Below are 57,671 nucleotides of genomic sequence, written 5' to 3' on the forward strand. Positions count from 1 at the left end.
GGGCTAACTGGCAAAGTCTAAGCACTTTTTATGAGTTTCCAGGGTGCATCAGAAAAATAATATACACCACCAATATTATTGAGAACATCAATAGGATCATAAGAAAGTACACAAAGACAAAATGCAGCCTGCCCAACGATCAGGCAGTAGAAAAGGTAGTGTACCTGGCACTGATGCAAATAGCCAAAAAATGGAGCCAGCCCCAGGATGACTGGGCCACCATGCTGGTAAACTTTATTGATATATTCGGTCAGGAAAGATGTGATGTTGAAGTATAAACCCTTTGCACAGTTATCTAAACTGGATAGAAAACCAGCTTACACAGATAAGTTAACACTCTCCTTCATAGCTATTAGCATCCCGGCTTTCAATTGCCTGTAGTACGCTTATTTGCCGCCTTTGTACCGCCCCTTTAAAGGGGCGGCTCAAAGGCGGTTCAAAGGCGGCTCATACACGGCTCAAAGGCGGCACATATTAGCAGGTAGTCAGAATTTGGAGCGATTTGTCCCTGCCTTTGGTTAATAGGGTTATTAAGATCCAATTTATTTAACCAACAAGCATAGGGAAGATTTAATTAATTAAAGTCTAAATGCAAGAAAGAATGGTTACATCCCAAAATATATGATGCAATACTGGCTACCAGAGATATATCGATCTGAGGATACATCAAAACAATTATCCCCAAGTCATTGAGGAAAGCTTCGTCATGACCGGGGGATAAGATCTTTTAAATAAGAAAAATGTATTGTAATGAAGTAAAAATGGCTGAAGAAAAAACTTTTCAACAGACAGGATTTGTACTTCCAGACTCCCGATTACAGACTCCTGACTCCGACTTAATCTCGAAACTCAATAAGCCCTTGCAAACAGTACCCGCTCCTTTGAAGGTTTGCCTGTAAGAATACACTTCCCATCTTCCTGTGGATTATTCAAAGGAATGCACCGGATGGTGGCCTTTGTCTTTTCCTTGATGGCATCTTCAGTTTCGGCAGTGCCATCCCAATGAGCGGATACAAAACCACCTTTTTCATCCAATACTTTTTCAAATTCCTCCCAGCTATCCACCTTCGTTATATGTTCTTCCCTGTAAGCGGCTGCTTTATTGTACATGCTTTGTTGTATATCGACAAGCAACTTTTCAATATGCTCCACAACTCCATCCAGTGATATGGATTCTTTTGCTTTCGTATCTCTCCTGGCCACTTCCACCAGGTTATTGGCCAGGTCGCGGGCACCCAGCGCCAAACGAACCGGAACACCTTTCAGCTCATGCTCGGCAAACTTCCATCCGGGACGTGCATTGTCATTATCATCATATTTCACCCTGATGCCCAGCGCCTTCAACTCTTTCATGATTTCAGCTGCCTTAGCACCTATCTGTGCTTTTTGCTCATCACCTTTGTAAATAGGTACTATGACAACCTGCAGTGGTGCGATCTTAGGAGGCAGCACCAGCCCATCATCATCACTGTGCGCCATTACAAGGGCACCGATCAAACGGGTGCTGACACCCCAACTGGTAGCCCAGACATATTCCAACTGGTTTTCCTTACTCAGGAATTTTACGTCGAATGCTTTGGCGAAGTTTTGCCCCAGGAAGTGAGAGGTGCCTGCCTGCAGTGCCTTACCATCCTGCATGAGCGCTTCGATGCAATAAGTATCCACCGCACCGGCAAAACGTTCGCTTTCCGTCTTAACGCCGCGGATCACTGGCAGGGCCATAAATTCTTCGGCGAAGGTGGCATATACTTCCAGCATCTGCCTGGTTTCTGCAACCGCTTCTTCGGGCGTAGCATGGGCAGTATGCCCTTCCTGCCAGAGAAATTCTGCAGTACGCAGGAATAGCCTTGTACGCATTTCCCAGCGCACCACATTAGCCCACTGGTTGACCAGTATAGGCAGATCGCGGTATGATTGTATCCAGTCTTTGTAAGTATTCCAGATAATGGTCTCACTGGTGGGACGAACGATCAGTTCTTCTTCCAGTTTGGCATCAGGGTCTACTACAATGCCACCACCATTAGGATCATTCATCAAACGGTAGTGAGTCACCACAGCACATTCCTTGGCAAATCCTTCTACATGGGCAGCTTCCTTGCTCAGGAAGCTTTTAGGTATGAAAAGGGGGAAATAGGCATTGACATGTCCTGTATCCTTAAACATTTTATCCAGTGCATCCCTCATGTTTTCCCATAGGGCAAAGCCATAAGGCTTGATCACCATGCAGCCCCTTACAGCAGAATAGTCTGCCAGGCTTCCTTTTATTACGAGGTCATTATACCATTGCGAGTAATCCTGTTCCCTTGAAGTGATCTCTTTGCTCATACTTTTGTTTATAATTTATCTCTCTTTTCTATCTTGTTTATTCTGTAACACTGATGGTAAGCTGGAAAACATTTCAGAACTTTGAAGCGGAAATAACAGACCAGAAAAATCAGTAATACAATTATCTTTTAATTAACAGCAAATTGTAGAAATTTACTGTGAGATGGCAAAAGTAATATTAACCTCTAAATCATCTGCCATGAAATCATATATACCTTTTCTTTCCCTTGTTTTTGTTTTCGCCAGTTGCACTTCAGCATACAAGACAGGACAAACCCCGGATGATGTTTATTTTTCTCCTGCTCGCCAGCAAGATGAATATGTACGCGTTGAAAAGCAGGATGACCGCCAGTATCGCACTGAAGATGACTACCGTGACGACCGTTACCTGCGCATGAAAGTTCGTGACCGCAGATGGTCTACACTGGATGATAATTATTACTATGGTTATTATCCTTCCAATCCTTATTTGTATTACAATTCCTGGAATACTGTCGGTTACTGGAATGTATTGTATAATCCATACAGTAATTGCAATACAGTGGTCATGTATAATCCAAAAGCCCCTGTTTACAACAAACCCAGAACCTTCAACCTGCACGTTTTTGATAATACGGTGCTTCCGAATAATCCAAAAGGATTCTCTTCCAGTGTTCCCCGTACTTATTCTGCACCTGCCAGCAACAATAATAACTACAGAAACAGCGGATCGAATGCCGGAAATTTTCTTAGGGAAGTATTCAGCAACTCGGGTAGCAGCTCAGGTAATTCAAAAAGCTCCAGTGCACCTTCATCCAGCAACTCCTCTTCATCGGGCAGTTCCTCTTCTGGCAGCAGTAGGGGTAATGCTACGAGGGGAAGAAATTAAAATGAATTCCACGAACTTTTCGTGAAGGTACCCTACGTGGTGGCCTGGTTATAATCCTTTGTCCTGGCAGGAACCAACACAATTAAACGCTTTGTTATGAAGAAAACATTACTCCTTATATCTGCTTGTATTGCCTGCGCAAGTGTTATGGCACAGGAACCCGCAGACGCACTTCGCTTTTCCTGGTATACACCCGGTGGAAGTGCCCGTACACAGGCCGTTGGTGGCGCCATGGGATCACTGGGAGGGGATATCACAGCTAATTATGTAAATCCTGCCGGACTGGCTTTTTTTAAGACAGGAGATTTTATTTTTACTCCCATTTATCAATCAGGGAAAACAAAGGGTACTTACCTGGGCACTACGGACCAGGATAAAACCCAAAGGTTTTCTTTAGGAACCACGGGATTTGTAATGGGTAGCGGTGACGGAAGGGGTAATGTTAGGAATACTTCCTTTAGCATAGCCTTTAACCATACAGCTGATTTTAATAGTGATATATTATACAAGGGGAAAAATACCCAGAGTTCCTTTGCTCAAAAATTTGCCGAAGAATTAAACAACAGCGGCATTAAAGATTCAAGGGCAGAAACTGAATTTCCTTTGGGTGCCAGCCTTGCCTACAATACCTATTGGGTGGATGCAGTGAAGAACAGTGCAGGCCAGATAGATCGTTTTGAAACCAGCGCCCCTGTTGCCACGGGACTATTGCAGCAACAAACCATTAAGAACCGGGGAGGCATCTATGAATTCGCTTTTGGAATGGCAGTCAACCTTAAGGACAAGATCATGATCGGCGGAAGCATTGGCGTACCTATTTTGAATTACAAGAAAGAATCTGAGTTTGTGGAAGCAGATGCAACGACCAATCCCAATAACCATTTTGATTATGGCATTTTCACTGACAAGCTACATACATCAGGGGTAGGTGTTAATCTTAAAGCAGGTGTAATATACAAACCTGCAGAGGCCTGGAGATTAGGACTTGCTGTTCATACCCCAACCTTTTATTCCCTGACAGACAATTACGAAGCCTCAGTGGTTGTGAATGATGATGTGCCGGCAGACAGTGCCTGGAAGGATAATTCGAAAAGCTATATGAATGACCAGCCTTCAGAATTCAAATACCTGTTGGTTACACCCTACCGTGTCATTGGTAGTGTATCGTATGTGATCCGGGAGATACAGGATGTAACGAAGCAAAGAGGTTTTATTACCGCCGATGTGGAATATGTGAATTATAAAGCCTCTAACTTTCAACCGGACGCTGATAATAACAGTGATGAAAGCACAAAGAATTACCTGAAGTCATTAAATACAGCTATTGACAAGGCCTATAAGGGTGCCTTTAATTTCAGGCTGGGTGGAGAATTAAAATTCACTACCATCATGGCCAGGCTGGGAGCATCTTATTATAGTAATCCCTACAAGGACATCAAAGGAGAGAAAGGAAGCAAGATGAACCTAAGTGGTGGCCTTGGCTACCGCAATAAAGGATTTTTTATTGACCTTACTTATATCTATGCTATAAACAAGGATGTGAACTATGCCTACAGGCTGGAAAGCGCTCCTTATTATGCAGCCAATTTAAAGAATACTGCCAACAATATAGTTGGCACGGTAGGTTTCAAATTTTAAAAATCATAGGCCAGTTTTAATTCCCAATATCCCGAAAACGGTAAGGTTTTTTCTAAAGGGAAATACAGGCTGGCAACAGGTATAAGCTCAAAATGGTGAGCTGTAAGATCTGAATAGATATTCAACTCCATATTAGTCAGTACAAACGGGCTGCCTCCCTGAGAAGTTGTGAGCGTACCTGAAGAACCACCACCCGTTTGGCGTCTTGCACGGCCATTACTCTTTATATAGTTTCCATAATTTTTATTATGGGTGATGTATTTAGAAGAAGTTAGAAAAGAATAGAAATCATTGGATGATCCATTTACCAGCAGGGAAGGATCTATTTCAATAGACGAAAACAAATGTGTGCCATTATGGGTAAAGCTATGGCTGACACCTGCAGCAGCGTTAAGACCTGCCTGTTGCTGGCCGGATTTATCCTTACCAAAACCAAGGTCCATGCTTAATAAAGGTGCGAGCCATGGTTTTTTAAAGCTTATAAATCCATAGAGTTCATTATTTAATGGCGTATAAGGGATCGCAGCATTGCCGGAAAAGAAAAAATGGGTATAGGACAGGTCAAGGTTAATAGTTTCTTTTTCATATTGCTCGTATCCTGTTGTAACAGTTTGCATGTAAATCCCCGGCTTTCTGCCACTGGTGATAAAATAGGGAGCATACTTCAATCCAAACCCTTTATAATAATAATGCAGGAATGGAGCTATCGCAAGGGAATTGCTGTAAACTGTATCGGTTCCATTGACAGACAGGTAAGGCGTTGTATTCCATTGGATGCCGGCCTGCATTTTGCTGGCAGATGTTGAATCCTGTGCAAAGCAGCCCAGTGTAAAGAAGTAAAGACAAGCAGTGAGGATTAGTTGTTTCATAGAATAAAAAGATAAAGAAACTGCATTGACTTGAAACTTACAACGGTTCTTTACATAATTTTATTTATTATGAATAGGCAGGAATAGAAATGATAATAAATTTTCCGTGTATTTATCCTCATGGTTTAAGATCTAAAGAAGTGTCAGGAAATGAGTAAGAAAACCTTTTATGCTTTTGGTATCTCTTTTATACTACTGATAGTGGTGATCGTTCTGAACCGCATGAGTTTTGATAATATGAAGGAATATAACAATGCGGTCAATCATACACGGAATGTGATAACCTTATTTGAAAGGCTTTCAAACCATTTTAAAAGCGCAGAGATCTACTCCCCCACTTATGACTCTATTCCTGAGAATAATTTTTATAAGCTATATAAAAATGAAGGCTTGCAGATCAACGGTGAGTTGTCACAATTAAAAAACCTGGTTAAGGATAACAAGGAGCAAACCAGGTTGGTAGATTCCTTATCCACTATGATAAGCGGGCAGATATACACCTTATTGCAGAAGAACATAGCGGAGATCATTCAATCAGGGGAAGCCTGGCGCCTGAATTATTTATTTGCCATTCACGAGATCATTAACAGGGGTATAGCCCATGAGAATGATTTGCTGACAATGAGGAATGCAAAATTGAAGGATTCGATGCGGGCAAATAATATAGTTAGTGTTGTCTTTGCCCTGCTGGCTGTTACCATTATCATATCTACATTTATTTCTACATTATTTCTTTCTCAGAAAAGATTATGGCTGGAAGGCTTCCTGGAATCTGTGCTGAATACCTCTCAAAATGGCATAGTGAATTATAAAGCTGTAAGAAGAGAAGGTGTGATCAGTGATTTCAAACTGGCATTTGCCAATAAGGCAATTGAAACACTGATAGGTATTAATGCCAATAAGGTGATGGGAAACAATATTAAAGCATTGCGTACCTCGGTGAAAGATATAGACCTATTTGAAAAATACGTGGACGTGGTGGAATCAGGACAATCTTCGGTATTTGAAGCCTATTTTGAAGATGGCAACACGCAACGATGGTTCCTGGTATCTCTGGTAAAAATGGGTGATGGCCTGACTGCGTCTTTCCAGGATATCTCACAGCTCAAAAAATACGAAGAGGAACTAAAAGACAACATTACCCAACTGGAGCGCTCGAACAAAGAACTGGAACAATATGCTTATGTTGCCAGTCATGACCTACAGGAGCCCTTGCGCAAGATCAGGGCCTTTGGCAGTTACCTTCAGGAAACCCAATCTGAAAACCTTGATACAAAAGGCAAGGTACAACTGGACAAGATCATGCGGTCTGCCGAGCGTATGTCTGTTTTGATCAGGGATATCCTGAGTTTTTCAAGTATGCGCAAAGATGACCTGTATGAAGAAACAGACCTGAATAAGATACTCGATGGTGTGCGATCTGATTTTGACCTGACCATCAGCCAGACAGGAGGAAGCATTGAATCAGATACACTTCCCGTAATTGAAGCCATTCCCCTCCAGATGACACAATTGTTTTACAACCTTGTCAACAATTCTTTCAAGTTTGCCCGGGATGGGATTTCACCTCATATAATGATCACTTGCAAAGAACTTGATGAAATAAAAAAAAGAGAATATTCCCTGCCATCTGAAACTACGTATTACGAGATAAAATTCCGGGATAATGGTATTGGTTTTAGCCCGGAATATTCTGAACAGATATTTGGGTTATTTAAAAGGCTGAATGACCGGCAGGCTTACCCCGGATCAGGCATTGGACTGGCACTTTGTAAGAAAGTAATAGAGAATCATAATGGATTGATCTTTGCCGAAGCTGCAGAAAATAATGGAGCCTGTTTCTTTATTATCGTTCCGCAAAACCAAAGGACACACACGGGCGAAGACACTGAAAGTCAGTTAAGCTACCAGGAACCTTCCATTTCTTCCAGGTAGGCCATCACATTTTCAGCATTGGGCAAACACCAATGAAAGTCATTATCTTTTTTGAACCAGGTAAGTTGTCGCTTGGCATATTGCCTGGTGGATATCTTTATCCTTTCTATAGCGCCGGGCAAAGAAATTTCACCATTAAAATGATCAAAAAGTTCCCTGTATCCAACTGTTTGAAGCGCATTGAGCTGCTGCCAGGGAATAAGCAACCGCACTTCTTCCAGTAAGCCATGTTGCATCATAGCATCCACCCTGGTATTAATATTGTGATGCAGGTCAGCCCTGGGTAATTGCAGGCCGATCTTAATGGCTTCGAAGTTGCGGGGAGTTTGTTCACCTTTACGAAAATCCATGAGTGACCTGCCCGTTGCCTTCCATACCTCCAGTGCACGCAATAAGCGGTGGGGGTTTTGTATCTCACCCTTTTCGTAGAAAGCAGAATCCAATAACCTAACCTGTTCCTGCAACCACACTAGGCCATTTTGATTGTATTCATGAATTAATTCCCTATGAAGGATATCCGGTACTTCAGGTATCTCATCCATTCCTTCCAGCAAAGCCTTCATATAGAGCCCTGTGCCACCCACTACCACTGCAACATCATGATCACGGTAAATATCCTCAAGGGCGGTAAGCGCATATTGCTCAAAAGTTACAGCGTTTACTTTTTCATGAATGGAGTGGGATGCGATGAAGTGGTGCTTTACTGCCAAAAGTTCCTCTTCTGTAGGACGGGCCACACCAATATTCAATTCACGGTAGCACTGGCGGCTGTCAGCCGAAATGATCTCTGTTTGCAAATGGCGCGCGACTGCTATGGCAACGGCAGTCTTACCTACAGCTGTCGGACCTGCAATAACAATGAGCTTTTTCTTCTTTGTTGCCATGGTCTATAAAAGAATAACCCTGCCACTGACAGAGTTATTATGAATTGTATATCTTTTTTTGCGTGCTTTAAAATTCATCGCCTGTATCTGTGCCTGTATCTTCTGCGCCTGCTTCCTGGTCATCAGTGCCCTCCTCTCCTTCTTCGCCGAATCCTTCTGCACCCTGGGTCAGGTCATACTTTTCTTCCACATCAGCAAAGCGTTCGCCCAAAAGACTTTTAGTTCCATATTGGCTAGGTGCAATACCTTCTTTGCGCACCATGGCAGGATACGTAAGCTTTGGGTTCTCTTCCTTTGATACATTGATCAATTCAATGAGGAAGGTCCATCCTTTGGTAAAATCATAAGTATAGATAAACCGCTGGTTGGTATCCTTTATTTCCGAACCAATGGTAGTCTCTTTCATTAATAAAGGAGTAGCCCTGTATTGCTTATCATAAGGTTCCAGGGTGATCTCCCTGCCCCGCTGCCACTGATCATTGCTGCGGTAGAAAGTTGCCTGGTGTTTGGAATCGAATTCAAAAGCTTTTAGAATAGATTCGTGCAGGTTTAAAAAACTCTGTTTATGCCTGATAGCAATATCCCGGTATACGCTGTCGTCTTCTTCAAAATATACTCTGAATTTCAGTATAGCCATAGTGTGTTTTCACATTCAATAAACCCCAAATATAGCCAAAACAGCTTATTTAACCGGAACTAAACCACACTCAGCGCCCTTCTGCAACATGAATTGGTAAGCCTTTTCGTATTCATTGGGAATTTCGCCGTCCAGTATAGCATCTTTGATGGCATCCTTAATGATACCCACGGGTTTTGAAGGGGAAATTCCGAATGTTTCCATGATGATCTCACCGGTTATGGGTGGTTGCCAGTTGCGTATATGATCTTTTTCTTCCACCTCTTTACAACGCTTGCGCACCATTTCAAAATTCTCAATGAATCTTTTCACTTTGAACTTATTCTTGGAAGTGATGTCACTGTTACAGAGGATCATCAGGTCTTCTATTTCTTCACCTGCGTCGAAGAGCAAGCGGCGAACAGCTGAATCAGTAATGTTTTCCTTTGTCAGAGAGATAGGGCGCAGATGAAGCTCCACCAGCTTTTTGACATATTTCATGGGCTCTCCCAGGGGGAGCTTCAGTTTATTAAATATCTTAGGCACCATTCTGCCACCCACTACCTCATGACCGTGGAATGTCCATCCAAAACCATCTTCAAATCGCTTGGTGGCAGGCTTGGCGATATCATGCAGGATAGCAGCCCAACGCAACCAGAGGTTGTCAGATTTCTCAGCCACATTATCCAGCACCTGTAGTGTATGGTAAAAATTATCCTTATGGCCCTTACCTTCAATAAATTCAGCTCCAGCCAATTCCACCATTTGCGGAAAAATGATTGACAGGAGACCGCTATCCATCAATAATTTAAATCCTATGGAAGGCTTTGGCGTCATGATGATCTTATTCAGTTCATCTGTGATCCTTTCCTGCGAAACAATGCTGATACGATCCGCATTTTTCTTAATGGCATGGAATGTTTCGGGGTATATGCGAAAATGCAGTTGGGTAGCAAAGCGGATGGCCCGCATCATTCGCAATGGGTCATCACTAAATGTTTGGGAAGGATCCAGGGGGGTACGTATGAGCCCTTGTTTCATATCTTCCAACCCATGAAATGGATCGATCAATGTACCAAAATTGTCCTGGTTCAGGCTTATGGCTAAAGCATTGATAGTAAAATCTCTTCGGTTCTGGTCCTCTTCCAGGGTGCCTGCTTCCACATCTGGCTTACGTGAATGGGAACGGTAACTCTCCCGCCGTGCACCAACAAACTCCAGGTCAAATCCATCTGGCATTTTGAATTGGGCGGTTCCAAAATTTTTGAAGTAGGAAACTTTTGGATGCGGTTTAAAAAGGGAGGCCGCTTCCCTGGCCAGTTCCAACCCATCACCGGCGCAGACGAAATCTGCATCCTTGGTTGGGCGGTCAAGGATCTTGTCTCTTACAAAACCACCAATCAAATAACAGGGATAGTTCAGGGTAGCTGCTGCCTGGGCCACTTTTTTTAATATCTCCAGTTCTTTATCACTGCATTGAATATCCATCGACGCAAAGATATTGTAATGGGTAATTTGTGGAACAATAGACCAGATGCAAGGTTGGAAATTGAAAGTTGACAAGTTGAAAGTTTGATAAGAAATATTGATCGTTTAGTATATAAAACTATTTAATAAACCAGGTGCTAATTACTACCCTCAATATCACAGATCCAAATCTTATTTTTCCCTCATTCCCGTATCACATTAAATTCCCCATTTCCCATCCATTTGATAATGCGGGAAGGTTGGGTAGGTTTGATATCCTTCTGCCTCCAATCAACAATATAATCAACTGCATTTTTTATATCAATTGATATGTCGTCAAAGGTTTTTGGAGAATTCTGACCGCTTATATTGGCAGATGTGGAAACAACGGGATGGCGTAAACGCTTTATTAAATGCCTGCAAAATTCATCCCTTACAAGTCTTATAGCTATAGATCCATCTTCTGCCACCAGGTTATCCGGCAGGCCTATGGCATGATCAAAAATGATGGTCGTTGGCCTGGTCTGTTGTTCAATGAATTCAAATACCTGTGGATCCGGTGCAGCCACGTGCTGCATTATTTCCCTTTCATCTGCAACCAGTATGATCATACTTTTGGAATCATCCCGCTTTTTTATATTATAGATCCTTTTTACTGCTTCTGAATTTGTGGCATCACAGCCCAATCCCCAGATCGTATCTGTTGGATAAAGGATCACACCACCTTCTTTCATTATGCGAAGGCTTTCCTCGATATCTTTTTCAAATGCATTAGCCATTACATTAATTTTTTATACACCTGCATCAATTCATCGGTGCATTTTTCCAGTGTAAATTTTTCTGCCTGGCGGTGGCCAAGGATGATCATTTCCCTACTCAAATCTTCATTATCCTGGATGCGTTTCATGGCACCAGCAATGGATTCGGGGCTGGAAGGATCAACATACAAGGCTGCTTCGCCCCCTGTTTCAGGAAGGCAGGAAACCGAAGAGGTGATCACGGGAACTCCTGACCACATGGCTTCCAATACCGGTATGCCAAAACCTTCAAAACAGGAAGGATAGACCAGGGCTGTTGACAACTGGTAAATAGTAGCCAGTTCTCTGGTGTCTTTACCTATAGGCTGTGTTTCTGAAAGAAAAATAACCTGAGGTGACAATCCTTTTTCCCTGATATATTCTTTTACTTTTTGCTTATAAGCACCTCCATCTCCTATTACTACCAATGGCAGACAACTATTTCCATTGATGTACAATGCCTGGCAAATGCCCAACAAATTTTTTCGTTCAATAATGGAACCCACATACAGGAAAAACTGCTGCGGCAGGTTATACCGCTTCCTGGTACGTTGTTTATCTGATTCGGCGATGACCTCGGCAAAAACAGGATCGCAACTTTGGTAACATACATCAATCTTGTCCGCGCTTATGCCATACCAGTCCATGATATCATTTTTGGTCTGTTGACTGATGGCAATAATGTGGTTGGCATTGCGGCAGGCATATTGAAACTTATGCCTGTATATCTGCACATTGATCTTTCCAAATTGTTCCGGGTATCTTTCAAAGATCAGGTCATGAATGGTGACGACAGAGGGTATGTTGGTATTTTGAATACCATGTGGTATCTCGTGGCTTAGGCCATGGTATAATTGAATGCCTAATTGCCTGAGATCTTTCTTTATCCAATAGCTGCGCCAGGCAGAAGAAAAGGTTTTATTGATAAATCCTGCAGGCAATACTTCATGAACCTGGGGGAATACAGGTTTGGAAAATTTGCGTGAAGGTTTAGGATTGAACAGGTAATACTCATGTTCAGGATACCAGGTTGCCAGTCCCCTGATGAGGGTACGGCTATAATTTCCCAGCCCTGTGGTATTGTGGAAAGCTCTCTTTCCGTCAAAGCCAATTTTCATTCCTGTTTATTAGAAGGTTGTAATGTGCAATTACTCCAGTTCAGTTAAGTTTGCAAAAAAATTTCGATGAAGTTAAGAGAGTCTATTGAACAAGCATGGCAAAAGCGTGAAATGCTGACTTACCAGGCCATACAGGATGACATCAGGGCGGTGATAGAAGAAGTGGACAAAGGAAGGTTACGCGTGGCGGAACCCACTGAAAATGGCTGGAAGGTGAATGAATGGGTGAAGCAGGCCATCCTCTTATATTTTGGCATCCAGCCTATGCAGACCTGGAGTATGGAGCCATTTGAATTTTATGATAAGATGCTGCTGAAAAAGAATTACAAGGACCTGGGCGTAAGGGCTGTACCCCATGCCGTGGCCCGTTATGGAGCCTATGTAGCCAGGAACGTGGTGTTGATGCCTTCCTATGTAAATATTGGTGCTTATGTGGATGAAGGAACAATGGTAGATACATGGGCTACCGTAGGCAGCTGTGCACAAATAGGTAAAGGTGTGCACCTGAGTGGTGGCGTAGGTATTGGTGGTGTGCTGGAGCCTTTACAGGCTTCTCCTGTTATTATTGAAGATGGCTGTTTCATTGGCAGCAGGTGTATTGTTGTGGAAGGTGTACGTGTGGAAAAGGAAGCCGTGTTGGGGGCCAATGTAGTATTGACTCAATCTACAAAGATCATTGATGTGAGCGGAAGTGAACCTGTGGAAACAAAGGGTGTGGTCCCCGCACGCAGCGTGGTGATACCAGGCAGTTATAATAAAAAATTCCCCGCTGGAGAATACAATGTGAGTTGTGCGCTGATCATTGGCAAAAGAAAAGAAAGCACTGATCTGAAAACAAGCTTAAACGATGCGTTAAGAGATTTTAATGTAGCTGTTTAATGATAAGCCCCGCATCAGCGGGGTTTTTTGTATATGGATAAAAATGAAAATCTGCCCGCAGGATTTATAGGAGTATTGGTAGCCTTCTTTGGAGCAGTACTTTTTTCAACCAAAGCCATCATAGTTAAGCTGGCATTTGCAGATGTAAAAGTGGATGCATTGACATTGCTTACACTACGCATGGTATTTTCCCTGCCTTTTTACCTTTTAGCTGCCATCCTTATTACAAAAAACCCTGAAAACGTTCAATTGTCCCGAAAAGAATGGATGTATACAATAGGCCTGGGTTTATTTGGTTATTACCTGAGCAGCCTTTTTGATTTTATAGGACTGCAGTATATATCAGCGGGATTGGAGAGACTGATATTATTTCTGTATCCTTCCTTTGCTGTGCTGATCAACGCTTTTGTTTTCAAGGAACCGATCAGGCGTAATGAAGGCGTCGCACTTTTACTGACCTATATGGGCATTGGAATAGCCTATTATGGGGAACTCCATGTTGACACCTCCAATCCTCATTTCTTCCTGGGAACGATATTGGTTTTTCTATGTTCCATTACCTATTCAATTTATATAGCGGGTAGTGGTAAAATGATCCCAAGGGTCGGGGCCAATAAATTTACATCCTATGCCCTTTTGGCTTCAACGGCTGGTGTGTTTGTTCATTACCTGGTAAGGGGGCAATACGATGTGTTTCAATCTGGCATGGGGCTATGGTGGTATGGGATCGTGCTGGCGCTGGTAATAGGTACCTTGCTGGTATTGACAGGTGTCTTATTATTGGTTGTAAAAACGAAAAAAGTGGAGGTTGTTTGATGTTGGATTAGTGAGGAAAGCTATATTTGCACTCCCCCGCCCGGGTGGCGAAATTGGTAGACGCACCGTCTTCAGGTGGCGGCGCCGCGAGGTGTGCTGGTTCGAATCCAGTCCCGGGCACAAGGCCTTCTCTGCGAAAGCAGAGGGGCTTTTTTGTTTGGGAGTGGAGAAAGCATGCATAGACAATACATAGTTTAATACAATTTACTGCATGCTTTCAAACCACGGACAAACAGAAAAGCCCAGCGACACGGAGTGGAGCGAAGGCCTTGGGTAAGACCACATATTCATAGATCATGTAATAATCCATTCCTATCAGAAAATGTTTTATTGGGGTAGTCTAACTTGCCTGCAGGCAGAAACAAATAAAAAGCCCTGCGGCCGACGAAGGAGGCCGGGGTCTTTGGGTAAGACCAGATATTCCTGGATCATGAAATAATCCAGTCTCAAGTAAAAAGCCTGGTCTTATACGTCAACTTACAATACCTGTTTTTTTAACTACATTTAAAAATGGGCATTCCAGGAAGACGCAAATTATTTGCAGCCATTCTTTTCTTTTGTTCACAATTTGCCTTCTCTCAAAGCAAATACCTGGATTCTTTACACCAATTATTACAAGGCCAAAAAGAGGATTCCAATAAAATAAACCTTCTAACAGCGATTGGCACCACTAATCTTTATAATAATCCTGAGACAGCACTAGCTTACGCTCATAAAGCACTAATCCTTTCAACCAAACTTCAATATCTACCCGGATTAATGAACTCGGGATTTATTTTAAGCTCTTCCTATACAACTTTAGGTAATTACCCATTAGCCATTGACTATGGCTATAAAACACTCACACTTGCTAAAAAAAGCAGACAACCGCTCCAGATCATTTGGGCTAATGCACAATTGGCCCAATGTTATTTTTACCTGGGTGACTATAAAACCAGCCTGCAATTCGACAGAAATATTTTAGCAGTAGTTCAGAAATATTTCCCCGATAGTGCCGCTTTTGTGTATAGCGACCTTTCAAAAATATTTGAAAGAACCGGTCACCCTGATTCCGCCCTGATCTATGCCAATAAATGCTATGACCAAATAAAAAAATGGCAGTATCAAAATTGGTATACTGTCATTTACCCTGTTTTAGGAAATGCATATGCCTCAGTCAAAAAGTATGATTCAGCATTATACTATCTCAGAATGGGAATTCCTATCTGCACAATAAAAGAAAACACTACCGACCTTATTGACATTTACAATAGCATTGCCAATATTTATTATATTCTACACAACAATGATTCCGTTATTCATTATGCTAAAAATATAGTAGCGCTGAAAACCACTTTCTCCTATCCTAATGGGCTATTAAGAGCTGCGGAACAATTGACTGAAATATATGGTAGTTTAAATGAGCCTGATAGTACGCTGAAATATCTGAGAATAGCTTCGGGCATAAAAGATAGTTTATTTAACAGGGATAAGACCATTGCTATTCAGAATATAGCTTATAAAGAACAGGAAAAACAAAAAGCGATAGAAGATGCGCAATTAAGATTAAAGAATCAGTTTACCTTGTATTTTGTAATAGCCCTCTGTGCTATTGTGTTGATTACAGGATATGTTTTATTTAGATTAAGAAGGTCAAAACAACTTCAAAACATGCGAAACAGTATCGCAAATGATCTTCATGACGATATAGGATCAACCTTAAGCAGCATCAGTATTTTGAATGAACTTGCCAAGTCAAAGGCCCCCGGGGCAATCCCTCTATTAAATTCTATCGGGGAAAGTACTGTAACCATCCAGGAAAATATGAATGATATAGTGTGGGCTGTAAATCCTGGGAATGACGCTTTCGCCAATGTTCTGCAGCGCATGAATCAATTTGCATTTGAAATATTAGATGCCAGGAATGTTGAAACGATTATTCAGAATGATGATGCAGTTAAAAATATAAGGCTTACTATGGTTCAGCGAAAGAATTTATATCTTTTTTTTAAAGAAGTCATCAATAATATTGCAAAACACGCAAATGCTAAAAAGGTTATGATTCAAATTCATAAAAAGCACAACTTTCTTGAAATGATAATAGAAGATGATGGAAAGGGCTTTAACACCATAGAAGTTTTTCATAGCAATGGCATGAATACACTAAAAAAACGGGCGATAGAATTAAATGCTGTTTATACCCTTTCTTCCAAAATTAATAGTGGCACCCAGGTGAAACTATCATTCAAAATCACCTGAACAGATGAACTTTTAGTAACTTAAAAATGCTATTACTTTACAGTTGCCATGGAATTGAAGGTTGCCATATTTGAAGACAACAATGTACTCCGTCACAGTCTCCAGCAGTTGATCAATGATACAGCAGGAATGATTTGTACAGGAGCATTTGCTGATGCCAACAGGCTGATTGGAAATATGCAACTGTCTAATCCTGATGTTGTACTGATGGATATCAATATGCCTGGTGTTTCGGGTATAGAAGCCGCTCAATTAGTAAAAAAGCATTTACCGCATGTCCGGATTTTAATGCAAACAGTTTTTGAAGAAAGTGACAAAATATTTGCTGCTATATGTGCAGGGGCTTCAGGTTATATTCTTAAAAAAACAAGTCCTCAAAAAATTATTGAAGCTATAACAGAGATACATGCAGGAGGTTTTCCTATGACACCTTCTATTGCCGGAAAGGTCTTAGACTTACTCAGGTTGCAAAATAAAGAAACAAAAAGCGAGTTTATTCAGTTGTCTGAGCGAGAGAAAGAAATTTTAGGTTTGCTGGTTAAAGGAAAATCTTATAAAGCCATAGCATCGATGTGTTTTATTTCAATAGATACTGTCAGTACACACATAAAGCATATATACGAAAAACTACATGTACATTCAAAAAGTGAAGCAGTGGTAAAAGCAATCAACCATAAATTGATTTAGTGTATCAGGTACCACAGCTCCTTGCCTTTCTAACCGGTATTTCAACTTCAAACTTCTTCTTTATAAATCACCTGTTTAGGTGATTGCCAGGGCTTGGGGGTACTGCTACCTTTAAGTAATAAACTAATCATTGCTTTATCGGTGGATTTATGAGTGAAAATATAACCAAGGTGCCTGCACCCTCTTTTATAAAACATTTAACCAGCAATAAACAGACAACCAAAACCTCAGGAAGGAAATATTATTTCTTTGCCGTGATGGCAATAATTTTCCCTGTGATTGCTTTTTTGGGCTTTGTGCCAAGTTATATGGCGATGAATGCTGGACAATTCAAAATTCACTGGCTCGCACATGTTCACGGAGCATTAATGTTAGCTTGGTTGGTAGTGTACTTATTACAGGCTATTCTCGCCGTAAGAGGTAATTTTATATACCATAAGAAATTGGGCCTCTATTCGGTTGCGCTTGGCATTTTAATTTGGATTTCTATGGGGGTAGTATCCGCACGGGCTTTAATTGGTAATCCCACTCCTATAGACAGTTTTCTATTCGATATTTTACTGGTCCAGTTATACATTATGCAAGTGTTTGCGATCTTTTTTACCTGGGGCTTACTGGCAAGGAAAAATGCGGAAGCACACAAAAGACTTATTTTTTTAGCCACACTAGTGTTAATACAAGCAGCTATTGACCGGATTCCATTTTTGCAATCTGCATTCATGCAGTATGCTGCCCTGGACTTACTCTTGCTACCATTATTTATTTATGACTGGATTACATTAAAGCATATTCATAAAATTACCTGGATTGGACTATTGGTATATATCGCTGCGCAGGCGATTGTTATTAATAGTTTTGGTTCGCCATCCTGGCATCAGTTCTGGTTCCATTTCATAAACAGATTCAAACAAGGATAAGAACTGTTTCTTCTGCCGGCAACTTTTTGTTACTGAAACCAATATATCTCTACACTATAAAATACCTTCATCTTCTTATCAATATAACATTGATACTTAAGTGAATTGTGGCAGGGTTTACTGTACAGCTATCATTCCAGAATATAGAATTCTAATGATTTTAATCATTGTATGGAGTTTTAAATTGGAATACCTTACGGGTAGCTAACCGAAATATTTTTATATGTCACTGTATAAAAATTTCATACTCCTGCTGGTATCAGTCCTTACAATCAATACTACTTATTCCCAGCAGCGCAAATTCCCTACTCCTGCTTATGCTGACACTATAACTAACCCTTTGAAAGGAGATGTTTCCTCTATCCCGGAAGGTAAAAAGATATATACCAGGTTTTGCGTAACCTGCCATGGCAATAAAGGCAAAGGTGATGGTATTGCTGCACCCGGTCTTGCCAAACCACCAGCCGATCATACATCCGACTTCGTTCAAAAACAAAAAGATGGTGCACTGTTCTGGATCATTACAGCAGGCAACAGGCCAATGCCCACTTATAAAACAACATTAACGACAGCCCAGCGGTGGCAGGTAGTCAATTACATACGCACATTAGCCAAAGAAAAAAAGAGTTAGCCATGAAAAAGCTATACCTGTCTTTCCTGTGTTTGTTAATCATTCAATTATTACAGGCACAAATTGCAACCGAAAATAACGAGCAGGTTGCCCCTCCTTCCAGTTCAGGCCAAAATAACTTCGCTGTTTTTGGGAATGCAGAAATGACCTATTCCTCCAATAAAAACAACAAGCAGTTTGGTGACCTGAATTTCAAGCCCATCTTTCTCTGGAAAATATCGGAAAATCTTTTTGTGGAAGCGGAACCTGAGTTTGAAACCGGAGGAGGCGAACTTGATATAGGTCTTGAATACGCCAATATGTGCTATTTCGTAAACCCGTACCTTACCCTCCATGCAGGGAGGTTTCTACCTAAGTTTGGAGCCTACCGGGGACGCATGGGCGAAGGCTTTATCAACCGTTTCCCCACCGACCCGGTTGGTTTTGGTGATGGCGGCATTGGTGCCATGAATGAAGTGGGTGTTGGCGCATTAGGTGGATTTGGTGTTGGCGGTTCCAAAATCAGTTATGACCTCTATATTTCAAATGGCCCTATCCTTTTGACTGATCCGGAAAATGCGGGACAGTTTGATTATGAAGGTTACATTGGCAATAACAACGGTAAAGCCATTGGGGGCAGGCTGGCAATTCTTCCACTTTCCAATTCAAGCCTGGAGCTGGGTTTTTCATTCCAGCATAAGAATAAAACAGGAGATATAGGTTGTCCTTTTGAGAAAGTCAGCCTGGATATGCAGGCTGTAGACCTGAATTATTATTCGCATCTTACGCCACTACAAAGCGACTTGAGACTGATTGGAGAATGGAAGCACCAGAAGACTGGCCAGGTAAGCTATTATAAGGCTGACAGCAGTCTTTATAGCTTTTCCAATTCGCCTTCAGCTTTCTATGCCACAGCTACGCTGCGTCCATCGCATGTACACAATACTTTCATTCACAACCTGGAGCTGGCAGCCAGGTACTCTGAATTTAAACGACCCGTTGATGCTCCATGGGGCGGTAGCGATACACACCAATTTGCTGTTTCTCTGGATTACTGGTTGCACTGGAACAGTTTGTTGAAACTTACCTACCAGACTGAGAAAGACGAACCTAACCTGTTTATAGCACAAGTTGTTTTTGGATTTTAAAAACCAATGCAATGAAAAAGTATATACTACTCTCAATAACTATAATGCTAGTATTGGTCACTGCCCTGTCTTCATTGTATAGTTGCGCAGTTTCCCAACAGGTAACTGATAAAACAGGCACTCAATTATGGGGTGAGAATTGTGGTCGTTGTCACAATGCACCCGGCCCGGGTGAATTCAGTGCAGTCAACTGGGATATTGTTGGCAAGCATATGAAAGTAAGGGCCAACGTTACTGACGCCGAAGAAAAGAAAATAATTGAATACCTGAAATCAACGGGTAATTAATATCAGTGATCAATGTGGTGATTTCGATTGATAAATCATTACAATCAAATGCATTTAATATATAAGCTTACTATTTGATCTTAGATGCTCCCGGTGGTTTTTATTTTACACATCCTACAGGAAGTTAACAGGGGTCATTTATTGGTCTTATATTTATTATGATGAAACTTTTAATGCTTGCTTTAGCTGGAATCATTATTTGCATCAGTGCCCCCAGTTTCGCTCAAAAAACCATCCGTTTACAATCACCAGACGCCAGTATAGAATATATATTTCAAATAAAAGATCATCAACCAGTATATAGTGTGGTCTATAAAGGAAAGAATCTTATAAAAAATTCAGCATTAGGTTGGTCATTCCTGGAAAAAGGAAGTTTTCAAAATAACCTGAAAATTCTTCCCGTTAGTTTTAGTGAGGCAACAGAAAAATATGAACTCCCATTGGGCAAATCAAGCCTGGTCAACACACATTATAAGCAGGTGATCATTCCACTGGAAGAAAGGAAGGCAGGAATAAAATTAAACTTAATAGCCAGGGCCTTTAATGATGGTCTTGCATTTCGGTATGAAGTACCAGAACAAAAAAACTGGAAAACCTTTTCATTGACAGATGAGCATACCGAATTCAAACTGGAAGGAGATCCGAAAGTAAGGGCTTTGTTCCTGCCGGGTTACACTACCTCTCATGAAGGTGAATACAGCTACCTGCCGTGGAGTAAAGTAAAGGAAGACACCTTAATGGATATGCCAGCCTTATTTGAATTTCCGTCCAATACCTATATGGCCATTACGGAAGCTGCCTTGCTCGATTTTGCGGGCATGTACCTGTGCAAGCAAAACGGCATCCTTAGAGGCAGACTTTCTCCCTTACCCGGACAGCAGGATATTAAAGTAAAAGCCAGGCTACCACATCAAAGCCCCTGGCGGGTATTAATGATCAGTGATAGGATCAGTGCACTTATCGAGTCAAATATATTAACCAGCCTGAGTCCTCCCTGCAAAATAAAGGATGTCTCATGGATCAGGCCAGGCAAAACAACATTTCCCTGGTGGAACGGCAGCATAATCCCGGATACTACGTTTGCGCCAGGCAATAATTTTGAAAATAACCAGTACTATATAGATTTCTGCGCCCGCATGGACTGGAATATCATACAGTAGTGGAAAGTTGTGGTCATGAATGGTACACCAATGACGGGGAAGGTTACCAGGCCGGAGCACATGCAGATGTTACAAAACCAGTAAGTGGAATTGACATGAAACAGATCTGCGATTATGCAAAAAGCAAAGGTGTAGGTGTCAGGGTTTGGGTACATTGGAAAGCCTTATATCCGCAACTCGATACTGCCTTTGCGGTTTTTGAAAAATGGGGCTTATCTGGGATGATGGTTGATTTCATGGACAGGGACGATCAGGAGATGGTGAACATACAGGAAGAAATACTACAAAAAGCGGCCGCCCACAAACTTCATATTCAATACCACGGAGCCTATAAACCTACCGGCCTTTCACGTACTTACCCAAACGAGATTACCCGGGAAGGCACATTGAATTATGAAGTGAATAAATGGGAAAAGCGCATCACTCCGGATCATGATCTGAATATTATTTTTACCCGCATGCTTGCCGGCCCTACTGACTATCACCTGGGAGGGTTCAGGGCAGTTCCTGATTCACTCTTTAAGGTTCAATACACCAGGCCTTTACAGCTAGGCACACGATGTCATATGCTGGCTATGTATGTTGTTTTGGAAAATTACCTCGGCATGGTATGCGATTACCCGGCCGCCTATGAAGGGCAACCCGGATTTGAATTTCTGAAAATAGTACCCACGGTATGGGATGAAACAAAAGTACTGGACGCTAAGGTGGGTGAATATATTGTCATTGCAAGGAGGAAAGGAAACGACTGGTATGTAGGTGCCATCACGGGGCATGAAGGCCGGATTATACAGTTCGATTGTAGTTTTTTGGAAAATGGAAACTGGGAAACCACTACCTTTTCAGACACTGAGGATGCCGGCGTTCATCCCAACAGGGTTGATAAACAAATAAAAATGATTTCATCCAATGCTCACATTGAATTAAAACTGGCAGCCGGTGGCGGGGCTGTCATGCACATTGCAAAGAAATAAATTATTCAACAACATTATATTAATATGGAGAATGTACCTGGTCAAAAAATATTAACCATAGATATTGGAGGCTCACATGTAAAAGCTGTGATACTAAATGCTCAGGGTGCACTTATTAGTGACTATAAAAGAGTGCCTACTCCTGTTCCTGCAACCCCCGAAGCAATACTCACGGCAATTAAAGGAATGGTTACTGAATTTATTTTTGATAAAGTTTCTGTAGGCTTTCCCGGTTATGTGAAAAATGGAATTGTGGAGACCGCTCCTAATTTAGGAACTGAATCATGGAGCCATTATAATCTTGCCCAGGCCCTTTCTGAAAGCTTACAAAAACCAGTAAAGGTGGTGAATGATGCCGACCTGCAGGGTCTGGGTCTTGCCAAAGGGAAAGGCCTGGAATTAGTTATCACCCTGGGTACTGGATTTGGAACTGCAATGATCAATGATGGAGTATTGCTTCCACATTTAGAAATGGCTCATCACCCGGTTACCAAAAACCAAACCTATGACGAATACATTGGACAAAAGGCACTGGATAAAATAGGAAAGAAACGCTGGAACAAAAGAATGAAAAATGTGATTGGCATATTGATCACTGTCTTCCACTATGATTTTTTATCCATAAGCGGGGGTAATGCAGACAAGTTAACATTCAAACTGGATTCAAACATTAGTATAGATTCAAACAGGGATGGTATAAAAGGTGGTGCCAAACTTTGGTCAATGTAAACAGGCTCAACACCTATATCTGATTTCTTTCCTGTATTAGGCATGTGATCAAAGCCGTCCAACCGGTTTGATGGCTGGCGCCTAATCCTCTTGAATTGTCGCCATGAAAATATTCATGGAATAATACAAGATCTTTATTTTCTGCTTTTTTATAGAAATCGTTATAGGGTCCATATAAAGGCCTGTTACCTTTATCATTTCGAAGGAAAATGCCTATCAGTTTATCGGTGAGAAAGTCGGCCACCTGTTTTAGATTCATTTGGGTGCCTGAGCCAGTTGGACAATTAACAAGCAAGGTATCACCATAAAAAGCATAATATTTATGAATGGCTTTAATAATTAAATAATTGACAGGCATCCATACAGGGCCACGCCAATTGGAATTGCCTCCAAAAAGACCTGAAGTAGCATCCCCGGGATCGTATTGTACATGGAATTGATTGCCTTCTATATTGGCTTCATAAGGATGCATTTCATGATATTTTGAGAGGGCTCTTATACCTCCGGGTGATAGAAATTCTGATTCATCCAGTAAGCGTTCCATCAATTTTACCAGTTTGTCCCTGTGAACAAGTGATAAAAGAGTCAGCTGCTGGTGGTCATTCTCTTCGTTTGGTAAATACTTATTATTATGCATCCTGTATTCCTTCAACCAACCCATTCTTTTTTTCAGGTCACTCAATTTCTGCAGCTTTTCTTTACTGATAACGGAAACAGCCAATAGGGGCGTGATACCTACAATGGACCGCACTTTTAATGGCATTGTCGTTGACCCATTGACCAGAAGCATATCATAAAAGAACTGGTCTTCCTGGTTCCAGAGACCTAATTCATTTAAAGCTTCCGCGATCAATACGAAATGTTCATAAAATTTGGTGCAGCTATCTTCAAAAGATGGGTCGTGAACAGCAATTTCAAGAGCCATATCCATCATGTTCAATGCATACATTCCCATCCAGCTGGTGCCATCCGCCTGTTCCAAAAGCACACCACCAGGCGTGCTGCTCCTGTTAAAGACCCCTATATTATCAAGTCCTAAAAAGCCTCCTTCAAAAACATTATTACCATTGATATCTTCCCTGTTGGTCCACCAGGTAAAATTCAGCATGAGCTTCTGGAATATTTTCTTCAGAAAGGAAACATCGCCGCTTCCATTTTTTTCCTTTTCAATCCGGTATATCTCTATGGCACAAAAAGCATGTACCGGGGGATTGACGTCACTAAAATTCCATTCATAGGCAGGTAATTGTCCCTGTGGATTCATGTACCATTCCCGCATGATGAGGATCATTTGATTCTTGGCAAAAACGGGGTCTATCACAGCGAAGGATATACATTGAAAAGCAGTGTCCCATGCCGCATACCATGGGTATTCCCATTTATCCGGCATGACGATAACATCCTGGTTTTTTAAATATTTCCAGGTATGGTTTCGCCCGTTTAACCTTTCAACAGTTTTGGGACTGATACCATCAGATGCACTGATCCAACGCTCCAGGTCATAATGATAATATTGTTTGTTCCACAGTAATCCGGCGTAAGCCAGCCGCTGTATATTTTTCAATTCCTGTGGCAGGTTTTCGGCCATTACAGAGGCATAGAATTCATCTGCTTCCTTTTTTCGCAGTTGAAACAGTTCCTCGAAATCATCTTCAAAAGGCACTGGTTCCAACTGGTCGGACATGCGCAGGTATATGTCTTTTGAATTTCCTGGGTCAATAGTCAATTGGTACAGCGGAGAAAATTTTGTTCCTTCCTTTTGAGATGTAACTAAGGCAAGATCCTTCTTAATGACTGCTTCATGAAAGGCATCTTTTAAACGGCTATATGCATTTGGCTTCCCAAACAATTTTTCATTGTTGGTTTCATTCTCTGTAAACAAAAGTGCTGAAGCTTCTTTAAAATACAAATAATACGATCCCAGGCGCTCATGATCTGCTCTTACTGACTGCTGATCTATTAAACTAATTACAGGTCTTTTTTGTAGTCCTCCATATTGCCAACGATTATAAAACCATAAAGTAGGTAACACAGAAATGAAAGCAGCATCTGTCGCCTTGTTACTGATCCGGATCTTTATAAAAATATCATTATCGCTTTTTTTAGCGTATTCAACATCCACATCAAAATACTTATTATCATCAAATATGCCAGTATCCAGTAATTCGTATTCAGGATCCTGCCTTGTCCTTTTCTTATTTTCTTCATTTAATTCAGCATAGGGGAAGGCGGCTTGAGGATATTTGTAGAGATACCGCATATAATAGTGAGAGGGAACATTGTCAAGGTAATAATACAATTCCTTTACATCTTCTCCATGGTTGCCTTCAGGATTGGTCAAACCAAACAACCGTTCTTTTAAAATGGGATCCTTACCATTCCAAAGGGAAATGGCAAAACAAAGGTTTTGGAAATAATCGCTTATACCGGCCAGGCCATCCTCTCCCCATAAATAAGCACGGCTGCGGGCATGGTCATGGGGAAAGTAATTCCATGCATCTCCGTTCTGACTATAATCCTCTCTTATTGTTCCCCATTGTCGTTCGCTTACATAAGGGCCCCATTTAGCAAGAGGGACATCTTTACCGGCACTTTGCTGTAAGCGCCTGGATTCTGCATTCGGGTTTTCATCCGTTTTCATGTACTATAAAAATACTTATAACGAATGGGCTTAGTAATAAATATACAGGATGAATTGAATCAAACTTTCCAATATAAGAGAGCAGATTACCTGCTTACTTATATTGCTTTAGCAATGCCCTGGCTTTTTTCCCGGACTCCTTTATCTCCTTATCGGTCCAATTACCAAAGGAAGAAGCACGGGGATAGAGAACGGAGCAGGTTTCGTCTTTATCAGACACCGACCAGGTGATCCAGCTGATCTTATTTTCTTCGGCCCACACGATCCATTTCTGCCACTCCGCATCATTCAATGCACCATCACCAGTTGCTTCCATTCCTGCAGATTCTGATATAAATATGGGTATTCCTTTATTGAGGGCATAGTTACAACGATCCCTGAGCTCCTGTTTGTGGGTGGCAGCATAAAAATGAACCGTGTACATAATATTCTCAAAGCCAGCCAATGGAGCATCAGCCACAAGGTGAATATCCTGGTCCCAATGAGGATTGCCAATTAAAATAATATTATCAGGATCATGTTTCCTGATCACCTGGATCACTTCAGCTGCATAGTTCTTTACATCTTGCCAGCTTTCCTGGTCAGGTTCATTGAATAGTTCATAGATAACATTGGGGTATTTCCCATATTCACTGGCCATTTCAGCAAAAAAGGTTTTTGCCTCCGCCAGGTTGATATTATGACTATGCCAATCGATGATCACATAGATACCCGATTTGATGGCTCCATCTATCACCGCCTTGATCTTTTTTACAGAACCCTCAGGGTCTTCTTTATACCCTCCTTTTGGTTCCACGCCCATGGCTGCCCGGACAACGGAGCAATTCCAATCGCTGGCAAGCCAGGCAACTGCAGCTGGATTGTAAAAACGTGGCCAGAAGTTATGCCAGCCAAAACTCATCCCCCGCAAGACAATGGGTATGCCCTTGTCATCGCATAATTGGGAGCCTTTAACCTGCAGTTGTCCATGAACTTTTGCGGGTTGGGCATACACAAACCGCAATATGAAAAAGGAGAAGATTAACATGAACAGGTATTTACATTTCATGGTTCTTTATTTTACAACAACAGGAATATAAATGTGAATTCCCAATGAATCATGGAGAGTTAAAATAATTGAAATCACAGTTGAAATAGTACCGGAAAATAACAATAAAAAGTCTGATAGTATTTTGTTTTGATTTTTAATATTATTGCAGTCAATCAACCATACCCAACATGAATAATTTATTTTCCTTTTTTCAATACTGTTTTTTAAAGGAAGGCAAGATAAAACGTTATACATAGCAAATCCTTAAAGCTATAGTCCGAACTACTCCTTTAACCATTCAAAATCTTATCTATTTTTTTAACCAAAACATACACAATGAAATTAAAGTCGCTTTCTTTACTATCTTTTCTTCTTATTTTTTTAGCCAGTACCAGTATTGCTCAAAACTGCGATCCCTGGATTGTACAGATATATAAAGAACTGTATAATACTTCACCCACAGCAAAGGAATGTGATATCAAAAATTATAACAATGGTAGCTGGAATAGTTATAGTGAGCTCAAGGGGTATATTAAACAATATAAAACTATCGGAACGGGACAAAAGATCAACCTAACCTGGCAATACACTCCTTCAGAGGTCACAGGAGATCAATGGATAACCCAAATTTATAAGGAGGAATATGGCAGAAAGCCTAATGCATGGGAATACAATATTCAAAACTATAATGAAGGCCATTGGCGTACCTATGATGAACTAAAAAATCTGGTCAGGCAATACCAATCCAGTGTGGCCAGTGCCGGAATGTTCTTAGATCTTTATGACCTGGGCAATGGACGTTTTGTAGTAGATCTGAAGATCAATGGAAAATCGGTAGCCGTAAGTATGATTGAGGGACGAGGCGGAAATGTGGTAGCATCCGGAGGTGCCAATGTGGTAGCCGCAGGTGGTGGCAACGTTGTGGCTTCTGGCGGGGCTAATGTAGTAGCGCCAGGTGGTGCAAATGTAGTAGCCCCTGGTGGTGCTAATGTGGTGGCTTCGGGCGGTGGAAATGTAATAGCACCAGGTGGTGGAAACCTTGTAATTAATCCTAATGTACAGGGTTTCAGACCAGGATCCATTTATCGTATTCAATCTGGAGCGAACAGAACTATTAAAACAACAGGAAGAGGCGGTATTATTATCAGATAATTATTCAAAAAGAAAAACCATCGTTGTCGATGGTTTTTCTTTAATTCTTTGCAGGTAACTGTTGCTGTTCATAGCTCTCAGGATTTCTCTTTGATAACCAAAAAAATACTTTCCGTAAGGCCTGTAACTTCATGTAAAACGTTTACCGGTATTTCAAACGTGGAGAGTTCATTCAATTCCGTTCTGCTTCCTTCCATTTCAAAAATTATTGAACCCTTTAATACTACCAGCAAAGCTGGAATGGGTGATATATGTTTTTTTAATACCTGGTCCTTCTTCAGGCCAATGGCAATCACATTGCTTTTCTCTGTGTTTTTGATCTGCAAAACCGCAGGTTTTTCATCTGACAATTGTAATGCTTCTGTAATGACCATAATTATGATTTAAAGTAGGGCTCTAGTAGTTTATTAAAATTTACTTAGCTATTGAAAATTTATACACAGAATTGGAATGATACTCGTTGCCTGGTAGTAAAACTGTACTGGGAAAAGAAGGCTGATTAGGCGAATCAGGGAAATGCTGTGTTTCAAGGCAGAAAGCTGTTCTGAACGCATCTTTTGCTCCCGTTTTAAAACTGTTCTGACCCTGCATAAAATTACCTCCATAAAACTGTAAACCCGGTTCTGTAGTAAAGATGTCCATAATAATACCTGATTTGTCAGCCTTAATGGTAGCTGCATGATTTAATCCTTGTTTCCCCGTAGCGTCAAGGACAAAGTTGTGATCATAACCTTTACCAAATTTCAGTTGCTCATTGTTATCGTTGACCCTTTTGCCAATAGTTGTCGGTTGGCGAAAATCAAATGGTGTTCCTGCCACTGGCTCTATTTTACCTATAGGGATCAGCGTTGAATCAACCGGCGTATAATTATTGGCATTTACCTGCAACATATGATCATTGATAGTACCACTACCCTCTCCATTCAAATTAAAGAAAGCATGATTGGTAAGATTGACAACAGTCTTTTTATCTGTCGTGGCCTTATAATCCATTTTCAATGCATTATCTGCACTTAATGAATAGGTCACTGTAACATTCAAATTTCCAGGGAAACCTTCTTCACCATCCTTTGAAAGGTAGTTGAGGACCAATGTCGAATCATTTGGCTGGTTGGCATCCCATACCACTTCCTGGAATCCATTCTTGCCACCATGCAATGTATTACGGCCATTATTAACAGACAATGTATATTCTCTCCCGTCAAGGCCAAACCTGCCATTGGCGATCCGGTTTCCGTACCGACCAATAGTTCCGCCAAAGTATCTTTCTGTTGCTTTCTGGTAGCCTTCCTGGCTATCAAAACCTACAACTACATCCACGGGCTTTCCATCTTTTCCCGGCACCAGCAAACTAACCAGACGACCTCCATAATTGGTAAAGGCAGCCTCCATCCCGTTCTGATTCTTCAAAATATATAAACGCGTAGCCTTGCCATTTATAGTATCAGAAAATTTCCCTGGATCTGGTAAGGCATATCCTTTGGTTTGAGATTTTTCCTGTGGCTCCTTTGTATTACTGTTCCCATCATTACAGGCAGAAATCAAAGTATATAAAAACAGGGAACCGGAAATAAACAGGATGTTGCGTCGCTTCATATTGAGTGGAATTTAATAATTGAGTTTAATATTGGTGACGGTTGTGGGTAACCATACCTGCATGGAACTAGCTCCCCTGTTATTCCATGAATAATATGGAATGGCAGTAACTTTTTTAGTTGTAGTGACAACAGACTTTCCGTCTGCACTTACCTGCACAACATTAGCATCAAAGTCAATGGTACTGATCCCCCCTAATAATCCAGGTTGAAATGTTGATTCGAACTTTGGTTGTGCAGGCATGATGATATTCCAGGCATTGTCATTATTATCCTTTCCTTCCACGCAATAAACCAATGGACCATACTGTAATGCTATCCTGTCCTTATCCTGCTTTACCTCGGGGTTGCTGATCACCTGCCTTACTTCCATTGGAAATTGTATGGTTATGACATCCCCTTTTCTCCATGTCCTGTTGATCACAGCATAACCATCATTAATAGAATAGTCAGCAGCCTTACCATTTACACTGATCATTGGTTTGATTTCTTTGGTTTCTGCATATTGGTATAACTTGCCCGGAACCGGTTGATTCAACCATCCGGGAATACGCAGGTGCATACCAAATGTTTTCTTTTTTGCAGGATCCACCGTAATGCTCACATCGCCTTTCCAGGGATAGCCTGATAGCATATTTAAACCAATCGTGTTGCCATCTACTTTTACTTTGGTACTGCTTCCGATGAACAGGTTGACCCAGACACCTTTATCTCCTGTGCTATAAATGTAATTGCCCAGGGAGGCTACCAAACGTGCAATATTAGATGGGCAACATGCGGTTCCGAACCATTCACGACGATTTTGTGTTCCGGCTGAAGCCAATGGATTACCATAGAAGAACCGATCTCCACTTAAAGAGAGACCATCAAGGGCTCCATTGTATAAGCTCCTTTCCAATACATCAATATATTTTGCATTTCCTGTAAGCATATTCATACGTTGGTTCCAGAAGACCATTCCAACAGAAGCGCAGGTTTCACAATAAGCCTGGTCATTGGGCAGGTCATAATCGTCACCAAAGCCCTCATTCTTTGCCAATGCTCCTATGCCACCTGTCAGGTACATATTTCTATATACCACATCTTCCCAAACGGCATTCATGGCATTCATATAACCTGCATCACCGGTAACCGCTGCTACATCGGCTGTTCCGGTATATAAGTACATAGCCCGGACAGCATGCCCTGTTATATCTCTCTGATCCTTTACAGGTAATTCATCCTGGCAATATTTTGGATCTTTCCATTGGTCCCAGATAACTCCTTTTCCATAACCATGACCACGTTGGTCAAGAAACCATTTGGCTTCCTGGAGGTATTTGTCCTTGTTGGTAAGGTGATACAATTTCATCAAGGCAAGTTCTATTTCCTGGTGACCTGAAACCCAATGACGATCTTTCAAGCGGAACACTGAATCTATATGATCTGCCAGCTTAATGGCCACATCCAATATCTTTCTTTTACCGGTTGTATTATAGTAAGCGATGGCAGCCTCAATGAGATGACCAGCACAATAATCTTCATGCTTCTCCATATCGGTCCACCGATTTTCCAGACCCGTTAGTGTATAATAGGTATTGAGATACCCATCTGGTAACTGTGCGGCAGCAATTTTATCAATCCATTCATCTGCCTTTCGTTCAATTGCTGAATCGGGATGATTACGTAAAGAATAGGCCATCGCCTCCAACGCTTTATAAACATCAGAATCATCATAATAAACACCTTCATGTTTACCTTTTGTGTGCAGGGCTGCCTTTTCAAAATTGCGGATGCGACCTGTTTTGTTTTCTGTATAATCAATGCAGGCCCTAAGTGTAACATCTGCAACTTTATTCATTTTCGGGGTCCAGAAGTTATCGTTGATATATACTTCGGAAAAGTTTACAGGATATAATTTTTGAAGAGAGCCGGCCTGGGCCTGTGCTCCATTGCAAACAAGGATAAATGAAAATGTCTTCAGCCAGTTTCTCCACATACTAAGTGCTATTTAACCTATTTATTTTTTTACTGTTACACAGTTCTTACTCTCATATTGATAACAAAAGGAACTAAAGCAAGATACACTTGAAAGATATATGTTTTTCTTTCATGCAATTAACCTGGCATATACGGTTTTGGTAATGACTATTACTACCAGGTCATTCGCTTTTACTTAATGGATAACAATAATACTGGAATATGTCACCTGGAGATGGTAAAACCACCATTGTTGCAGCTTCAAGAATAAAAATGAATGAACCAGGAGAACTTATTGTAAAATAAGGGCAGGATAATGAAAAGCATTTCATTCCAACCAGGACACTTTTGGACATATAATTTATACTTATGGCATCTATTTGATTGTAGCTGTCCCTTGCCCTTTTGCAAGTTAGCAACTTAGTAAAACATTGCTTTTAAACTACATCAACATACCAACATCACAGGTTCTTCCAGTTCATGGATCAATTGTTCACCTTTTTCCAATGCCAGTTCATTGATGGGAAGCAGGTGATGGTATTTTTCAGGTAATACTTTTTTCAAAGCTTCCAATACAGAATCAAGACTCACAACAGGTTTTAAATGCAGGTAAGCACCCAGGATGATCATATTCATGATCCTGGCATTCTTCATCTTCAGCGCCTCGGTGGTTGCTGGTATTCCTACAATAGCTATGTCCCTGCGTTCACTGGGTTGTAAAATTGTTCCGGTATCATACAATAACAATCCGCCTGGTTTAACCCTTGGTGCGAATTTGTCCATGGAAGGCTGGTTGAGCACTATGGCAGTGTCAAAGCAGGACAGTATGGGAGAACTGATTTTATTATCTGAGAGAATAGTAATGCAATTGGCAGTTCCTCCCCGCATCTCAGGCCCATATGATGGCATCCATGATATCTCTTTACCTTCAACCATTCCTGAATAAGCCAGGGTCATTCCCATGGATAATACGCCCTGTCCTCCAAAACCTGCTACAATAAGTTCTTCTAACATATTATGCCTCCTTTGTAGTTTTAAGATCTTCTGCCTTTGGAAGCTTGATATCTCCCACCGGGAAAGTCTTCATCATATCTTCTTCGACAAACCTGGTACATTCCAATGGCGTCATTTTCCAGTTGGAAGGACAATTACCCACTATTTCCACCAGGCAGGTACCCTTGTTTAACTTTTGGTAATTGAACGCATTTTGGAGCGCTTTTTTTGTTCTTCTTACACCGTTGGCATTATTGACCGCCTGCCGTGTGACATAGAAAGCTCCCGGCAATGGTGCGATCAATTCTGATATTTTAATTGGATATCCATGCATACTGGTATCCCTCCCTGCAGGACTCGTAGTTGTTTGCATACCGGTTAATGTGGTAGGCGCCATCTGTCCGCTGGTCATACCATATACAGCATTATTGATAAAAACGATCAGGATGTTTTCTCCCCGGTTGATAGCATGTATAGTTTCAGCGATACCTATTGCTGCCAGGTCACCATCACCCTGGTAAGTAAAAACATATTTATTGGGTAGTAACCTTTTGATACCAGTAGCCACTGCAGCTGCTCGTCCGTGTGCAGCCTGCTGCATATCAATATCCATATACTCATAAGCAAATACAGAACAACCTACCGGGGCTACCCCAATGGTTTGCTCCTGTATATCCATTTCTTCTACCACTTCCATAATCAGTTTATGAACCAAACTATGGTAACAGCCAGGACAATAATGCATGTCAACGTCAACAAGCGTAGCCGGTTTTTCATATACGGTCTCATATGTCTCGCTACCCAGGGATGTATCCATGGAAGTATCCATCATTACATTTTCATCAATTGGCATGGTGATACTGTATTAAGGTTTCTAAATGTTCCACAATGCTTTCAGGAGTCGGCATCATGCCACCCATCCTGCCATAAAATTCAACCGGAACTTTTCCGTTCACAGCAAGCCTTATATCTTCAACCATCTGTCCACTATTTAATTCAACACTCACTATCATTTTTAATTGCGGTGCTAATTCCAATAGGCGTTGTGAAGGATAGGGAAACAAGGTTATGGGTCGTAATAATCCCACTTTAATTCCTTTGAGTTGTGCTATATCCATTGCCTTTTGACAGATCCTTGCACAAAGTCCATAGGCAACAAATAAATAGTCAGCATCCAGCGTATTCATTTCCTCAAAACGCACTTCATTATCACGCATCAGCCTAAACTTAGCTTCCAGTTTCTGGTTATGCTGTTCCATTTGTTCGGGCTGGATGAAAAGAGAAGTAATATAATTACGGCTCCTGTTTTTGGGTTTACCAATGGTGGCCCAATTTGATTTATCTACTTTAGGATCCTGGTAAGGTTGGAACTGCACCTTCTCCATCATCTGCCCGATAGCTCCGTCAGATAATAATAAAACAGGGTTCCTGTATTTATCGGCAAGGTCAAAGCCCAGGAATACATGATCAGCCATTTCCTGTACGGAAGATGGAGCAAGTACGATCAATTTATAATCTCCGTGACCACCGCCTTTTACAGATTGGAAATAATCACCCTGCCCGGGTTGAATAGTTCCCAAACCTGGACCCGCACGATTGACATTAACGATCAGGCAGGGCAATTCAGCTCCGGCCATATAGGATATACATTCCTGCATCAGGCTTATTCCGGGTGAAGATGAAGAAGTCATGGCCCTAAAGCCGGCACCGGCCGCACCATATACCATGTTTATAGAAGCCACTTCACTTTCTGCCTGCATTACCACCCTGCCCCTGGCGGGCATTTCACGGGCCAAATATTCAAGCACTTCCGATTGGGGAGTAATAGGGTAACCAAAATAAGCATCGCAACCAGCCTGTATAGCCGCTTCTGCCAATGCTTCGTTACCTTTCATTAATTTAGTTTCGGTCATAATGCATATTATTTTGAGGGACTACTATCAGTTAGCAATTCTTCCTTTGCTAACGGTATATCAGCAACCTTTTTCTTTAAAGGAGTTCTATATACTGAAATAACTGCGTCAGGACAAACCAGTGCGCAGTTGACGCAGCCCGTGCAGAGATCAATATCGGCTACTATGTAGCGATATCCTTTGTTATTGATATGGGTAGAAAGAGAAAGGACACCTTCCTTGCAGGCAAGGGTACATAACTCGCAGCCCTTACATTTTTGAATATTGACCGCGACCTTACCTTTTACTTTTCTTTCTTTTCTTGAAGCAGCAACCGTTTGTTGTTCCATAGTAATGGAATTTAGAGGAGTGATAACCTCACCAAATGTCGACAGAAACCTTATTGAATTGCAATGGTATTGTCATATATCGATATGATTATTATCAGCTTTGCGATGAGCTAATTACAGATGAATTTCCAGTATTCAGATGAAGTCTGTAATACTGATTATCCTCACTCAGATAAATTCCTGTTTATCAATACAGATCCTTGCATCGACAGCCACTAAATAATTTGAAGTTCCCATCAGGGGATTAATGTCCATCTCTGTTATTTCAGGAACGGATTTCAGAAGTGCACTTAGTTTTACAATGGCGTCCACAATCAGCTCTTCATTCACCCCTTCTTTTCCACGTACACCTCTGATTATAGGATAGGATTTCAGATGCCTGATTATGGAAATAGCTTCTTCTCTTCCCACAGGTGCCAGTCCGGAAGAAATGTCTTTAAATACTTCTACAAATACTCCACCTAATCCACACAAAAGCTGGTGACCAAATTTATCTTCGGCTTTGGCACCTAAATAGATCTCGGTACCTGAGAGCTGTTGTTGCATAATGACTCCATCAACTCCAGGAATGGCCATTAGCCTGTCAAATACGGTTTCCAACTGTTCTGAATTACGTATACCTGTTTCCACTCCACCACTATCTGATTTATGTAATAGGCCGGAGGCTTTCAAAACCAGTGGATAGCCTATAATTTTAGCCTGTAACAAAGCTTCAGAACGGGAGGTCACTATTGCCTGGGGCACTGTGGCAATTCCCGCTGCTTTAAGCAAACAGAATACCTGTTCCGGGGAAAGATATCCTTTAGGAGCCCCGTCAATGATTTGCCTTGCCTTTGCCAGGTCCAGCACAGGCAGAATGGCATCGGGAAATGGCGCCTGCATTTTGTTTACTCTTGTCAATACATAACCAAAGCTCACTTCATCGGTAAAATTCACATGACCCATTGACTGAAAATGACTTACTTCTTCAGCCGCCTGAATGGCTGAAGGAAGGATGGGAAAGATAGGTTTGCGGGAAGTGCGCATTTTCTCATGTAGTAACATATACACATCATCCACACTCCACATACCGGTGGTCCCAAACACAACAACTGCGGCATCAATTTCCTCAAAATCATTTTCTACAGCATCGAGAATTTCTCCCAATTGTTCAGCCGTTCCTGTTGCAAGAAAATCTATTGGATTAGATACCGTGGACCCGGGAAATAATCTGGATAATAATCTATCAGCTTTAGGTCCTTGTAGCTGTGGCACTTTCATACCATTTTTAACCAGGATATCTGTTAGCATCACTCCGGGCCCTCCCGCATGGGTGATGACGGCTATACGATCACCTTTAAATGCTGGTATTGTGAAAATAGCAGCCACGTATACCAGTTCTACACGACTGTAACACCTTATAATTCCTGCCTTCCTAAATAGGGCACTGACAGCAGAATTGGATCCCGCAAGGGCACCTGTATGCGAAGACACGGCCCTTGACCCCGCCTCTGTATTGCCGGACTTGATAGCAGCAATCCGGCATCCTTTATTTACTAATGACCGGGCATGCTTTAAAAATCGTTGAGGATCGTTAATCTGCTCCATATACAGGAGCTTTATTTTTGAACTTTTCTTTTCATCAAAGGTCTCATCCCAATATTGAAGAATGTCTTCAACTCCTATTTGAGCACTGTTGCCAACAGAGAAAATGTCCCGGAACTTTAATCCTCTTGGTATGGCCATCTCAAGTATATAGACCATAGTTGCCCCGGAAGCTGAAACACAATCACAACCCATTGGGTCATACTCAGGAATAGGCCCGGCAAAAACACCTTTGTAAGTTCCCGAAATTACACCTATGCAATTTGGGCCAACCAGTGTACCTCCCACATCATTGACAATTTGAACGCAACGCTTCTCCAGGCATTTGCCCCCGGCGCCGGTTTCACTGAACCCCGCTGAGAATAGAATGAACGCCTTACATTTCTTTTCGTAAGCAAGTTCCTTCAGTGCCGCCTCCACATAATTTGCCGCGACGGCAATAATGGCCAGGTCTGCTTCAGGCAAAGATGCACAGTCCGGGAAACAGGGAACTCCCTGCACTTCCTTTTCTTTGGGGTTAACGCCATAGATCTTCCCCGTAAACTTATTCTTAAGAATATTGTATAAAACTTTGCCCCCCGGCTTTGATTTATCATTTGAGGCACCCACAACAACGATACTGCGGGGATCTAATAATTCTTTTGTGATCATATTTTCCGCCAGGCATTGCTGACATGGCCAAAGTAAACCTTAGACAGTTTACAAAAGCTGATATGCATCATCTGAGTACACAGCATTGATCAACAGGAAGTATATTATTGATAAATATTTTCCAGGTCTTTCTCAAAAAGGGTGTAGGGATCCTTATAAAATTTTATAAAATCAGGTACACTGATTTGACCAGGAAAAGGAGCATAATAATGTGTGGGGCTTTGTGTATCATTACGCCAAACTAAAACATAACATAGCCGTTTATGTCCGGAACGCATCACTTTAAGCAGTACCTCATTCCACCAGTTAGGATTAGGTATTGACTCAAGTCCTGTTTCTGTAAATGCAGCCAGTTTTCCTTTCTTTCTTGCATAATCACTGACCACCTGGAGCTTCATGGCAGCCCTATCCAGCTTGTAACCATCTCTTCCCATGTCCCCGTAATTATCTATCCCTAACAGATCCACCCAGTCATCACCCGGGTAGCGTTCCAAATATTCTTCAGTGGTTGAAAATTTATTATCCGGGGAAAAAGCATAAATGAAACTATGCACACCCATAGAATCCCTTAAAAAACTAACTGTGAACTGCCATAAACTGATAAATTCTTCTCTTGTACAATGAGGCTTACCCCACCAGAACCATTCACCATCAAATTCATGAAAAGGTCTGAAGATCATGGGAACCAGTTTTCCATCTGCACCTCTTGTGTGGTTAGCCCAGTCACCAATACCCCTGAGTATTTGCTTGTAGTTTTCATGGGCTTTCCCTCCGGCAATGATGTATTTGACAGCAGGAAGCGAAACCGAATCTTTCCAATAAAATCCTCCAGGTGAAACAGGATTAGGAAAATGCCAGGCAAGGGTGACAATACCACCCCGGTTATAGGTATCAGTTACAGTTTTCCTTACAATGGCTTTTGTCTTTTCAACTTGCACTTCCGTTTGACCACTGAAACCACTCAGATCTACACCAATAACTCCCGGATGACTACCTGTAACTGACTTTACATCCGACCTGTTTTCTTCGCCAGACCAACCATGACCATATTCTGTTGCATGCTGATGTCCAAACACCGTATGATGCCTGGATAATTTCATCAAATTTTTGAATAAGGCCTTTGTCTCCTTTGTAGCTTTTGCATCAATAGGGCCTTTACCCTGTGCATTGCCCGCATGCGCAAAGAGAAAAGTCAGGTACAGAATTAAAAGCCGCGCAGGGATCATTGATAACGTTTATTAAATCCCTAATATAGTAAAGACAAGGTATTGAAGTTTATAAATATTATCTTAATGGCCGCCTTGGTAACTATGGAGATAAACAGCGGTATGAAATACTGGTATTTATTATTGTTGACGATTGCAGTTATGTTTCATGGCAATCTAACTGCCCAACCGGGCACTCCATGCCTGGCCACTAAAAAAATCATTTACCATAGTTCTAAAGCCGGTGAAGTATTCCTGGTATGGGGAACCAATTATTGGCAAACCCCTGCCTCCCAACTGTTGCCGAAGAACAGCTTTTTAAAGAATAAATATGCCTGCACGCCTCTTGACAGGTCAGGCAGCAACTATTCCACTTCTATTACGCTTCCCTGTGATTCAAGGCTTGATTATTATTTCTGGATTCCAAAAAACGCAAAAGGGAAAGAAGTAGATGGGTGGGATACCAATAACGACAATAATTATTATACTCCCACAAATGGTAATGAAGTAGTAGAATTAACCGATTCCAATTTAAAATTCTATCTAAAGCCCTTTTCACTGATTCAAAAAGGCAAACTATTTTTTATCCTTTCACTCATAGTTTTTGTTTTCGCTATTGCCTGGTACCAAAGAACACGCTCCTTCAAACTATATAATTTCTTACCTGGTTTATGGATTGCTGCCCTGGTCCTCATGGCGCTTTCCAGGTACGAGATTGTAAGTACAGGGCAACAATCCTTCTGGATTGATATCGGTGCTTTGTTCCCGGATCTCCTCTGGCTGGGTGGAATATTTCTTTGCTCCGCTTTGCTACAATCCATTGTAAGAAATAAAAATGCGGCTACAATTACTTTGTTGATAGCCTATGCATCAATACTCTTTTTAACCATTCTTATTTCACTTCTCAATATAGAAGTTGTCAAACAATTGGGTACACCCTTCAATTATAAATGGCTCTATTATTCGGATTTCCTGAAAGGAAATGATGCCCAGGTTGGCGCTTCAAAAACGCTTACCAGCTGGTATATTAAAAACCTGGTGGCCTTGCTCAGCAGTTTCCTGCTTCTCGGTGTTGGGTTAGCCATTCTATTTTCACAGTTTAGGTTTTCAAAAAAATGGAGGACAGGCATCTATTGCCTAATGCTTCTTCTATTTATTCTGAGCTATGTATGTTATTGTAAACTGCATGTTCGATCGTCTAAAGTACAAACCCCGGTTTATGCATTTATGTCTTCGCTTATTGACCCACCAGGCAAAGCAAAATTGTCTGGAATGCAGGTGCCGGATTCGGTTGAAAAATATATCATTGACGCCCATAATCAATCTGTAAACGGCAGGTATGACAGCCTGCATGTAATAGATAACATTATAGTTTTCGTTTCTGAATCTACACCGGCACAACTTATCAGCCTGTATGATTCAGGTTTTCAATGTACGCCGGCATTGAAAAAATGGCAACCCATTTCAAGGATGTATACCAATATGTATGCACATATTCCAAGTACGCCAAATTCCATGCTTTCCCTTTTATCAGGGATATATCCTATGATAGATTACAGGTCTGCTTTGCTTGAAAAAGTTCAATTACCAAAACCTTCTCTTCCACAATTACTGAAATCAAAAGAATGGAAAACTTCGTTATTCTTTTCATCCGATCTTGATTATGCTGGAATGAGAAAATATGCTGCAGACCAAAATTTTGAAACTATTGAAGATAACAGATCCATTCCCTGCAACAGGTCTTTCAGGATTACCCAATCAAATATTGATGGGTTGGATGATTCCTGCATGGTAGGCAGGTATTTAAACTGGTTGCAAAATAGTCCGGGTCAAAAAACATTCAGCCTTTTATGGACCAATCAAACCCACAATCCATATTATACCAATAACAATGATCACTACAGCCCTAATGAAACCTTAAACAGGTATCTCAATGCATTGCACCATACCGACAAGGTGTTTGACCAGCTCATGAGTTCATTGAACAAAACAAGACAACTGGAAAAGACCCTGGTCTTTTTCCTTGCTGATCATGGAGAAGCTTTTAATACACATGACCAGAAATTACATGCTTCAAAAGTATACGAAGAAAATGTACACATTCCCTGCCTGGTATTCAATCCCATTCTATTTAATGGTAGCCGGGATGAAAATATATTTGGGCTGATAGATATTGCGCCTAGTATAGCCCACGTGCTTGGAATCAAAAAGCCCTCGATTTGGCAGGGTAAAAGCCTGCTGGATAAAAATAATTTCTCCAGGGCTTTTTTTATTAGTCCCTACACCGACCTTATAATGGGTACACGTAACAGTCATTGGAAGTATATATATAATGTCGATACAGAAGAAGAGGAGTTATATGATCTTCAAACTGATCCCGGCGAATTAAACAACAGGATGAATGAATTTCCACAAATTGCAAAGCAGGAAAAAGAAATGTTGGGCGGATGGTTACATTTTGTAGATCATACTTATAAGGCCTGGTCAAAAAACTAAAAAATGGTTGTTCCGTTCCGGGGTGTTATCTGGACCAAAATAATTCAGTACTCCCAATTCGACAAAAGATGGTTTCTTTAGGTTCAAACCTTGTTACCAGGCTTAATAAACCTATACCTTTACCGCTTATTTACGTTCAATGTCAAGTTCACATAACAGGGTAACCGTTGCCGGATTACTTATTGCTTTAGGAATTATATATGGCGATATCGGGACCTCGCCCCTCTATGTATTGAATGCCATTACAAGTGGTAAAACCGTTTCGGAAGAATTGATCATTGGTGCTTTATCCTGTATCATCTGGACTTTAACGCTTCAAACTACCATTAAATATGTTATTCTAACCCTCCAGGCAGATAACCGGGGTGAAGGTGGTGTTTTTTCTCTTTATGCCCTGGTACGCAGGAGAAAAAAATGGCTTGTCATACCTGCCATGATCGGGGGCGCGGCCCTGCTGGCCGACGGCATGATCACTCCGCCCATTTCCGTGACTTCCGCTATTGAAGGATTAAAACAGGTGCCTTCCCTTTCTCATATCAGCCAGGGAACTATCGTGTATATAGTATTGGGCATCCTTTCCTTTTTGTTCTTTATCCAGCAATTCGGAACTGCCTTTATCGGCCGTTTCTTTGGACCCGTGATGAGCCTTTGGTTTTTTATGCTGGCCCTGCTAGGCATCATTCATTTTGCGGACGACCTGCATGTATTCAGAGCCCTGAATCCCTATTATGGCATCAAACTCCTGGCCACTTACCCAGGTGGTTTCTATATTTTAGGTGGTGTGTTTCTTTGCACTACAGGTGCTGAAGCCCTGTACTCCGACCTGGGTCATTGTGGTAAATGGAATATCCGGTATTCATGGATATTTGTAAAAACCTGCCTGATCTTAAATTATTTTGGACAGGGTGCCTGGTTGTTGAACAATTATAACGGAAAGCGCATCACCGCTTCATTAATAGAATCCGGCTTTAATCCGTTTTATGGATTGATGCCCCACTGGTTCCTTTACTTTGGTATTGCCATAGCCACAGCCGCCGCCATTATTGCCAGCCAGGCGTTGATATCTGGTTCTTTCACGCTGATAAGTGAATCCATACGTCTCAACTTGTGGCCTAAACTACGGATCGTTTACCCCACTGAAGCCAGGGGACAACTTTTTATACCTGCTATCAATTTTATTCTTTTCCTGGGTTGCATTGGTATCGTTCTACATTTTAAAAAAGCATCTAATATGGAGGCTGCCTATGGCCTGGCCATTACTTTGTGCATGATTGCCACGTCCATCCTCTTTGCCAATTACCTGGTATTGCACCGCACAAAAAGGCCTTTTGTTTACCTGTACCTGGCACTTTACTTTACCATAGAATTCAGCTTTTTATTTGCCAACATGGATAAGTTTCCACATGGAGGTTATGTAACCGTGATCATTGGAGGTTTATTATTCCTGGTTATGTTTAACTGGTTCAAAGCCAGGAAGATCAAAAACCGCTATATAGAATTTGTAAGGCTGGAAAATTATATTCCTAAGATACAGGAGTTAAGCAATGACCGAAGTGTACCCAAATATGCCACACACCTGGTTTACCTGACCAGTGCGGATAATCCAAAGGAAATAGAACATAAGATCATTTATTCCATCCTCAATAAAAAGCCCAAGAGGGCTGATATCTATTGGCTGGTGCATGTAGATACACTTGATGATCCATATACTTCTGAATATTCGGTAGAGCATATTATTCCCAATGATATTATCAGGGTTGAGTTCAGGCTCGGCTTCAGGGTACAGCCCCGCATCAATCTACTATTCAAAAAAGTGGTGGAAGACCTGGTCAAAAACAGGGAGGTCAATGTGATTAGCAGGTATGAAAGTCTTGAAAAAACAAATACCATTGGCGACTTTCAATTCATAGTGATGGAAAAATACCTGAGCCAGGATAATGAGCTACCTATTTTAGAGAGAATGATCATGAAGGTGCATTTTTGGCTAAAAGCTATTAGCCTGTCTGAAGAAAGAGGATTTGGACTTGACCTGAGTAATGTGACAGTGGAAAAATTTCCATTGATTGTAGCCCCAGTAACCAATGTCCGTTTAAAGCGAATAGAAAAAGGCTGATAGTAAAATAAGTCTGCAACAGGAATCTATATTGAGTTTTTCTTATCAACGGGACATGAAAAAGACGATCAGGAAAAACAATAAAAAGTTTACCAGGCAAATGATAATTGAAGAGTATTCTTTAAAAAAGGAAGTTGGTCTCATAATAAAATGCTTTTCATCAATGGTTAACTATCAGACGCTTTGATGTAAATTATAGTTACACCTTTTTTGAAATTTTCATAAAAACGGATGAAAGTATTTGGTTTAAATTAAGGGGCCGGAATAGAAATTCAGCCCCGTATTAATCCAATATCCTATGAAAAACCAGTGCTAAGGTATTTTGTCTGACCATGACCACCCTGGGTGAAATCACCCAATTTATTACGTACAATATCACTGGCCCTGGTTAAAAACTTTATTGATCTTCTCCAGATAGAATGAAATAGAAAGAGGTTCTCTTACCGGGAACCTCTTTCTTAAGAACTGATTATAATATTTTATTTTGTAATGTATCCAAACAATCCATCCTTTTCATCATTTGGACCAGCAGCAAAATAGAGGCGGTTGGGATCAATAGTAGAGGTAGATGGAGGAAAACTTATTGCCCATAATTTTTCAATGTCTATTGGATTTCCATGGGATCTCAACTGGCCCAGGAACCTGCCATCAGTTGAATAGGCATTGATACGTCCGTCACCAAGGTTGCCTATTAACACTGCAGGCTGACCTGCGCCACTTTCATCGGTAAAAAATCCTGCAGGCGCCCATGCAACTCCCCATGGTGCATTCAATTGGCCTTGTGAAACAAACCTGCTTATCAAGGTTCCCATGGCATCATAAATGTCGACATAGCCATTTCCTGGTTTTGCCACCTCATCTCCATCATCACCCAATTTGGCATACATCACGTATAACATACCTCCCACATTTTGAATATTAAACGGTGAATAATCTGATGGTAATGCAGGATCTGTAAAAGACATGGCAACAGAATTAAAATTCTTATCCCAAACATCGATTTTACTCTGGCTGAAATTGGCAGCATATAAATAATACGCACCGGAAGCTGCTTGTGCCATTGCCAGACCTGTATAGGAAGATGCAGGTGCATTATTTTTTATGACCAGCGCTGTGTTTCCGGCGGCACCATTCCATCCGGAAATAACACCATCTACACCCGCAAACATAAACCTGGCAGAAGCATTATTGGTAAGTTTAAAATCAGCTGAAGAAGGATCGATATTTAAAACCGCACCCGTAGGATTACCGCCTGTCGCTCCACCTGGTGATGGTATAGCCACTTCCGGGCGGGCTGCAATGAAATTCCCATCCCTGTCATACACTGATGAAACATGCCCTTCCTGTGAACTGACCCATGCTATGCCATTACCGCTAAAGGCTATGCCCCATGCATTCAGCAGGTGGGGATCAACATGAGCTGCCCCATAATTACTATTGCTGGCTACAAGATTTACCTGTACAAAATCTTTAAGCGTTTTGGGATCTTTAAATGGTTGCTGTTTGGATAGGCTGGTACCGTTATTGGCAGACTGGGTAGCATCTTTTTGACAGCCTGTAAAAATCATTACAGATCCCAGCAAGGTAACGGCAGAAAAAATTGTAATAGCCTGGTTGTATAACCTGTTCATATAGTTAAGTTTTAATGACAACTTCACTGTAGAAAATAGTTATCCAGGGCGGATAAGCCGTTTCAGTTCGTGGCTTGCATTAAATACGTTGCATATAATGAAAGGTTGCCTTTACAAAAGTTTCAGGAAAAAATCAATAAGGAGGGCCAGGTAAAGCTGATCAGCAAAATGGAAGTAATGGAGAAATGTCAATATTCCGTAAATAGGGTTTTAAATCATCTGTAGAATGAAAGGTTCTGATATACCCTATTTCCTGTTCTTCGTAATCGTAATATACTTCTGCGTAGAAGGAATCAAGTTGATATAAAAGCAAAATATATTGATCTTTTATCCGGTTGGCAATATAAACACCATGATCTAAGATCAATTGTTTCTTGGTTTGCTTGGTTTCATATTTGAATTCCTGTAGCAGCATCTTAAAGTGGTTGATATAGGTTTGAAATAGAACTTTAAATTAAAATACAAACAGGCAAAAAATCATAAAATAAGACCAACGGGGTAAAATTATAGTTAAGTGCTGTAAGAAGGGTAAGCAAGCCCTGCTGCCAGCGGTCTACATCATTACTTCATCCGTATTTGTTTTAGAACAAAATTTAAATACTTCTTGTTGTATTTTTACAAACTAACTATTAGTTACCCTAACCGACAAACGCATAACCATGGCCAATGTTGATCCCGCCAATCAACTTCCAATCAATTCTATTATACTTGCCGATGACGATCGGGATGATCATGATTTTTTTAAAGATGCCCTGGAAGAAATAGCGCCCCTGGTAAGGCTGAGCATTGTTGAGGATGGAGAAGCGCTTCTGAATTTATTAAAGCATTATGTTCCTGATTTCATATTCCTGGACCTGGATATGCCTTGTAAGAATGGCCTGGAATGTTTATCTGAGATTCGTACAAATACTGTATTGAAGACAATTCCTATAGTCATATTTTCAAGCACTTCAAGACCGGCAAATATTGATACCGCTTATGAAATGGGGGCAGATCTTTTTTTCATAAAGCCTTCCAACTATAATGACCTTGTCTCATCTATCAAGGCCATCTTGTCACTGGATTGGAGCATTCCTTCTGTGGTGAAAGAACAATATTTTATCAATGGAAGGTATGCGGCATTTATGTAGTAGTACAAAAGAAAATGAACAGCTGCAGTATGAACACAGGCTTTAATCCATCACTTCCACATTCCATTTATTTCGGATAAGATAGGTGGCCAGTATCATTTTCATCCTATCCATGGTGATCTTTAGATGTAGTGCCAATAAAGCAAAGATCTTGGTCTTCTTGTCGTTTATCTGCCCATCCAGCAGCACCACTTCACTCACCATTGCAAACAATGTCTCCCTGAATTCTTCACTTATAAAGGCTGAACAATATTCTATGACTTCTGCGGGCTCGTGACTGGACTGCAGCGATATGGCTTTTTTGGTCATTTGATTCAGATCACTGCCACGAAACCTTGAACAAAGCACAACAGCCCTGGATAAATGTTCTATTTGTTGTTCAGAGATATTTCCTGATTGTTGCATGGCAGCCGAAAATAATATGGTTACAGCTGCTTCCTGTTCGTTTTCTATCGGTAGTTCCATAAACTTTTTTCATCACCAGCATCAGCCAGATGATATCATTTGTAATGTAAATAGTAAGCGAAGATAATCCTGGTTATACAAAACTGCTTATAGGGTATATAGTAAGACGTAAAAGGGGACTATTAAGTCCCCTGGAATTTTTTCGAAGCTCTAAGATTTATTTCTTCCTGGATAACTGTTCTTCCTGTATTTGTTCTGTGATGGCATCATTTAATACATCCTCGGCGCTATGTATCCATAAAGGTAAAACCGAAGCAGAAGTCTTCCATTTGCCTTCCACATCCTTATACATCTGGAATATAATGCGGTTACCCTTATCGTCAGGTACGTCTACATGGTATTTCATTTCGGTCCCTGCTGATAATTGGCGAAAATTAAATTCTCTTTGCCTTTCACCTGCTTTAATCACTTTTGAAAAATAACTGCTCATAAACTCTTTGCTTAATATTTCTTTTCACTATCCAATAAACCTGTTATGGTTCAATGGACACATTTTTTTGATTGTTTATCCTGATGATCTTTAATTTTTCAAATAACAAGACAACCGGGTAAATGGGGTCAAACTCGCCCTTTTTTATAGCAAAATTGCTACGCGAAGGATATTTGTGATGATTATTGTGATAACCCTCGCCCAACATTAGCAAATCTACCTTAAATAAATTACGGGAAGTGTTATCTGTTTCAAAATTTATATTTCCGTACTTATGGGCAAACCAGTTAATGATGACCCCATGAATGGGGCCCATAGCTATATGAAACGGGATCAGGAGGTACCACCAGGCCGAGGGAGCAAAAACTATGTATACACAAAGGTAAATGCAACTCCACAGGATCCTTGACCACCAGGTATTGCCCCAAAGATCAAAAGAGGTCCACTCAGGAACATTCCTGGTGAACTTGGGGTCTACTTCAGTGCGGTTCCTTAAGATTCCTACATAGGTCACACTGGTGCGCCACATCATCGCCAGTACAGTTTTGTCGAAAGATGGGGAATGAGGATCCTTTTCGGTATCTGTATAAGCATGGTGCACCCTGTGCATGATACCATACACCCTGGGACTCATATAAGAGGAGCCCTGAGTGATATAGGAAAAGATAAAAAAGAATCGCTCCCAGCCTTTATTCATGTTAAAAGCCCCGTGTGCTGCATAACGATGGTGGAAGAAGGATTGAGCAAAAAGAGATAAATACCAATGTGCAATGAAAAAAACAACTATAAAAATCACAATCTGTAGAACATTTGAGGTTAAGTAGTAAACCCGGCAAAAATCGTTCAAATTTTAAAACCATGCTTATTTTTTTGATCTGCCCTTCCCATGCTAGCCTTTCATATTCATCAGGTCAATCACCAGGTTGAATGAATCCAGGGAAGATGTATTATTGATCTTGAAAGGTTTCATAATATATCCTGACACACCCAGTTTACCCGCGGTCTCCTTATCTACCTTTTCATCAGAGGTTGTGATCATAAAACATTTGATCCCCTTCCACTCCTGCGACTCCCTGATCACCTGGAGAAACTCAAGGCCATTCATTCGGGGCATATTTATATCAATCAATATAATATCCGGTAAATTCTCAAGGATCACTTCATGGTGACCTTCCAACATATCGATTGCCTCTTCCCCATTTTTGGCAACCACCAGCCTGTATAAAACATTCAGCTTGTCCAGCGAGCGCTTAATATCCATTGCATCCAGCTGATCATCCTCTACTAACAAAATGGTTGTTATTCTACTCATACAATTATTTTTTCCAGGTAAAAGAAAATATAGTTCCCATGCCCTTTTCTGATTCCAGTTTTATCTCTTCACCCCTTGAATCAAGAATCTTTTTAACAATGGCTAGTCCTACACCGGTGCTTTCAAAACTATCCCGATCCTTCAGCGTCTGGAAGATCATAAATATTTTTTCGTGGTAATTCTTACTGATCCCAGGTCCGTTATCTGATACAAAAAATTCCCAATGGCCTGGATAGTCCTTATGATACACTTTTATCACCCCATTGGTTTTATCATTGTATTTAAGGGCATTACCCACAAGATTTGAAAATATCTGAAGCAATGGAAGTTTTACTGAATAGATCACAGGCAGATCTTTCGATATGGTTATGGATGTTCCGGGTTTCAGGGAAAAATTTTCCAGCACTTCTTCCAGTAGCGCCCTTGTATCTATTTTCTCCTCGCTCTCTTCCTCTTTTCCCACCCTGGCATAGGTAAGCAATCCCTGGATCAGGCTTTCACCTCTTATCACCCTTCCTTTAATCAAATGCAGATACTCCGCCACCTTAGGTGTCAGTTCATTTTTATGGTCTTCCTCTATCCAGCTAACGACATTGTCAATGCCCCGTAACGGCGCTTTCATATCATGTGAAACAATGTGTGCAAACTGGTCAAGCTCCCTGTTCTTTTTAGTAAGTTCATTGATACTGGATGAAAGGGTCTTGGCCATATAATTCAAAGACCTGGCTAGTCCACTTAATTCATCCTTGCCAGTTTCCTCTGTAGACACATTGTAGTTGCCTGCAGCAATGCTGTCAGCCATCCGTACCATTTTATGAATTCTCCTCGAAATCCTTATGGTCAAAAAAGATACAATGAACAGGGCCATTACCACACTAAAAGTGATCAGGGAAACTGAAATGGTCTTAGTCTGTTGCAAAGAGTTGGTAAGTAATCTTTCCCGTTCCGATCTTTTATCGTATTCAATATTTACAAACGTTCTTATTTTTTCCTGGAGCTTCGCATTCAATGTACGTTCATCACTTGCCTGCATTTTCTCCCTGTATATTTTTTTGAAATAAGGAAGATTAACATCCGCAGTTTCGGCGCCTTTCCTTGCCTGTCTAAGAGGTTGAGCAAATGCTGTTAACCAATGGTCATTCAAACTGGCAATTTCAAGAAGTAAAGGGTATTGCCTGGATGTGGAGTCAATTTGCCTGAATATATCATTTAGCAAACCTTTGTTTTCAGTTGCTGCCGAATCATAAGCCTGCAGGAAAGCATCTTCCCCAGTCAATAAAAAGCCTCTTAGTCCACTTCCCATATTGATAATATTTCTCTGGAACCGATTGCTGCTACGGACAATATTTCCCGACTGGCTAACAAAATCAGTGTTTTCCTTCACTTTTTCAGAAAGGCGGTAATTGATCAATGTGGTAAAGGCAAAAAGTAACAGGATGGATAAAAAACTCAGGAAGATCAGGTTGGATATCCGCATGCACAAGATGGTTAAGGGCCCGCAATGTATATTAATATGAAACTTTACTACTGATGATCCACCCCAATCAATGCATTTATAACCAAATTCTAATACCAGGAGCTTTCTTCAGAACCCTGGATGATACTTTTTTGTAAATGGAGCTGTTGTTGAAGAATGAAGGCAAAAGATTGTTTGTAAGGACTAAAAAACTAACCAGTAATAAGTATGTATTGGACCCAATCACTGAAATAATCTAATGCACATTATTTTATCAAATCAAAAATTCTGTTGAAAAAATATGCTGTGCATTACTGTTGTGCTATATTTTTTCGTAACTTAATGTAGAGGTGCCTACTCAAATACTTTCATTATGACAAGTAGGCCCTTCATAAAGCAGAAAATCCAAGCCTTTTGAAGGCAAAGCAGACCTTTTAACTCAGGCATTATTTTTTAGTAATCATAAGTACTCTCCTGCCCTTTTAAACTACTCTATTACATTTCTAAACTTTATAAATTTTATTATCATGGTAGAAAATCGTAACCAGGAAGAGTCCAGGGATATGAGCCAAAAAAGCCGTAGAGGATTTGCGGCTATGGACCCTGAGAGACAAAGACAAATTGCAAGTGAAGGTGGCCGTGCTGCACATAAACAGGGTGTAGCCCACGAATGGAGCGCTGAAGAAGCCAGGCAAGCTGGCCGTAAAGGCGGTCAAAATTCCAAAGGCAGCCGCAGCCGTGATACTTCCGTAAGGGGAGAAATGGAATAACCTTAGCTAACCCCCTGGAAATCATTTTTACAAGCCTCCCCTATAGGAGGCTTGTTCATTTTACTAAGTGAAAATATTAAACAGGCTAGCGGAATACATAGTTTTTAGAGAATGTTATTCTATCTCAATAGCAATCCTTTTCAGTCAGTATTCAGATACCTATCAAAGGAAGGAATATCCCGAAGATATCCCCACGATAAGCCGACGCTTATAGAGTCGGGATATCCTCGGCTCAACTATGCCTTATTTATGGGACATTAATGGGAGATGATGGAATAGCCTTAGTATGTGATAGGTTGCTTACCAGGTTGCGAAGAAGTGCAGATTAGGACCTGTTGTCCAAGTATCATTAAATGTGGGAACAAAAGATGATGTATTGCCTGGATATAGCTCAATAAAAAACGTTCTGCGGATAACAGAACGTTTTTTATTTACCAAAAAGCGAGTTTTTATTCGCTTCCGCGGCCACGATTGCTACCCCCGGTGCTACGTGTACGCTCCTGTGTGGATTCAGTTCCTTTCCTGGCAACATCCTTTTTTGTCTTATCCATGGTCGATCCCATTCCTTTATCTGATCGGCCGGTTTGATTTCCACTATTGTTTCCACCTTGATTACTGCGGCCAGCCCCCTGGCCTCCTCCTGTACTTCTTGGCATAATGGTTCAATTTTGAGTTATTAAATAATGAAACTATGTTGAAATAATAATGTGTAAATAATAAAAGCCCCATGAATTCATGAGGCCTGGTAAAGACTATCTTTTATTACTTCTGTTCCTGAGAAATTCTTCTACTTTTTCCCGGCTGTTGCCTACCTGTTGGATGGCTTTACGAACCTCTTCCTGGGAAACACCCATTTTTTCGGCTATGTGTTGTAACTCATATGCCTCATTGCCCGCCACCTTGGAACGGTCGCGATCATCTCTTAGATTTTTATTGTCTGCCATAAGAAATGTTTTCATTTATTGCATAAAATATTGTGCCAGAGCAGGTAGCAAAGTAGTATTTACTATCATATGCTTATGGCTACTTAAACCGCCCTTTTTAAATATGATATGTTTTGTTTTTCTTGCTTCTGATGTTTAAGGACGCATGCTGTTACCGCGGCATAATCTTCTACCAATGCAACGATCAGGGAACCTGGTTTGCGATTTATAATCGCATGTTCCACAGCATCACATTCTCCCCATATAAAGCGTAATGGTTTATTAGGATCTATTCTCTTTATTCCCCTGGTCAATAATTCATCCAATTCTTCAGGTGTCCTTCCCCTTAGATCTCCATCATGGCGGATGATGATCTCATCAAAAATGCGCGCCGCTTCTTCCGCCAGTGCCACAATATCCTCATCCCGGCGGTCACCAACTCCCGTAATAACGCCTACTCTGGTACTCACAGCAAAAGATTGGATAAACCTGCCAAGGGCCTTTAAGCCATGCGGATTATGGGCATAATCCAGCATGACGCTGCCATCGTTCAATTCAAACAGGTTGGCCCTGCCGGGAGTTGTTTCACTGGAAGGAATAAAGGTTTGCAATGCCTTGCGTATAATACTCAATGGTATATTGTTAGTATATGCGGCCAGCATAGCTGCCATTACATTGGCAATATTATAATCTGCTTTGCCATTAAAGCTGATAGGGATATTTTTTGTCTCCGCAACAGGCACCACATGGTTTCCGGCTCTTAGAATTAAATACCCTTCTTCAGGATATGCAGCGATACCACCCTGGGCACAATGCTGCTCTACCCTTTCATTATTACTGAACAGGGTAAACAGGGCCACCTTGCATTTTACATTTTGCTTCATTGCATACACCAGGTCATCATCCGCATTCAGTATAGCATATCCATTTTCGTTTACACTTTCAGGCACAACCGATTTCACCCTTGCCAGTTTTTCTATGGTATTGATCCCTTCCAGTCCCAGGTGATCTTCAGCCACATTGGTAACTATCGCGGTATTGCACCGGTCAAATGCCAATCCCGACCTGAGGATACCTCCTCTTGCCGTTTCCAGTACTGCAAATTCTACTGCACTATCTTTTAATATACATGCTGCTGACTGAGGGCCGGAACAATCTCCCTTATATACCAGTTCGTCACCAATATAAATTCCATCTGTAGAAGTAAATCCTGTTTTATATCCTGCAGTTTTGGCAATATGTGCCATTAACCTGGTAGTAGTGGTTTTTCCATTGGTGCCTGTAACAGCAACAATCGGTATCCTTGACTGTACATCGCCGGGGAATAACATTTCAATTACAGGCGCTGCTACATTTCTTGCGATGCCGGAATCTGGTTCAGTATGCATCCTGAAGCCCGGAGCTGCATTTACTTCCAATACCACTCCACCATTTTCACCAAGCGGGCGGGAAAGATCCGGTGCCATCACATCTACCCCACATATATCAAGCCCAATGGTCCTGGCTACTCTTTCAAATAAAGCAATGTTGGAAGGGTGCACATCATCCGTTACATCTGTAGCAGTACCACCCGTACTCAGGTTAGCTGTTGGCTTCAGGTAACAGGTATGCCCTGGTAAAAGTATGGAGTCAAGTGTAAGTCTATGCTTTGCCAAAAAATCAAGGCATACATCATTAATTTCGATACAGGTCAGCACATTGTCATGGCCACAACCCCTGCGCGGATCACTGTTTACTATCTCTATCAACTCACGTATGGTGTGTCGTCCATCCCCGGTTACAGAGGCGGGGGTACGTAAAGCAGCAGCGACGAATTTATTATTCACGACCAATATCCTGAAGTCCTTACCCCTGATATATTTTTCAACGATAATTTTATCTGAATAGTTTTTTGCCCTTTCGAAAGCATTGACTGCTTCATTCCAGGACTCAACATTTATTGTAGCACCTTTTCCATGATTTCCATCCAGTGGTTTCAACACAATGGGGTAATAGATAGTATCAATAACCTCTTTTAATTTTTCCACAGAACTAATCATTTCACCTTCGGGCACGGGGATATTAGCTGCTGTTAATATCCTTTTTGTTCTATCCTTATCGCAGGCTATATCAACCGCTATGGAACTGGAAGTTCCAGTCAGTGTTGCCTCAATTCTTTTCTGCCGGCAACCATATCCTAATTGAACATAGGCCTCATCATCCAGCCGGATTACCGGAATTCCTCTTTTTAAAGCCTCCTGCACTATGGCATTTGTACTTGGACCCAAACGTTGCTCCATCCATAGGCGCTTTATTTCAAAAATATCAGGCTTAAGGTCATAGGTTTCGGAATGAATCAATGATTCAGCGATCCGGATAGCAGCTGCCGCAGCATACCGGCCTTCATTTTCTTCTCCATATTCAAAAACTACGTGGTAAACACCAGGCTTTCCGGTTCCCCTGGTTTGCCCAAAACCTGCTTTGATACCCGCCAGGGATTGTATTTCTAAGGCGATATGCTCTATTACGTGACCCATCCACGTGCCTCTTCTTACTCTCTCAAAGAAACCGCCGGGTTTGCCTTCACTACAACGATGCTCATATAAGGAGGGAAGTAATGACTGAAGTCTTTCACTAAAACCGTTGATGGCATTTGTGGGGAAATTCTCAAGATCTTCGAGGTCAAGGGTCATTTGAATCAGGTGCTTACGGACTATAGACCAGAAATTGGGGCCTCTTAGCACTCTCAACTCCAAAACTTTCATATAGCTATACTTGGTTCAGGATATAGATTATAAATTTTATACCAGTTATTCCATGGTAACAGCCATAAATAAGTTAAACAGGAATGGCATGCTTTTTTGAAAATTATTCACATGCAAAATCCAAAGGGTTATTTGATTGCGATCGGGGGTGCAGAAGACAAAGGAACTGAAGAGGAAAAGGAAAGGCAGAACAGTTTGGATTTCTTTAAAGAAGGTATTCTGCAGCAAATAGTAGACCTGGCCGGGAAGAAATCAGCTCCTAAAATAGAAGTAGTAACCACCGCATCTTCCATCCCAGATGAAGTGGCACAGATCTATAAAAAATCTTTTAAAAAATTAGGCCTTGTTGATATAGGTCATTTAAAGATCACAAAACGTGAAGACGCAGATAACAAAAAGATCCTGGAGCGGCTTGAAAAATGTAATTGCATTCTTTTTTCAGGTGGGGACCAGCTTCGCCTGTGCTCTATACTTGGCGGTACCGAATTTTTAGACATTCTCCGGGAGAGATTTGAAAAGGAACATTTTGTGATAGCTGGGACCAGTGCCGGTGCAGCCTGCATGGGCAATACCATGATAGCCGGGGGTGAAGAATCAAAAGCTTATTTAAAGGGAAGGGTTGATCTGAATATTGGTCTTGGATTTTTAAGGGATGTGATCATTGATACACATTTTGATGCGAGGGGCAGGTTTGGCAGGTTGGCCCAGGCCATAGCAGCACAACCTGGTGCCATTGGTATAGGCCTCGATGAGGATACGGGAGTGGTGATTGAAAAAGGGCGCAAGCTAAGGGCCATTGGTTCGAGCAGCGTGGTGGTTGTTGATGGAAGCAGCATCAGTCATAATAATATTGCTGATATCAAGGCTGGAATGCCCATATCCATATCGAGCCTGGAGGTGAGTATAATGACCAACTCAGATGTATATGATATGGACACCAGGGAATTTGTTGGCGTAAAATTTACGCAACATGAACATTAGCTATCTCAAATACTTCAACAGCCTGACGGAAAGAAAATAAAAAACCTCCACCAGCTTTAAGCCAATGGAGGTAATAATATATGAACAGGTGAAACTAGTTGGTTGGCACCAATACGGGATCAGTTAATTTCTTTTCTGTAGCAATCATTTCCACATCAGGTTTCGATTCGTCAACTAATGGCACTTTACCCCTGTTCTTTCTAACAATACGGGAATACAGGGAAATTTCCCTGTCAAACAGGAATCGAAGCCACAACTTGGTCCATGACCGGTGTGAGGCCAAAGTATCATAGAATACCGGAGCAGTATTTTTGATTTGAGGTAACTTATTCCATGGTACAGAAGGAAAATCATGGTGCTCATTGTGAAAGCCCACATTAAAAGCTACGGTATTCAATACACCATAATAGCTATAGGTTTCCTGTTCTCCATGTGTAAGGTAATGTTCCTGGATCCAGCGGCCTCCCAAAGGATGCAGACCCACAGAAAAGAAGAATGAAGCTGTAAGAAAAACCACCGCTTTAACACCAACAAAATACCAGATGGCTGCCATAAAGATGATCTGCACTGCCCAGTTCAAAGCAATCCATCCATCAAAAGGTTTTATTTCTTTTAAACGGGAAACCCTGAAAGCCTGGAAAAAAGGATAAAAAAGAAACCATATGGCTTTACCAATAAAGTAGTTGTTGATCAGGCGTGCCTCCCATCGGTTAGGCAGATCAGCATCCAGTTCATGAATGCCCTGGAACGAATGGTGCTTGATATGGTAACGTTCAAAGGATACCGAACTGGCAAAAACCTGGGGGATATTGGCAAATATCCCGGCTAGCCTGTTGGCTACCTGGTTTTTAAAAATCAGGCGGTGAGCACATTCGTGAATCATGACAAACAAGGCATGGTCTATAAAAGCTCCTGCAAAATAGGCTGCCACAAACAATAGCCACCAAGGTTTATCGGCAAGAAAGATCGCCCCCCCTACCTGGAGCCCTACCAATAAGAGAATGAACCAAAATGTATTGGGATTCTTACCTATCAGTTTTCGAACATCCGGATGTTGCTTTAGTATTTGTTTGGTGCGTATTCTATGAGGTTCTGAAGTATCAGAATAAATAAAATCTCTTTTCTGCATTAGTTTTTAAAATAAGGTTTAAAAATAAGGAAGGAATACCCGAATATTCTAAAATATTAATTAATGTCTGAACTGAAACCAGTAATTGGGAATTATTTTTAATTAAGCGGACTTAGCAGTCTTGCAAGGCAGTAATATCAATTTCTTCCAGGTAAGGCTCCAAAGCACTGGTTTCGGCAAAACCCCTGAATCCCTGGATCATGCAAAAACTGTTATTATAAAATACTTCTGCGTAGAATAAATTGATCTGGTAAAGGAAAATAGTGAAGTCTTTATATACCCTTTCAGCTACCAAAACCCCATAATTTAATAGTGTTTCAGCCTGTTTGATTTCATCCAGTTCATTGAAGTCGTCCAGTGTCATGAACCGGCAAGATAAAAATCCTCTTCAAAGAATGCAATTGAAGTTCTGCACACTTCTCAGATATTTTTTTAATGAATAAGAATTAAAAGCCATCCATGAAGTGAGTTATGGCACATTAATTTGTGAGGTAAAGGCAAAATTGAGTGGTATTATGTCCCATCCAGAAACGGTACTTGATGATAATATACATTGGTATAAAGATGCCATCATATATGAACTTCATATAAAAGCTTTCAGTGACAGCAATGGAGATGGTATTGGCGATTTTGAAGGGTTGCTGAATAAACTGGATTATTTACAGGAACTGGGTATCACGGCTGTGTGGCTGCTGCCTTTCTACCCCTCTCCTTTAAAAGATGATGGTTACGACATCGCTGATTACTATACCATTAACAGCACTTATGGTACCATTGAACAATTCCAACGGTTCCTTGATGAAGCCCATAAGCGGCAGCTTAAAGTGATCACTGAGTTGGTCATCAACCACACATCCGACCAGCATCCCTGGTTTCAAAGAGCCCGGACAGCCCCAAAAGGTTCACCGGAAAGAGAATTTTATGTCTGGACGGATGAACCTGATCAATATAAAGATGTTCGCATCATCTTCCAGGATTTTGAAACTTCAAACTGGACCTGGGACCCGGTAGCCCAACAATATTTCTGGCACCGTTTCTTTCACCACCAGCCCGATCTGAATTATGATAACCCGCTGGTACAAAAAGAGATCTTTGATATCCTGGACTATTGGTGTGAAATGGGCGTGGATGGATTCAGGCTGGATGCCGTGCCCTATCTCTTTGAAAGGGAAGGCACAAATGGAGAGAACCTGCCGGAAACACATGCTTTTTTAAAAAAACTGCGTGCTCATATTGATGAAAAATTCCCGGGGACGGTTTTCCTTGCCGAAGCCAATATGTGGCCTGAAGATTCTGCCTCTTATTTTGGAAATGGTGATGAGTGCCATATGAATTATCATTTTCCCGTGATGCCGCGTATGTTCATGGCATTACAAAGAGAAGACAGGTATCCTATCACCGATATTTTTGACCAGACTCCATCTATACCTGAAACCTGTCAATGGGCCATGTTCCTCCGTAACCATGATGAGTTAACCCTTGAAATGGTGACGGATGAAGAAAGGGATTATATGTATAAAGTATATGCTAAAGATCCCAAGGCCAGGATCAACCTCGGCATCAGGCATCGCCTGGCACCGTTAATGGATAATGACCGCAGGAAAATAGAGCTGATGAACTCCCTGCTCTTCTCCATGCCAGGAACCCCGGTAATTTATTATGGCGACGAAATTGGAATGGGAGATAATTTTTACTTGGGGGATCGTAATGGGGTACGCACGCCCATGCAATGGTCTCCAGACCGAAATGCCGGATTTTCAGCAGCCAACCCCCATAGCCTATACCTGCCCGTAATTATAGATCCGGAATATAATTATGAAGCAGTGAATGTGGAACTGCAGCGCCGGAACACGTCTTCATTATTCTGGTACATGAAGCGTATCATAACACTCCGAAAAAATTACAAGGCGTTTGGAAGGGGCGATATGAAATTTCTTAATGTAGATAATCCAAAAATACTGGCATTTACCAGGACCTACCAAAATGAGACCTTGCTTATTGTAGTGAACCTATCAAAATATTCCCAATCAACTGAAATACCACTACACGATTTTTCTGGTTATGTACCAGTGGAAGT

At 41.2% G+C, this 57,671-nt stretch carries 52 protein-coding genes and 1 tRNA gene (1 of these 53 running past the window's edge); 23 read left to right on the forward strand and 30 right to left on the reverse strand.

Features of this window, described 5'->3' with window-relative positions; all coding sequences use genetic code 11:
- A partial coding sequence (locus BP74_RS15615; RefSeq protein ID WP_496375319.1) for a transposase occupies positions 1-278 on the forward strand: 278 nt, incomplete at its 5' end.
- A gap of 571 nt (positions 279-849) precedes the next feature.
- On the opposite strand, the gene proS is transcribed toward BP74_RS15615, so the two are convergent.
- Positions 850-2,325 carry a proline--tRNA ligase gene (gene proS / locus BP74_RS15620; protein ID WP_496375321.1) on the reverse strand — a complete coding sequence of 492 codons (1,476 nt, stop codon included), beginning with the start codon at positions 2,323-2,325 and terminating at the stop codon, positions 850-852.
- A gap of 199 nt (positions 2,326-2,524) precedes the next feature.
- Here proS and BP74_RS15625 point away from each other — a divergent pair, with 199 nt between their 5' ends.
- Positions 2,525-3,193, forward strand: a complete 669-nt coding sequence (locus BP74_RS15625; RefSeq protein WP_496375323.1) for a hypothetical protein — start codon at positions 2,525-2,527, stop codon at positions 3,191-3,193.
- A 96-nt stretch (positions 3,194-3,289) separates the two neighbouring features.
- Positions 3,290-4,831, forward strand: coding sequence for an OmpP1/FadL family transporter (locus BP74_RS15630; RefSeq protein ID WP_496375325.1), 1,542 nt, complete (start codon positions 3,290-3,292; stop codon positions 4,829-4,831).
- Here BP74_RS15630 and BP74_RS15635 read toward each other — a convergent pair.
- The gene (locus BP74_RS15635; protein WP_496375327.1) at positions 4,828-5,700 is read right to left on the reverse strand and encodes a hypothetical protein; all 873 of its coding nucleotides are present in this window, start codon (positions 5,698-5,700) and stop codon (positions 4,828-4,830) included. The two genes, BP74_RS15630 and BP74_RS15635, sit on opposite strands and share 4 nt — an antisense overlap.
- Positions 5,701-5,850: 150 nt before the next feature.
- On the opposite strand from BP74_RS15635, the gene BP74_RS15640 reads away from it, so the two are divergent.
- Positions 5,851-7,635 carry an ATP-binding protein gene (locus BP74_RS15640; protein ID WP_496375329.1) on the forward strand — a complete coding sequence of 595 codons (1,785 nt, stop codon included), beginning with the start codon at positions 5,851-5,853 and terminating at the stop codon, positions 7,633-7,635.
- Here the strand turns inward: BP74_RS15640 and miaA are convergent.
- The 5 genes from miaA to BP74_RS15665 all read right to left on the reverse strand — a co-directional run bounded on the left by miaA (position 7,605) and on the right by BP74_RS15665 (position 12,517).
- On the reverse strand, positions 7,605-8,519 hold the full coding sequence (gene miaA, locus BP74_RS15645; RefSeq protein WP_496375331.1) for a tRNA (adenosine(37)-N6)-dimethylallyltransferase MiaA: 915 nt from the start codon (positions 8,517-8,519) through the stop codon (positions 7,605-7,607). The genes BP74_RS15640 and miaA overlap by 31 nt on opposite strands.
- A 67-nt stretch (positions 8,520-8,586) precedes the next feature.
- Positions 8,587-9,156 (reverse strand): IS1096 element passenger TnpR family protein, encoded by a 570-nt coding sequence (locus BP74_RS15650; RefSeq protein ID WP_496375333.1) that lies wholly within the window; start codon positions 9,154-9,156, stop codon positions 8,587-8,589.
- A 45-nt stretch (positions 9,157-9,201) separates the two neighbouring features.
- Positions 9,202-10,698 (reverse strand): CCA tRNA nucleotidyltransferase, encoded by a 1,497-nt coding sequence (locus BP74_RS15655; protein WP_496375335.1) that lies wholly within the window; start codon positions 10,696-10,698, stop codon positions 9,202-9,204.
- A gap of 107 nt (positions 10,699-10,805) precedes the next feature.
- Positions 10,806-11,381, reverse strand: coding sequence for an L-threonylcarbamoyladenylate synthase (locus BP74_RS15660; protein ID WP_496375337.1), 576 nt, complete (start codon positions 11,379-11,381; stop codon positions 10,806-10,808).
- On the reverse strand, positions 11,381-12,517 hold the full coding sequence (locus BP74_RS15665; protein WP_496375338.1) for a glycosyltransferase family 4 protein: 1,137 nt from the start codon (positions 12,515-12,517) through the stop codon (positions 11,381-11,383). Before BP74_RS15665 ends, BP74_RS15660 begins: the two co-directional genes overlap by 1 nt.
- A 66-nt stretch (positions 12,518-12,583) precedes the next feature.
- On the opposite strand from BP74_RS15665, the gene BP74_RS15670 reads away from it, so the two are divergent.
- The 12 genes from BP74_RS15670 (at position 12,584) to BP74_RS15725 (ending at position 22,962) form a co-directional block, all read left to right on the forward strand.
- Positions 12,584-13,396, forward strand: coding sequence for a 2,3,4,5-tetrahydropyridine-2,6-dicarboxylate N-succinyltransferase (locus tag BP74_RS15670; RefSeq protein WP_496375340.1), 813 nt, complete (start codon positions 12,584-12,586; stop codon positions 13,394-13,396).
- 33 nt (positions 13,397-13,429) lie between these two features.
- Positions 13,430-14,212 carry a DMT family transporter gene (locus BP74_RS15675; RefSeq protein ID WP_496375342.1) on the forward strand — a complete coding sequence of 261 codons (783 nt, stop codon included), beginning with the start codon at positions 13,430-13,432 and terminating at the stop codon, positions 14,210-14,212.
- A 38-nt stretch (positions 14,213-14,250) separates the two neighbouring features.
- A tRNA-Leu gene (locus BP74_RS15680) sits at positions 14,251-14,332 on the forward strand.
- Positions 14,333-14,722: 390 nt separating this feature from the next.
- The gene (locus BP74_RS15685; protein WP_496375344.1) at positions 14,723-16,450 is read left to right on the forward strand and encodes a tetratricopeptide repeat-containing sensor histidine kinase; all 1,728 of its coding nucleotides are present in this window, start codon (positions 14,723-14,725) and stop codon (positions 16,448-16,450) included.
- 48 nt (positions 16,451-16,498) lie between these two features.
- A complete protein-coding gene (locus tag BP74_RS15690) occupies positions 16,499-17,137 on the forward strand; it encodes a response regulator (protein ID WP_496375346.1) in 639 nt (212 codons plus the stop codon).
- 149 nt (positions 17,138-17,286) lie between these two features.
- A complete protein-coding gene (locus BP74_RS15695; RefSeq protein ID WP_496375348.1) occupies positions 17,287-18,054 on the forward strand; it encodes a hypothetical protein in 768 nt (255 codons plus the stop codon).
- A gap of 223 nt (positions 18,055-18,277) precedes the next feature.
- A complete protein-coding gene (locus BP74_RS15700; protein WP_496375350.1) occupies positions 18,278-18,685 on the forward strand; it encodes a c-type cytochrome in 408 nt (135 codons plus the stop codon).
- A 2-nt stretch (positions 18,686-18,687) separates the two neighbouring features.
- Positions 18,688-19,812, forward strand: a complete 1,125-nt coding sequence (locus BP74_RS15705) for a hypothetical protein (RefSeq protein WP_496375352.1) — start codon at positions 18,688-18,690, stop codon at positions 19,810-19,812.
- Between the two features lie 11 nt (positions 19,813-19,823).
- A complete protein-coding gene (locus BP74_RS15710; RefSeq protein ID WP_496375354.1) occupies positions 19,824-20,099 on the forward strand; it encodes a cytochrome c in 276 nt (91 codons plus the stop codon).
- A gap of 158 nt (positions 20,100-20,257) precedes the next feature.
- Positions 20,258-21,259: a glycoside hydrolase family 97 N-terminal domain-containing protein gene (locus BP74_RS15715; protein ID WP_496375355.1), complete on the forward strand. Its 1,002-nt coding sequence runs from the start codon at positions 20,258-20,260 to the stop codon at positions 21,257-21,259.
- A complete protein-coding gene (locus tag BP74_RS15720) occupies positions 21,259-22,233 on the forward strand; it encodes a glycoside hydrolase family 97 catalytic domain-containing protein (protein ID WP_496375357.1) in 975 nt (324 codons plus the stop codon). Before BP74_RS15715 ends, BP74_RS15720 begins: the two co-directional genes overlap by 1 nt.
- A gap of 24 nt (positions 22,234-22,257) precedes the next feature.
- The gene (locus BP74_RS15725; RefSeq protein WP_496375359.1) at positions 22,258-22,962 is read left to right on the forward strand and encodes an ROK family protein; all 705 of its coding nucleotides are present in this window, start codon (positions 22,258-22,260) and stop codon (positions 22,960-22,962) included.
- Positions 22,963-22,975: 13 nt separating this feature from the next.
- Here the strand turns inward: BP74_RS15725 and BP74_RS15730 are convergent, their stop codons facing one another.
- Together BP74_RS15730 and BP74_RS15735 are read right to left on the reverse strand one after the other, a co-directional pair.
- Positions 22,976-25,603: an MGH1-like glycoside hydrolase domain-containing protein gene (locus tag BP74_RS15730; protein ID WP_496375361.1), complete on the reverse strand. Its 2,628-nt coding sequence runs from the start codon at positions 25,601-25,603 to the stop codon at positions 22,976-22,978.
- Positions 25,604-25,697: 94 nt separating this feature from the next.
- Positions 25,698-26,651 carry a glycoside hydrolase family 5 protein gene (locus tag BP74_RS15735; RefSeq protein WP_496375363.1) on the reverse strand — a complete coding sequence of 318 codons (954 nt, stop codon included), beginning with the start codon at positions 26,649-26,651 and terminating at the stop codon, positions 25,698-25,700.
- 318 nt (positions 26,652-26,969) lie between these two features.
- Between BP74_RS15735 and BP74_RS15740 the strand changes: the two genes are divergently transcribed.
- Entirely contained in the window at positions 26,970-27,785 is an 816-nt protein-coding gene (locus tag BP74_RS15740; protein WP_496375365.1) for a hypothetical protein, read from the forward strand.
- A gap of 77 nt (positions 27,786-27,862) precedes the next feature.
- Here the strand turns inward: BP74_RS15740 and BP74_RS15745 are convergent, their stop codons facing one another.
- From BP74_RS15745 to BP74_RS15785, 9 genes are all read right to left on the reverse strand, one after another.
- A complete protein-coding gene (locus BP74_RS15745) occupies positions 27,863-28,159 on the reverse strand; it encodes a cupin domain-containing protein (protein WP_496375367.1) in 297 nt (98 codons plus the stop codon).
- A 40-nt stretch (positions 28,160-28,199) separates the two neighbouring features.
- Positions 28,200-29,381: an aldose epimerase family protein gene (locus BP74_RS15750; protein WP_496375369.1), complete on the reverse strand. Its 1,182-nt coding sequence runs from the start codon at positions 29,379-29,381 to the stop codon at positions 28,200-28,202.
- 12 nt (positions 29,382-29,393) lie between these two features.
- Entirely contained in the window at positions 29,394-31,358 is a 1,965-nt protein-coding gene (locus tag BP74_RS15755; protein WP_496375371.1) for a glycoside hydrolase family 127 protein, read from the reverse strand.
- A 428-nt stretch (positions 31,359-31,786) separates the two neighbouring features.
- Positions 31,787-32,353, reverse strand: a complete 567-nt coding sequence (locus BP74_RS15760; protein ID WP_496375373.1) for a 2-oxoacid:ferredoxin oxidoreductase subunit gamma family protein — start codon at positions 32,351-32,353, stop codon at positions 31,787-31,789.
- 1 nt (position 32,354) lies between these two features.
- Positions 32,355-33,185 carry a thiamine pyrophosphate-dependent enzyme gene (locus BP74_RS15765; protein ID WP_496375375.1) on the reverse strand — a complete coding sequence of 277 codons (831 nt, stop codon included), beginning with the start codon at positions 33,183-33,185 and terminating at the stop codon, positions 32,355-32,357.
- Positions 33,175-34,245: a 3-methyl-2-oxobutanoate dehydrogenase subunit VorB gene (locus BP74_RS15770; protein ID WP_496375377.1), complete on the reverse strand. Its 1,071-nt coding sequence runs from the start codon at positions 34,243-34,245 to the stop codon at positions 33,175-33,177. Before BP74_RS15770 ends, BP74_RS15765 begins: the two co-directional genes overlap by 11 nt.
- A gap of 8 nt (positions 34,246-34,253) precedes the next feature.
- A complete protein-coding gene (locus BP74_RS15775; protein WP_496375379.1) occupies positions 34,254-34,574 on the reverse strand; it encodes a 4Fe-4S dicluster domain-containing protein in 321 nt (106 codons plus the stop codon).
- Positions 34,575-34,742: 168 nt separating this feature from the next.
- On the reverse strand, positions 34,743-36,809 hold the full coding sequence (locus BP74_RS15780; RefSeq protein ID WP_496375381.1) for an acetate--CoA ligase family protein: 2,067 nt from the start codon (positions 36,807-36,809) through the stop codon (positions 34,743-34,745).
- 104 nt (positions 36,810-36,913) lie between these two features.
- A complete protein-coding gene (locus BP74_RS15785) occupies positions 36,914-38,035 on the reverse strand; it encodes a glycoside hydrolase family 26 protein (protein WP_496375383.1) in 1,122 nt (373 codons plus the stop codon).
- A gap of 66 nt (positions 38,036-38,101) precedes the next feature.
- On the opposite strand from BP74_RS15785, the gene BP74_RS15790 reads away from it, so the two are divergent.
- Both BP74_RS15790 and BP74_RS15795 read left to right on the forward strand, forming a co-directional pair.
- Positions 38,102-40,510: a sulfatase-like hydrolase/transferase gene (locus BP74_RS15790; RefSeq protein ID WP_496375385.1), complete on the forward strand. Its 2,409-nt coding sequence runs from the start codon at positions 38,102-38,104 to the stop codon at positions 40,508-40,510.
- Positions 40,511-40,649: 139 nt separating this feature from the next.
- Positions 40,650-42,623 (forward strand): KUP/HAK/KT family potassium transporter, encoded by a 1,974-nt coding sequence (locus BP74_RS15795; RefSeq protein ID WP_496375387.1) that lies wholly within the window; start codon positions 40,650-40,652, stop codon positions 42,621-42,623.
- 479 nt (positions 42,624-43,102) lie between these two features.
- Here BP74_RS15795 and BP74_RS15800 read toward each other — a convergent pair whose 3' ends face one another.
- Positions 43,103-44,254, reverse strand: a complete 1,152-nt coding sequence (locus BP74_RS15800; RefSeq protein ID WP_496375389.1) for a TIGR03118 family protein — start codon at positions 44,252-44,254, stop codon at positions 43,103-43,105.
- 160 nt (positions 44,255-44,414) lie between these two features.
- Complete coding sequence (locus BP74_RS15805) at positions 44,415-44,669, reverse strand: hypothetical protein (RefSeq protein ID WP_496375391.1); 255 nt, start codon at positions 44,667-44,669, stop codon at positions 44,415-44,417.
- 244 nt (positions 44,670-44,913) lie between these two features.
- On the opposite strand from BP74_RS15805, the gene BP74_RS15810 reads away from it, so the two are divergent.
- A complete protein-coding gene (locus BP74_RS15810; protein ID WP_496375393.1) occupies positions 44,914-45,384 on the forward strand; it encodes a response regulator in 471 nt (156 codons plus the stop codon).
- A 42-nt stretch (positions 45,385-45,426) separates the two neighbouring features.
- Here BP74_RS15810 and BP74_RS15815 read toward each other — a convergent pair whose 3' ends face one another.
- The 5 genes from BP74_RS15815 to BP74_RS15835 form a co-directional block, all read right to left on the reverse strand.
- Complete coding sequence (locus BP74_RS15815; RefSeq protein ID WP_496375395.1) at positions 45,427-45,849, reverse strand: tellurite resistance TerB family protein; 423 nt, start codon at positions 45,847-45,849, stop codon at positions 45,427-45,429.
- Positions 45,850-46,006: 157 nt separating this feature from the next.
- Complete coding sequence (locus tag BP74_RS15820) at positions 46,007-46,279, reverse strand: hypothetical protein (RefSeq protein WP_496375396.1); 273 nt, start codon at positions 46,277-46,279, stop codon at positions 46,007-46,009.
- 43 nt (positions 46,280-46,322) lie between these two features.
- On the reverse strand, positions 46,323-47,075 hold the full coding sequence (locus BP74_RS15825) for an acyl-CoA desaturase (protein WP_496375398.1): 753 nt from the start codon (positions 47,073-47,075) through the stop codon (positions 46,323-46,325).
- A 93-nt stretch (positions 47,076-47,168) separates the two neighbouring features.
- The gene (locus tag BP74_RS15830) at positions 47,169-47,591 is read right to left on the reverse strand and encodes a response regulator (RefSeq protein WP_496375400.1); all 423 of its coding nucleotides are present in this window, start codon (positions 47,589-47,591) and stop codon (positions 47,169-47,171) included.
- A 4-nt stretch (positions 47,592-47,595) separates the two neighbouring features.
- Positions 47,596-49,068, reverse strand: coding sequence for a sensor histidine kinase (locus BP74_RS15835; protein ID WP_496375402.1), 1,473 nt, complete (start codon positions 49,066-49,068; stop codon positions 47,596-47,598).
- A gap of 506 nt (positions 49,069-49,574) precedes the next feature.
- Here BP74_RS15835 and BP74_RS15840 point away from each other — a divergent pair.
- Positions 49,575-49,817, forward strand: a complete 243-nt coding sequence (locus BP74_RS15840) for a KGG domain-containing protein (RefSeq protein WP_496375404.1) — start codon at positions 49,575-49,577, stop codon at positions 49,815-49,817.
- A 449-nt stretch (positions 49,818-50,266) separates the two neighbouring features.
- On the opposite strand, the gene BP74_RS15845 is transcribed toward BP74_RS15840, so the two are convergent.
- The 3 genes from BP74_RS15845 to cphA all read right to left on the reverse strand — a co-directional run bounded on the left by BP74_RS15845 (position 50,267) and on the right by cphA (position 53,484).
- A complete protein-coding gene (locus BP74_RS15845) occupies positions 50,267-50,473 on the reverse strand; it encodes a hypothetical protein (RefSeq protein ID WP_496375406.1) in 207 nt (68 codons plus the stop codon).
- A 96-nt stretch (positions 50,474-50,569) separates the two neighbouring features.
- Positions 50,570-50,761, reverse strand: a complete 192-nt coding sequence (locus BP74_RS15850) for a DUF3606 domain-containing protein (protein ID WP_496375408.1) — start codon at positions 50,759-50,761, stop codon at positions 50,570-50,572.
- 83 nt (positions 50,762-50,844) lie between these two features.
- Positions 50,845-53,484 (reverse strand): cyanophycin synthetase, encoded by a 2,640-nt coding sequence (gene cphA / locus BP74_RS15855; protein WP_496375410.1) that lies wholly within the window; start codon positions 53,482-53,484, stop codon positions 50,845-50,847.
- A 111-nt stretch (positions 53,485-53,595) separates the two neighbouring features.
- Here cphA and BP74_RS15860 point away from each other — a divergent pair, with 111 nt between their 5' ends.
- On the forward strand, positions 53,596-54,465 hold the full coding sequence (locus BP74_RS15860; RefSeq protein ID WP_496375412.1) for a cyanophycinase: 870 nt from the start codon (positions 53,596-53,598) through the stop codon (positions 54,463-54,465).
- A 94-nt stretch (positions 54,466-54,559) separates the two neighbouring features.
- Here BP74_RS15860 and BP74_RS15865 read toward each other — a convergent pair whose 3' ends face one another.
- Together BP74_RS15865 and BP74_RS15870 are read right to left on the reverse strand one after the other, a co-directional pair.
- Positions 54,560-55,594 carry a fatty acid desaturase gene (locus tag BP74_RS15865; protein WP_496375414.1) on the reverse strand — a complete coding sequence of 345 codons (1,035 nt, stop codon included), beginning with the start codon at positions 55,592-55,594 and terminating at the stop codon, positions 54,560-54,562.
- Positions 55,595-55,706: 112 nt separating this feature from the next.
- Complete coding sequence (locus BP74_RS15870; protein ID WP_496375416.1) at positions 55,707-55,958, reverse strand: hypothetical protein; 252 nt, start codon at positions 55,956-55,958, stop codon at positions 55,707-55,709.
- Positions 55,959-56,109: 151 nt separating this feature from the next.
- Here BP74_RS15870 and treS point away from each other — a divergent pair, with 151 nt between their 5' ends.
- Positions 56,110-57,671 carry the beginning of a maltose alpha-D-glucosyltransferase gene (treS, locus tag BP74_RS15875; protein ID WP_496375418.1) on the forward strand. 1,777 nt of this gene lie beyond the right edge of the window, so only the first 1,562 of its 3,339 coding nucleotides appear in the window; its start codon is at positions 56,110-56,112; its stop codon lies off the right edge, out of view.

This window comes from Flavisolibacter ginsengiterrae DSM 18136 (genome assembly GCF_059568575.1).

What these genes read in the sequence shown, in the direction of transcription:
- BP74_RS15770 (WP_496375377.1), bottom strand. Translation starts at nt 34,245, where the DNA reads ATGACCGAAACTAAATTAATGAAAGGTAACGAAGCATTGGCAGAAGCG.
- BP74_RS15835 (WP_496375402.1), bottom strand. Translation starts at nt 49,068, where the DNA reads ATGCGGATATCCAACCTGATCTTCCTGAGTTTTTTATCCATCCTGTTA.
- BP74_RS15670 (WP_496375340.1), top strand. Translation starts at nt 12,584, where the DNA reads ATGAAGTTAAGAGAGTCTATTGAACAAGCATGGCAAAAGCGTGAAATG.
- BP74_RS15865 (WP_496375414.1), bottom strand. Translation starts at nt 55,594, where the DNA reads ATGCAGAAAAGAGATTTTATTTATTCTGATACTTCAGAACCTCATAGA.
- BP74_RS15705 (WP_496375352.1), top strand. Translation starts at nt 18,688, where the DNA reads ATGAAAAAGCTATACCTGTCTTTCCTGTGTTTGTTAATCATTCAATTA.
- BP74_RS15745 (WP_496375367.1), bottom strand. Translation starts at nt 28,159, where the DNA reads ATGGTCATTACAGAAGCATTACAATTGTCAGATGAAAAACCTGCGGTT.
- BP74_RS15830 (WP_496375400.1), bottom strand. Translation starts at nt 47,591, where the DNA reads ATGAGTAGAATAACAACCATTTTGTTAGTAGAGGATGATCAGCTGGAT.
- BP74_RS15765 (WP_496375375.1), bottom strand. Translation starts at nt 33,185, where the DNA reads ATGCCAATTGATGAAAATGTAATGATGGATACTTCCATGGATACATCC.
- BP74_RS15735 (WP_496375363.1), bottom strand. Translation starts at nt 26,651, where the DNA reads ATGAAATGTAAATACCTGTTCATGTTAATCTTCTCCTTTTTCATATTG.
- BP74_RS15860 (WP_496375412.1), top strand. Translation starts at nt 53,596, where the DNA reads ATGCAAAATCCAAAGGGTTATTTGATTGCGATCGGGGGTGCAGAAGAC.
- BP74_RS15695 (WP_496375348.1), top strand. Translation starts at nt 17,287, where the DNA reads ATGAGTGAAAATATAACCAAGGTGCCTGCACCCTCTTTTATAAAACAT.
- BP74_RS15755 (WP_496375371.1), bottom strand. Translation starts at nt 31,358, where the DNA reads ATGTGGAGAAACTGGCTGAAGACATTTTCATTTATCCTTGTTTGCAAT.
- cphA (WP_496375410.1), bottom strand. Translation starts at nt 53,484, where the DNA reads ATGAAAGTTTTGGAGTTGAGAGTGCTAAGAGGCCCCAATTTCTGGTCT.
- BP74_RS15625 (WP_496375323.1), top strand. Translation starts at nt 2,525, where the DNA reads ATGAAATCATATATACCTTTTCTTTCCCTTGTTTTTGTTTTCGCCAGT.
- proS (WP_496375321.1), bottom strand. Translation starts at nt 2,325, where the DNA reads ATGAGCAAAGAGATCACTTCAAGGGAACAGGATTACTCGCAATGGTAT.
- BP74_RS15795 (WP_496375387.1), top strand. Translation starts at nt 40,650, where the DNA reads ATGTCAAGTTCACATAACAGGGTAACCGTTGCCGGATTACTTATTGCT.
- BP74_RS15640 (WP_496375329.1), top strand. Translation starts at nt 5,851, where the DNA reads ATGAGTAAGAAAACCTTTTATGCTTTTGGTATCTCTTTTATACTACTG.
- BP74_RS15805 (WP_496375391.1), bottom strand. Translation starts at nt 44,669, where the DNA reads ATGCTGCTACAGGAATTCAAATATGAAACCAAGCAAACCAAGAAACAA.
- BP74_RS15780 (WP_496375381.1), bottom strand. Translation starts at nt 36,809, where the DNA reads ATGATCACAAAAGAATTATTAGATCCCCGCAGTATCGTTGTTGTGGGT.
- BP74_RS15660 (WP_496375337.1), bottom strand. Translation starts at nt 11,381, where the DNA reads ATGGCTAATGCATTTGAAAAAGATATCGAGGAAAGCCTTCGCATAATG.
- BP74_RS15775 (WP_496375379.1), bottom strand. Translation starts at nt 34,574, where the DNA reads ATGGAACAACAAACGGTTGCTGCTTCAAGAAAAGAAAGAAAAGTAAAA.
- BP74_RS15750 (WP_496375369.1), bottom strand. Translation starts at nt 29,381, where the DNA reads ATGAAGCGACGCAACATCCTGTTTATTTCCGGTTCCCTGTTTTTATAT.
- BP74_RS15665 (WP_496375338.1), bottom strand. Translation starts at nt 12,517, where the DNA reads ATGAAAATTGGCTTTGACGGAAAGAGAGCTTTCCACAATACCACAGGG.
- BP74_RS15810 (WP_496375393.1), top strand. Translation starts at nt 44,914, where the DNA reads ATGGCCAATGTTGATCCCGCCAATCAACTTCCAATCAATTCTATTATA.
- BP74_RS15650 (WP_496375333.1), bottom strand. Translation starts at nt 9,156, where the DNA reads ATGGCTATACTGAAATTCAGAGTATATTTTGAAGAAGACGACAGCGTA.
- BP74_RS15820 (WP_496375396.1), bottom strand. Translation starts at nt 46,279, where the DNA reads ATGAGCAGTTATTTTTCAAAAGTGATTAAAGCAGGTGAAAGGCAAAGA.
- BP74_RS15840 (WP_496375404.1), top strand. Translation starts at nt 49,575, where the DNA reads ATGGTAGAAAATCGTAACCAGGAAGAGTCCAGGGATATGAGCCAAAAA.
- BP74_RS15675 (WP_496375342.1), top strand. Translation starts at nt 13,430, where the DNA reads ATGGATAAAAATGAAAATCTGCCCGCAGGATTTATAGGAGTATTGGTA.
- BP74_RS15685 (WP_496375344.1), top strand. Translation starts at nt 14,723, where the DNA reads ATGGGCATTCCAGGAAGACGCAAATTATTTGCAGCCATTCTTTTCTTT.
- BP74_RS15690 (WP_496375346.1), top strand. Translation starts at nt 16,499, where the DNA reads ATGGAATTGAAGGTTGCCATATTTGAAGACAACAATGTACTCCGTCAC.
- BP74_RS15845 (WP_496375406.1), bottom strand. Translation starts at nt 50,473, where the DNA reads ATGCCAAGAAGTACAGGAGGAGGCCAGGGGGCTGGCCGCAGTAATCAA.
- BP74_RS15740 (WP_496375365.1), top strand. Translation starts at nt 26,970, where the DNA reads ATGAAATTAAAGTCGCTTTCTTTACTATCTTTTCTTCTTATTTTTTTA.
- BP74_RS15715 (WP_496375355.1), top strand. Translation starts at nt 20,258, where the DNA reads ATGATGAAACTTTTAATGCTTGCTTTAGCTGGAATCATTATTTGCATC.
- BP74_RS15870 (WP_496375416.1), bottom strand. Translation starts at nt 55,958, where the DNA reads ATGACACTGGACGACTTCAATGAACTGGATGAAATCAAACAGGCTGAA.
- BP74_RS15800 (WP_496375389.1), bottom strand. Translation starts at nt 44,254, where the DNA reads ATGAACAGGTTATACAACCAGGCTATTACAATTTTTTCTGCCGTTACC.
- miaA (WP_496375331.1), bottom strand. Translation starts at nt 8,519, where the DNA reads ATGGCAACAAAGAAGAAAAAGCTCATTGTTATTGCAGGTCCGACAGCT.
- BP74_RS15725 (WP_496375359.1), top strand. Translation starts at nt 22,258, where the DNA reads ATGGAGAATGTACCTGGTCAAAAAATATTAACCATAGATATTGGAGGC.
- BP74_RS15815 (WP_496375395.1), bottom strand. Translation starts at nt 45,849, where the DNA reads ATGGAACTACCGATAGAAAACGAACAGGAAGCAGCTGTAACCATATTA.
- BP74_RS15630 (WP_496375325.1), top strand. Translation starts at nt 3,290, where the DNA reads ATGAAGAAAACATTACTCCTTATATCTGCTTGTATTGCCTGCGCAAGT.
- BP74_RS15785 (WP_496375383.1), bottom strand. Translation starts at nt 38,035, where the DNA reads ATGATCCCTGCGCGGCTTTTAATTCTGTACCTGACTTTTCTCTTTGCG.
- BP74_RS15730 (WP_496375361.1), bottom strand. Translation starts at nt 25,603, where the DNA reads ATGAAAACGGATGAAAACCCGAATGCAGAATCCAGGCGCTTACAGCAA.
- BP74_RS15710 (WP_496375354.1), top strand. Translation starts at nt 19,824, where the DNA reads ATGAAAAAGTATATACTACTCTCAATAACTATAATGCTAGTATTGGTC.
- BP74_RS15760 (WP_496375373.1), bottom strand. Translation starts at nt 32,353, where the DNA reads ATGTTAGAAGAACTTATTGTAGCAGGTTTTGGAGGACAGGGCGTATTA.
- BP74_RS15700 (WP_496375350.1), top strand. Translation starts at nt 18,278, where the DNA reads ATGTCACTGTATAAAAATTTCATACTCCTGCTGGTATCAGTCCTTACA.
- BP74_RS15790 (WP_496375385.1), top strand. Translation starts at nt 38,102, where the DNA reads ATGGCCGCCTTGGTAACTATGGAGATAAACAGCGGTATGAAATACTGG.
- BP74_RS15635 (WP_496375327.1), bottom strand. Translation starts at nt 5,700, where the DNA reads ATGAAACAACTAATCCTCACTGCTTGTCTTTACTTCTTTACACTGGGC.
- BP74_RS15850 (WP_496375408.1), bottom strand. Translation starts at nt 50,761, where the DNA reads ATGGCAGACAATAAAAATCTAAGAGATGATCGCGACCGTTCCAAGGTG.